This window comes from Nocardioides jejuensis, assembly GCF_004337475.1.
Lineage (GTDB): Bacteria > Actinomycetota > Actinomycetes > Propionibacteriales > Nocardioidaceae > Nocardioides > Nocardioides jejuensis.
Genome location: NZ_SJZJ01000004.1, coordinates 114,276 through 170,174 on the forward strand (window position 1 = coordinate 114,276; position 55,899 = coordinate 170,174).

General features: G+C 68.5%; 56 protein-coding genes and 1 riboswitch (2 of these 57 running past the window's edge). Of the genes, 33 read left to right on the plus strand and 23 right to left on the minus strand.

Going from position 1 to position 55,899, the window contains the following annotated elements; genetic code table 11:
* From EPD65_RS04070 to EPD65_RS04080, 3 genes are all read right to left on the minus strand, one after another.
* Nucleotides 1-633, minus strand: the beginning of a protein-coding gene (locus tag EPD65_RS04070) for a choice-of-anchor G family protein (RefSeq protein WP_131581886.1). It extends 942 nt beyond the left edge of the window; only the first 633 of its 1,575 coding nucleotides appear in the window; it begins with the start codon at nt 631-633; the stop codon falls past the left edge of the window.
* A gap of 189 nt (nt 634-822) precedes the next feature.
* Complete coding sequence (locus tag EPD65_RS04075) at nt 823-1,512, minus strand: hypothetical protein (RefSeq protein ID WP_131581887.1); 690 nt, start codon at nt 1,510-1,512, stop codon at nt 823-825.
* Between the two features lie 16 nt (nt 1,513-1,528).
* A complete protein-coding gene (locus tag EPD65_RS04080; RefSeq protein WP_131581888.1) occupies nt 1,529-3,175 on the minus strand; it encodes a dolichyl-phosphate-mannose--protein mannosyltransferase in 1,647 nt (548 codons plus the stop codon).
* 75 nt (nt 3,176-3,250) lie between these two features.
* On the opposite strand from EPD65_RS04080, the gene rsmI reads away from it, so the two are divergent.
* The 7 genes from rsmI to EPD65_RS04115 all read left to right on the plus strand — a co-directional run bounded on the left by rsmI (nt 3,251) and on the right by EPD65_RS04115 (nt 10,896).
* Nucleotides 3,251-4,087, plus strand: coding sequence for a 16S rRNA (cytidine(1402)-2'-O)-methyltransferase (gene rsmI, locus EPD65_RS04085; protein ID WP_131581889.1), 837 nt, complete (start codon nt 3,251-3,253; stop codon nt 4,085-4,087).
* A 24-nt stretch (nt 4,088-4,111) separates the two neighbouring features.
* Entirely contained in the window at nt 4,112-4,945 is an 834-nt protein-coding gene (locus tag EPD65_RS04090) for an alpha/beta fold hydrolase (RefSeq protein WP_131581890.1), read from the plus strand.
* Nucleotides 4,938-5,828 carry a TatD family hydrolase gene (locus tag EPD65_RS04095; protein ID WP_207891396.1) on the plus strand — a complete coding sequence of 297 codons (891 nt, stop codon included), beginning with the start codon at nt 4,938-4,940 and terminating at the stop codon, nt 5,826-5,828. The genes EPD65_RS04090 and EPD65_RS04095 overlap by 8 nt, the downstream gene beginning before the upstream one ends.
* Nucleotides 5,829-6,101: 273 nt before the next feature.
* Nucleotides 6,102-7,217, plus strand: coding sequence for a resuscitation-promoting factor (locus EPD65_RS16635; protein WP_131581892.1), 1,116 nt, complete (start codon nt 6,102-6,104; stop codon nt 7,215-7,217).
* 48 nt (nt 7,218-7,265) lie between these two features.
* Nucleotides 7,266-8,165, plus strand: coding sequence for a 16S rRNA (adenine(1518)-N(6)/adenine(1519)-N(6))-dimethyltransferase RsmA (gene rsmA / locus EPD65_RS04105; RefSeq protein ID WP_131581893.1), 900 nt, complete (start codon nt 7,266-7,268; stop codon nt 8,163-8,165).
* Nucleotides 8,158-9,072, plus strand: a complete 915-nt coding sequence (locus EPD65_RS04110; RefSeq protein WP_131581894.1) for a 4-(cytidine 5'-diphospho)-2-C-methyl-D-erythritol kinase — start codon at nt 8,158-8,160, stop codon at nt 9,070-9,072. The genes rsmA and EPD65_RS04110 overlap by 8 nt, the downstream gene beginning before the upstream one ends.
* Nucleotides 9,073-9,078: 6 nt before the next feature.
* On the plus strand, nt 9,079-10,896 hold the full coding sequence (locus EPD65_RS04115) for an ABC-F family ATP-binding cassette domain-containing protein (RefSeq protein ID WP_131581895.1): 1,818 nt from the start codon (nt 9,079-9,081) through the stop codon (nt 10,894-10,896).
* 64 nt (nt 10,897-10,960) lie between these two features.
* On the opposite strand, the gene EPD65_RS04120 is transcribed toward EPD65_RS04115, so the two are convergent.
* On the minus strand, nt 10,961-11,446 hold the full coding sequence (locus EPD65_RS04120) for a MarR family winged helix-turn-helix transcriptional regulator (protein ID WP_131581896.1): 486 nt from the start codon (nt 11,444-11,446) through the stop codon (nt 10,961-10,963).
* A gap of 128 nt (nt 11,447-11,574) precedes the next feature.
* On the minus strand, nt 11,575-12,534 hold the full coding sequence (locus tag EPD65_RS04125; RefSeq protein ID WP_131581897.1) for an acyl-CoA desaturase: 960 nt from the start codon (nt 12,532-12,534) through the stop codon (nt 11,575-11,577).
* Nucleotides 12,535-12,689: 155 nt separating this feature from the next.
* On the opposite strand from EPD65_RS04125, the gene EPD65_RS04130 reads away from it, so the two are divergent.
* Together EPD65_RS04130 and EPD65_RS04135 are read left to right on the plus strand one after the other, a co-directional pair.
* The gene (locus EPD65_RS04130) at nt 12,690-13,154 is read left to right on the plus strand and encodes a hotdog fold domain-containing protein (RefSeq protein ID WP_131581898.1); all 465 of its coding nucleotides are present in this window, start codon (nt 12,690-12,692) and stop codon (nt 13,152-13,154) included.
* 65 nt (nt 13,155-13,219) lie between these two features.
* Complete coding sequence (locus EPD65_RS04135) at nt 13,220-13,558, plus strand: hypothetical protein (protein ID WP_131581899.1); 339 nt, start codon at nt 13,220-13,222, stop codon at nt 13,556-13,558.
* A 76-nt stretch (nt 13,559-13,634) separates the two neighbouring features.
* Here EPD65_RS04135 and EPD65_RS04140 read toward each other — a convergent pair whose 3' ends face one another.
* From EPD65_RS04140 to EPD65_RS04155, 4 genes are all read right to left on the minus strand, one after another.
* Complete coding sequence (locus EPD65_RS04140) at nt 13,635-14,483, minus strand: amino acid ABC transporter permease (RefSeq protein ID WP_131581900.1); 849 nt, start codon at nt 14,481-14,483, stop codon at nt 13,635-13,637.
* Entirely contained in the window at nt 14,480-15,163 is a 684-nt protein-coding gene (locus EPD65_RS04145) for an amino acid ABC transporter permease (protein ID WP_243640438.1), read from the minus strand. Before EPD65_RS04145 ends, EPD65_RS04140 begins: the two co-directional genes overlap by 4 nt.
* Nucleotides 15,164-15,230: 67 nt before the next feature.
* Entirely contained in the window at nt 15,231-16,109 is an 879-nt protein-coding gene (locus EPD65_RS04150; RefSeq protein ID WP_207891397.1) for a glutamate ABC transporter substrate-binding protein, read from the minus strand.
* 22 nt (nt 16,110-16,131) lie between these two features.
* Nucleotides 16,132-16,908 (minus strand): amino acid ABC transporter ATP-binding protein, encoded by a 777-nt coding sequence (locus tag EPD65_RS04155; protein WP_131581901.1) that lies wholly within the window; start codon nt 16,906-16,908, stop codon nt 16,132-16,134.
* Between the two features lie 163 nt (nt 16,909-17,071).
* On the opposite strand from EPD65_RS04155, the gene miaB reads away from it, so the two are divergent.
* A complete protein-coding gene (gene miaB / locus EPD65_RS04160; RefSeq protein ID WP_131581902.1) occupies nt 17,072-18,592 on the plus strand; it encodes a tRNA (N6-isopentenyl adenosine(37)-C2)-methylthiotransferase MiaB in 1,521 nt (506 codons plus the stop codon).
* An 11-nt stretch (nt 18,593-18,603) separates the two neighbouring features.
* Here miaB and EPD65_RS04165 read toward each other — a convergent pair whose 3' ends face one another.
* The 3 genes from EPD65_RS04165 to EPD65_RS16160 form a co-directional block, all read right to left on the minus strand.
* Complete coding sequence (locus tag EPD65_RS04165; RefSeq protein WP_131581903.1) at nt 18,604-19,602, minus strand: hypothetical protein; 999 nt, start codon at nt 19,600-19,602, stop codon at nt 18,604-18,606.
* A gap of 154 nt (nt 19,603-19,756) precedes the next feature.
* A complete protein-coding gene (locus tag EPD65_RS16640; RefSeq protein WP_279387551.1) occupies nt 19,757-19,882 on the minus strand; it encodes a hypothetical protein in 126 nt (41 codons plus the stop codon).
* Nucleotides 19,883-19,940: 58 nt separating this feature from the next.
* Complete coding sequence (locus EPD65_RS16160; RefSeq protein ID WP_165872867.1) at nt 19,941-20,099, minus strand: hypothetical protein; 159 nt, start codon at nt 20,097-20,099, stop codon at nt 19,941-19,943.
* A 51-nt stretch (nt 20,100-20,150) separates the two neighbouring features.
* Between EPD65_RS16160 and EPD65_RS04170 the strand changes: the two genes are divergently transcribed.
* Nucleotides 20,151-20,822: a hypothetical protein gene (locus EPD65_RS04170; protein ID WP_131581904.1), complete on the plus strand. Its 672-nt coding sequence runs from the start codon at nt 20,151-20,153 to the stop codon at nt 20,820-20,822.
* On the opposite strand, the gene EPD65_RS04175 is transcribed toward EPD65_RS04170, so the two are convergent.
* The 3 genes from EPD65_RS04175 to EPD65_RS04185 all read right to left on the minus strand — a co-directional run bounded on the left by EPD65_RS04175 (nt 20,819) and on the right by EPD65_RS04185 (nt 22,104).
* Nucleotides 20,819-21,277: an NUDIX domain-containing protein gene (locus tag EPD65_RS04175; protein WP_131581905.1), complete on the minus strand. Its 459-nt coding sequence runs from the start codon at nt 21,275-21,277 to the stop codon at nt 20,819-20,821. The two genes, EPD65_RS04170 and EPD65_RS04175, sit on opposite strands and share 4 nt — an antisense overlap.
* Before the next feature lie 30 nt (nt 21,278-21,307).
* Nucleotides 21,308-21,637 (minus strand): hypothetical protein, encoded by a 330-nt coding sequence (locus EPD65_RS04180; protein ID WP_131581906.1) that lies wholly within the window; start codon nt 21,635-21,637, stop codon nt 21,308-21,310.
* Between the two features lie 275 nt (nt 21,638-21,912).
* A complete protein-coding gene (locus EPD65_RS04185) occupies nt 21,913-22,104 on the minus strand; it encodes an antitoxin (RefSeq protein ID WP_131581907.1) in 192 nt (63 codons plus the stop codon).
* Nucleotides 22,105-22,172: 68 nt separating this feature from the next.
* On the opposite strand from EPD65_RS04185, the gene miaA reads away from it, so the two are divergent.
* Nucleotides 22,173-23,081 carry a tRNA (adenosine(37)-N6)-dimethylallyltransferase MiaA gene (miaA, locus tag EPD65_RS04190; protein WP_131581908.1) on the plus strand — a complete coding sequence of 303 codons (909 nt, stop codon included), beginning with the start codon at nt 22,173-22,175 and terminating at the stop codon, nt 23,079-23,081.
* Between the two features lie 85 nt (nt 23,082-23,166).
* Here the strand turns inward: miaA and EPD65_RS04195 are convergent, their stop codons facing one another.
* Nucleotides 23,167-23,973 carry a LicD family protein gene (locus tag EPD65_RS04195; protein ID WP_207891398.1) on the minus strand — a complete coding sequence of 269 codons (807 nt, stop codon included), beginning with the start codon at nt 23,971-23,973 and terminating at the stop codon, nt 23,167-23,169.
* A 68-nt stretch (nt 23,974-24,041) separates the two neighbouring features.
* Between EPD65_RS04195 and EPD65_RS04200 the strand changes: the two genes are divergently transcribed.
* The 10 genes from EPD65_RS04200 (at nt 24,042) to EPD65_RS04245 (ending at nt 34,443) form a co-directional block, all read left to right on the plus strand.
* A complete protein-coding gene (locus EPD65_RS04200; RefSeq protein ID WP_131581909.1) occupies nt 24,042-24,584 on the plus strand; it encodes a dihydrofolate reductase family protein in 543 nt (180 codons plus the stop codon).
* Between the two features lie 33 nt (nt 24,585-24,617).
* Nucleotides 24,618-25,460, plus strand: a complete 843-nt coding sequence (gene dapF / locus EPD65_RS04205; protein ID WP_131581910.1) for a diaminopimelate epimerase — start codon at nt 24,618-24,620, stop codon at nt 25,458-25,460.
* Between the two features lie 107 nt (nt 25,461-25,567).
* Nucleotides 25,568-26,425 (plus strand): polyphosphate kinase 2, encoded by an 858-nt coding sequence (ppk2, locus tag EPD65_RS04210; RefSeq protein ID WP_131581911.1) that lies wholly within the window; start codon nt 25,568-25,570, stop codon nt 26,423-26,425.
* Nucleotides 26,426-26,553: 128 nt separating this feature from the next.
* A riboswitch (cyclic di-AMP (ydaO/yuaA leader) is annotated at nt 26,554-26,724 on the plus strand.
* A gap of 15 nt (nt 26,725-26,739) precedes the next feature.
* Nucleotides 26,740-27,084 carry a transglycosylase family protein gene (locus EPD65_RS04215; RefSeq protein WP_131581912.1) on the plus strand — a complete coding sequence of 115 codons (345 nt, stop codon included), beginning with the start codon at nt 26,740-26,742 and terminating at the stop codon, nt 27,082-27,084.
* 244 nt (nt 27,085-27,328) lie between these two features.
* Complete coding sequence (hflX, locus tag EPD65_RS04220) at nt 27,329-28,681, plus strand: GTPase HflX (protein ID WP_207891406.1); 1,353 nt, start codon at nt 27,329-27,331, stop codon at nt 28,679-28,681.
* 54 nt (nt 28,682-28,735) lie between these two features.
* Entirely contained in the window at nt 28,736-29,443 is a 708-nt protein-coding gene (locus EPD65_RS04225; protein ID WP_165872868.1) for an SGNH/GDSL hydrolase family protein, read from the plus strand.
* A 66-nt stretch (nt 29,444-29,509) separates the two neighbouring features.
* Nucleotides 29,510-31,303: a DUF2207 domain-containing protein gene (locus tag EPD65_RS04230; RefSeq protein WP_207891399.1), complete on the plus strand. Its 1,794-nt coding sequence runs from the start codon at nt 29,510-29,512 to the stop codon at nt 31,301-31,303.
* A 63-nt stretch (nt 31,304-31,366) separates the two neighbouring features.
* On the plus strand, nt 31,367-31,930 hold the full coding sequence (locus EPD65_RS04235) for a LemA family protein (protein ID WP_165872869.1): 564 nt from the start codon (nt 31,367-31,369) through the stop codon (nt 31,928-31,930).
* A 151-nt stretch (nt 31,931-32,081) separates the two neighbouring features.
* Nucleotides 32,082-32,405 carry a hypothetical protein gene (locus tag EPD65_RS04240; RefSeq protein ID WP_131581916.1) on the plus strand — a complete coding sequence of 108 codons (324 nt, stop codon included), beginning with the start codon at nt 32,082-32,084 and terminating at the stop codon, nt 32,403-32,405.
* Between the two features lie 49 nt (nt 32,406-32,454).
* Nucleotides 32,455-34,443: an ATP-dependent DNA helicase gene (locus EPD65_RS04245; RefSeq protein WP_424450300.1), complete on the plus strand. Its 1,989-nt coding sequence runs from the start codon at nt 32,455-32,457 to the stop codon at nt 34,441-34,443.
* A 98-nt stretch (nt 34,444-34,541) separates the two neighbouring features.
* Here EPD65_RS04245 and EPD65_RS04250 read toward each other — a convergent pair whose 3' ends face one another.
* The 5 genes from EPD65_RS04250 to EPD65_RS04270 form a co-directional block, all read right to left on the minus strand.
* A complete protein-coding gene (locus EPD65_RS04250; RefSeq protein ID WP_243640439.1) occupies nt 34,542-36,464 on the minus strand; it encodes an oxygenase MpaB family protein in 1,923 nt (640 codons plus the stop codon).
* 56 nt (nt 36,465-36,520) lie between these two features.
* Entirely contained in the window at nt 36,521-37,438 is a 918-nt protein-coding gene (locus EPD65_RS04255; protein WP_243640440.1) for a M15 family metallopeptidase, read from the minus strand.
* 13 nt (nt 37,439-37,451) lie between these two features.
* The gene (gene lexA / locus EPD65_RS04260) at nt 37,452-38,171 is read right to left on the minus strand and encodes a transcriptional repressor LexA (protein ID WP_207891401.1); all 720 of its coding nucleotides are present in this window, start codon (nt 38,169-38,171) and stop codon (nt 37,452-37,454) included.
* A 273-nt stretch (nt 38,172-38,444) separates the two neighbouring features.
* Entirely contained in the window at nt 38,445-38,804 is a 360-nt protein-coding gene (locus EPD65_RS04265) for a LysM peptidoglycan-binding domain-containing protein (RefSeq protein ID WP_131581919.1), read from the minus strand.
* Between the two features lie 190 nt (nt 38,805-38,994).
* Nucleotides 38,995-39,342, minus strand: coding sequence for a hypothetical protein (locus EPD65_RS04270; RefSeq protein ID WP_131581920.1), 348 nt, complete (start codon nt 39,340-39,342; stop codon nt 38,995-38,997).
* A 347-nt stretch (nt 39,343-39,689) separates the two neighbouring features.
* On the opposite strand from EPD65_RS04270, the gene nrdR reads away from it, so the two are divergent.
* From nrdR to EPD65_RS04325, 11 genes are all read left to right on the plus strand, one after another.
* Nucleotides 39,690-40,181: a transcriptional regulator NrdR gene (gene nrdR / locus EPD65_RS04275; protein ID WP_131581921.1), complete on the plus strand. Its 492-nt coding sequence runs from the start codon at nt 39,690-39,692 to the stop codon at nt 40,179-40,181.
* A gap of 130 nt (nt 40,182-40,311) precedes the next feature.
* Complete coding sequence (locus EPD65_RS04280) at nt 40,312-43,200, plus strand: vitamin B12-dependent ribonucleotide reductase (protein WP_131581922.1); 2,889 nt, start codon at nt 40,312-40,314, stop codon at nt 43,198-43,200.
* A 114-nt stretch (nt 43,201-43,314) separates the two neighbouring features.
* A complete protein-coding gene (dcm, locus tag EPD65_RS04285) occupies nt 43,315-44,409 on the plus strand; it encodes a DNA (cytosine-5-)-methyltransferase (protein ID WP_131581923.1) in 1,095 nt (364 codons plus the stop codon).
* Between the two features lie 10 nt (nt 44,410-44,419).
* Nucleotides 44,420-44,884: a very short patch repair endonuclease gene (locus EPD65_RS04290; RefSeq protein WP_131581924.1), complete on the plus strand. Its 465-nt coding sequence runs from the start codon at nt 44,420-44,422 to the stop codon at nt 44,882-44,884.
* Nucleotides 44,885-44,886: 2 nt separating this feature from the next.
* Nucleotides 44,887-46,209 carry a type II restriction endonuclease gene (locus tag EPD65_RS04295; protein WP_131581925.1) on the plus strand — a complete coding sequence of 441 codons (1,323 nt, stop codon included), beginning with the start codon at nt 44,887-44,889 and terminating at the stop codon, nt 46,207-46,209.
* A gap of 524 nt (nt 46,210-46,733) precedes the next feature.
* Complete coding sequence (locus tag EPD65_RS04300; RefSeq protein WP_131581926.1) at nt 46,734-49,376, plus strand: Z1 domain-containing protein; 2,643 nt, start codon at nt 46,734-46,736, stop codon at nt 49,374-49,376.
* Entirely contained in the window at nt 49,376-50,362 is a 987-nt protein-coding gene (locus EPD65_RS04305; RefSeq protein ID WP_131581927.1) for a PD-(D/E)XK motif protein, read from the plus strand. Before EPD65_RS04300 ends, EPD65_RS04305 begins: the two co-directional genes overlap by 1 nt.
* Entirely contained in the window at nt 50,359-52,521 is a 2,163-nt protein-coding gene (locus EPD65_RS04310; RefSeq protein WP_131581928.1) for a hypothetical protein, read from the plus strand. Before EPD65_RS04305 ends, EPD65_RS04310 begins: the two co-directional genes overlap by 4 nt.
* Nucleotides 52,521-53,384 carry a hypothetical protein gene (locus EPD65_RS04315; protein ID WP_131581929.1) on the plus strand — a complete coding sequence of 288 codons (864 nt, stop codon included), beginning with the start codon at nt 52,521-52,523 and terminating at the stop codon, nt 53,382-53,384. The genes EPD65_RS04310 and EPD65_RS04315 overlap by 1 nt, the downstream gene beginning before the upstream one ends.
* 29 nt (nt 53,385-53,413) lie before the next feature.
* Entirely contained in the window at nt 53,414-54,103 is a 690-nt protein-coding gene (locus tag EPD65_RS04320) for a DUF6339 family protein (protein WP_131581930.1), read from the plus strand.
* 177 nt (nt 54,104-54,280) lie between these two features.
* Nucleotides 54,281-54,685, plus strand: coding sequence for a hypothetical protein (locus EPD65_RS04325; RefSeq protein ID WP_131581931.1), 405 nt, complete (start codon nt 54,281-54,283; stop codon nt 54,683-54,685).
* Nucleotides 54,686-54,986: 301 nt separating this feature from the next.
* Here EPD65_RS04325 and EPD65_RS04330 read toward each other — a convergent pair whose 3' ends face one another.
* Both EPD65_RS04330 and EPD65_RS04335 read right to left on the minus strand, forming a co-directional pair.
* Nucleotides 54,987-55,808: a zinc metalloprotease gene (locus tag EPD65_RS04330; RefSeq protein ID WP_131581932.1), complete on the minus strand. Its 822-nt coding sequence runs from the start codon at nt 55,806-55,808 to the stop codon at nt 54,987-54,989.
* A gap of 12 nt (nt 55,809-55,820) precedes the next feature.
* Nucleotides 55,821-55,899, minus strand: the final stretch of a protein-coding gene (locus tag EPD65_RS04335; protein WP_131581933.1) for a hypothetical protein. Its footprint extends 233 nt past the window's final position; 79 of the gene's 312 nt are visible here — the last part of the coding sequence; its start codon lies off the right edge, out of view — the gene reads right to left on this strand; it ends in the stop codon at nt 55,821-55,823.

The window sequence follows — 55,899 nt, forward strand, 5'->3', positions numbered from 1 at the left end:
CGCGTCGTAGAGCTGCGCGGCGGCGTCGTCGATGGCCGGCGAGTGCAGGTCGAGGTCGGCCTGGCCCACCTTGTAGCGGCCAGGTCCGCCCACCCCGTCGGGATCGAGCATCCGGCCGCCACGGGCGGTGATCTCGGATCCGCCGACCCCGAGGCGGAGCTCGGCCTGGTCGACGAGGGCGCCGGTCAGGTCGGCACCGCTCTGGCGCATCGCGCCGAGGAGGTCGATCGTGATCGGCTGGACGCCGCCGTCCGGGCTGGTGAAGGTGATGGCGCCGGTGCTGCCCAGGACGCCCGAGATCGCGGATGCGTCCAGAGCGCTCGTGGTCGTGGAGCGCGATGCCAGCAGGTCGACGTCGCCGCGGACCAGGCCGGCGTACGGGAAAGCGGTGAACTGGCCGCTCTGGTTCGGACCCGGGTCGGTGCTCCAGGTCGCGGAGGAGCCGGCCACCGACTGGCCGCCACCGGCGAGGAAGCTCGCCGAGGCCTGTGCGGTGCTGCCCACCACCACGGTGTCGGCACCGGCCGGGATGGACTGTGCCACCAGCGTGAGGCCGGTGACGGCGCAGACCGCGAGTGCGCGCCGCGCAAGGTTGCTGCCCTGAGAACTGCCCCATTCAGCTCGACGGAACATCAGCTCTACCTTTCCTCGATTCACGGATGAGAAAAGGACGCATTCGGTCAGATTGGGTGACCCGAATTCCCCCACGTCCAGGGAAACTCAATCGACGGTCTGGACCGCATGTCAATGAAAAAGAAAAAGGACTTTTCTTTCCGGATTCGCGCCTCGCAGAAGGGATTCTTCTGCTATCCAAGGCCGTTTTCAGGCGTCGCTGGTGGGCGGGAATTCCCCGGTCAGCTCCGAGATCAGGTCGCTCTGCTGGATCTCCTGCTCGAGCGCGCCGCTCAGGTCGGCGGCGATGGTGCCGGGCTCGGCCGAGGGCTGCGGCGCGACGGAGGTCCACGCAGACTCGACGGCCTTGAGGACGTCGATCGTGCGCGCGCCGAGGACGGCCGGCTTGGAGAGCTCGCGCTTGACGTACTTCGCGACGAACCGCTGCAGCTCGGTGTCCACGCCGACGACCCGGTTGAGCAGCGTCGCCCGCAGACCCTCGGCCCGCAGCTTCACGCGGACCTGGTTCGGCAGCGGGGGAGCGACGTCGATGAAGATCTTGAGCTCCTCCATCGCCAGTGCGGTGAGGATCAGGGGGACCTCGAGCTCGGCATGGAAGCGGTGCCGGTCCAGCTGGAGGTGGACCTCGAAGGTGAGCTCCACGGGGAGCGTCACGCGGTAGGCGATCGCGTCTCCGGCGATCGGCCGCGCCGTGGCAGCACCGATGTGCCCCTTGGCGGTGACCTTGGCGAGCTTGCCGGGGCCGACTCCGAGCGGCCCGACGTCGATCGGCTGGCCCGCGAGGGTGTTCACACCGGCGAGGATCCGCTCCTCGGTGACGGCGAGCGCGAAGAAGCGCCGGCCGAACTCCTCGTAGGGAAACTGCTCTGCGTGCTCCATGGGCTGACCTTAGAGGTCAGATCCACCGGGTGAACCACATTCGCGCCTGCCACTCCCGGAGAGTGAGCAGATCGCCGGTCCAGATCGGCCAGAACCAGGCGAAGCCGGCGATCACCAGCACGAGGAACGTGCCGCCCACGATCGTCCCCGTCGTACGCCGCCGCGAGGGGCCGCGGTCGGGTCCGATCAGCTGCCCCAGCAGCAGCACGAGGGACAGGACGAGGAAGGGGGTGAACGCCGACGCGTAGAAGCTGAAGATGGGGCGCGCGTCGTTGAGCTGCCACGGCAGCCACGTCGAGGCGACACCGATCACGGCGATGCCGTGGCGCCAGTCGCGCCGCCCGATCCACAGCACGACCGAGGCGATCAGGGCGGCGGCTCCCGCCCACCACAGGAGCGGGTTGCCGAGGATCAGCACCTCGCGGATGCAGTGGCTGTCGGCCGCCGCGTCGCAGCCGTCAGTGCCGGGCTTGATGTCGTTGGTGACAGAGGCCGAGACCGGTCGGCTCAGCAGGATCCAGCCGCCGGGATCGGAGGCGTACGTGTGCGTGCTGCAGTTCAGGAACGTCGTGTGGAAGCGGTAGACGTCCTGGTGGTAGAGCCACAGGGAGTGCAGCGACTGGGTGACCTCTCCCAGGCCCGATGCGTCCTTCGCCTTCGCGGTCGACCACACGCGGCTGTCGTCGTACTTCACGTCCTTGAGCTCGGACTTGTCACCCTCGTCCGTGCAGGTGCCGTCCCAGCTCACGTAGCGGTGGTACTGCGTCGCGGAGAGGTTCTCCTCGTAGGTGTGCGCGTGCACGAGCCAGCCGGTCCAGCTGGCGACGTAGACGACCAGAGCGACACCGACGAGGTGCACGAAAGCGCCGATCCCGTCGAGGAACGCCGACTTCAGCAGGGCCATCCGTGTGCCCGTGGCGCGCCGTGCCCCGGCCGACCACACCCAGACCAGCAGGCCGAACGCCGCGAGCGGCCAGATCGCCGTCCACTTCGTGCCGCACGCCAGGCCGAAGCTGACGCCGGCGGCAAGCAGCCACGGGCGGAACAGCAGGCGCTTCTGCCCGTTCGTCATCAGCCGCGACCGCATCCACTGCCGGTCCGCGACGACGCAGTGCACCGCGAGCAGCAGGAAGAAGGCCAGGAAGATGTCGAGCAGGGCGAGCCGTGAGAGCACCAGCTGCATGCCGTCGAAGCAGAGCAGCAGGCCCGCGAGGAGGCCGAGCATCGTCGAGCCGGTCACCCTGCGCGCCAGCCGGACCATCACGAGCACCATCAGCGAGCCGATCACGGCCGATGCCACGCGCCAGCCGAACGGATCCATGCCGAATGCCTTCTCGCCCAGCGCGATCAGCCACTTGCCGACGTCCGGGTGCACCACCATCTCGGGACCGCTCGAGAACTGGTCCATCGTGTGGCCGGCGAGGATCTTCGCGTCCGCGCCGTCGGCGTAGTTGCGGGCGTAGCCGAAGTGGAGCATCGACCAGGCGTCCTTGGCGTAGTACGTCTCGTCGAAGGCGAACTCGCGGGGCGTGCCCAGGTGCCACAACCGCAGGAACAGGGCCAGCGCGAAGACGCCGAGGCTCGCTGCCCAGCCGGCCAGCCGCCCTTCGCTGTGCTGCGCATGGCGGCCGCGCTCGGCGGCGGAGGGGTACGGCGTGGGCACGCCGCAACCTTACGGACGAACGGTCACCTGGCGCGCGCCGAGCCGTGTGTCGCCCGCGGCTGGAATGATCGGCCCATGACTTCCGGCACCCTCGTCCTGGCCGCGACACCCATCGGCCGGGTGGAGGACGCACCGCCGCGCCTTGCGACCGAGCTGGCGGGCGCTGACGTGATCGCAGCCGAGGACACCCGGCGACTGCGCCGCCTGCTCACCGACCTTGGCGTCGAGACCAACGCGCGCGTCCTGTCGTACTTCGAGGGCAACGAGTCCGGCCGTACGCCGCAGCTGCTGGAGCTGCTCCTGGAGGGCAACCGGATCCTGCTCGTGACCGACGCCGGCATGCCGTCCGTCTCCGATCCCGGCTACCGGCTGGTGGCCGCGGCCGTCGAGCACGACGTGCACGTCACCGCGGTGCCCGGGCCGTCGGCCGTGCTGACCGCGCTCGCGGTCTCCGGCCTCCCGGTCGACCGGTTCTGCTTCGAGGGCTTCCTCCCGCGCAAGGCGGGCGAGCGGTCGCGCCGACTCGCCTCGCTCGCGGCCGAGGAGCGGACGATGGTCTTCTTCGAGGCGCCCCACCGGACCGGCGCCGTGCTCGCCGCGCTGGCCGAGGCCTTCGGGGGCGACCGGCCGGCGGCAGTCTGCCGGGAGCTGACCAAGACCTATGAAGAGGTGATCCGCGGCCCGCTCGCCGACCTGGTGACGTGGGCCGAGGGGGAGGTGCGCGGTGAGATCACCCTGGTCGTCCAGGGAGTCTCGGGTGGCGCGACCGTGGAGGCCGACCCGGCCGTCTGGCGGGCCCTGGTCGCCGAGATCGAGGCCGAGGGCGTGACCCGCAAGGACGCCATCCTCGAGGTCGCCCGCCGTGCCGGCGTACCCAAGCGTGAGGTGTACGACGCGGTCCACCGCGGTTGATCCGGGGCGGCTAGCGTGGGCTCCATGACCGAGCGGCTCACCCAGTTCACCAACGACGGCCTCACCTTCGACGTCATCGACTCCGGTCCGCTGGACGGCGAGCCGATCGTGCTGCTGCACGGCTTCCCCGAGCGCGGCAACTCCTGGAACGCCGTGGCCGCGATCCTCAACGACGCCGGCTACCGGACGTACGCGCCGGACCAGCGCGGCCTCTCGCGGGGCGCCCGGCCCACGAGCCGCCGCGCCTACACGATGCGGAAGGTGGCGGGTGATGCCCGCGCCCTGATCGACGCCGTCGGCGGATCGGCGCACCTCGTCGGCCACGACTGGGGCGCCGCGGCCGCGTGGGCGACGACGCAGTACCACCCGGAGGCCGTGCGCACGCTGACGGCGGTGTCGGTGCCGCACCTCGGCGCGATGACGAAGGCAATGCTGACGTCGCGCCAGGGCCTGAAGTCCTGGTACATGGGTGCCTTCCAGGCGCCGTGGCTGCCCGAGCGCCTGGTCAACACGGCGCCGTTCGTGAAGTGGATCCGTGCCGGTGGCATGAGCGACGAGCAGTACGCGCGCTTCCGCTCGGAGGTGGTCGAGGACGGCGCACTCCGGACCGCGCTCAACTGGTACCGCCAGCTGCCGTTCAACGACCCGCGCGACGCCTCGATCCCGGTCGCGACCCCGACGACGTTCGTCTGGTCCGACGCGGACCTGTACGTCGGCCGGTACGCCGCGGAGCTCTGCGAGCGCTACGTGACCGGCCCGTTCCACTTCGTCGAGCTGCCCGGCGTCTCGCACTGGATCCCGACGGAGGCTCCGGAGGCGCTGGCCGCCGCGATCCTGGAGCGTGTCCGCGGTGAGTGACCAGCCGCTCCGCACGCGCGCCGACACCGAGGAGAAGACCGGGCAGAAGCGCAACCGCGAGCGCCCGCCGGCTCCCGAGCCGCTGCCGCATGCGGTCGTCGACAACCACTGTCACCTCGACATCGCCGACGGTGATGCCTGGACGTCGCCCGCGGACGCGCTCGACGCCGCGGAGGCCGTCGGGGTGGGGCGCATCGTGCAGGTCGGTGTCGACCTCGCGGGCTCGACGTGGTCGGCGGAGCTCGCAGCCCGCCATGACCGCGTCCTCGCGGCGGTCGCTCTCCACCCCAACGAGGCGCCGCGGCTGGCCGCGGCCGGCACGCTCGAGGAGCACCTCGCCGGGATCGAGGCGCTCGCGGCCGACAACGAGCGGGTGCGCTGCGTCGGCGAGACCGGCCTGGACTTCTTCCGTACGTCGGAGGACGGCCTCGCTGCGCAGGAGGAGTCGTTCCGCCGGCACATCGACATCGCCAAGCGCCACGGCAAGGCGCTGATGATCCACGACCGTGAGGCGCACGACGCCGTCCTGCGGGTCCTCGACAGCGAGGGTGCGCCGGAGCGCTGGGTCATGCACTGCTTCTCGGGGGATGCGGACTTCGCCCGCGCGTGCCTCGATCGGGGTGCCCACCTCTCCTTCGCCGGCACCGTGACCTTCAAGAACGCCGAGGGCCTGCGCGATGCCCTCCGGGTCACTCCGCGTGATCGGATCCTGGTCGAGACAGACGCCCCGTTCCTGACCCCGACACCGTTCCGCGGCCGCCCCAACGCGTCGTACCTGATCCCGCTGACGATGCGGGTGATGGCCGAGGCGCGTGGCGACGACCTGGGCGAGCTGTGTGCCGCCGTCGACGCCAACACCGGGGTCGTCTACGGCTCCTGGTGAGCGTGTCGAGGGTGACCTGCGACAGGTTTTCTCGCGGCGCCGCGGGGCGGGTGTGACGTATGGGGCTCATGCCCCACTATGTCCGTGACCCCCGCCACAGTGCAGTGTGACGCTGCTTGCAAGAGTTAGCAATTGGCCTGTCGGGGCGGTTAGGGTTTTCCCAGATAGCCGGTATCGGGCCGGGCTCACAAGGCCCACCCAGCACTCCGCAGCTCTGAACTCGGGTCAGGCGGAGGGCTCCCGAGGACCGGACTCTTCTACGTCTGGAGACCTGTGCGACCCCTCGCGCTGATCAGCAACAGCAAGCACCTGCTCATCGCCCTCGTGGCTGCCGCCGTGGTCGCCATCGTCGGCACCACCGTCGGATACGCCTCCCTCTCGCGTCAGATGACCCTCTCCCTGGATGGTCAGACCGAGACGATCCACACGATGAGCGGCACCGTCGATGACGTGCTCGCTGGCGAGGGCATCAAGGTCGGTGAGCACGACATCGTCGCTCCCGGTCTCGACGAGCAGGTCGCCGACGGTGCGCGCATCACCGTCCGCTTCGGTCGTCCGCTCGAGCTCTCCGTCGACGGCAAGGCGCAGACCCACTGGGTCCACTCCACCAACGTCTCGGACGCGCTCGCGGAGATCGGTCACCGCTACCTGGGCGCCGACCTCTCGGCAAGCCGTGGTGCGGACATCCCGCGTACCGGCATGGAGCTCACCGTCGCGACCCCGAAGAAGTTCTCGGTGAAGGTCGGCGACGAGGAGCGCAAGGACTACGAGCTCGCCGGTGTCACCGTGGCCGACGTCCTCGACGAGCTCTCCGTCAAGGTCGACGACAACGACATCGTCAAGCCGAAGCTCGACCGTCAGCTCAAGGACGGCATGAAGATCTCCGTGACGAAGGTCCGCGTCGTCACCAAGAGCATCAAGGGCGAGGTCATGCCGTTCGGCACGGTCAAGCACGAGGACAGCTCGATGTTCGAGGGCGAGACCAAGGTGATCACCGCAGGTGCCAACGGCATGCGCAACGTGACCTACCGCCTCGAGTTCCACAACGGCGAGCTCTTCTCCAAGAAGGTCGTCACCCAGGACGTCCTCGACGCCCCGAAGGACCAGGTCGAGAAGGTCGGCACCAAGGCGGCTGCCGTGCCGTCGTACTCCGGTGGTCCGAACTGGGACGCCATCGCCCAGTGCGAGTCGGGCGGCAACTGGCACATCAACACCGGCAACGGCTACTACGGCGGCCTGCAGTTCTCGGCGAGCTCGTGGCTCGCCTGGGGCGGCGGCAAGTACGCCTCCCGCGCCGACCTCGCCACCCGCGAGGAGCAGATCGCGGTCGCGATGAACTACTACCACTCCGCCGGCCTCGCGCCGTGGGGCTGTGGCTACGCCGGCTGATCCCGGCGCCTGATCCCCGTGCCCCGCACGGGCACTAGGCTCTACCGCATGACTGACACCTCCGCTGGCCCGCGACTTCTCGGGCCGGCGGAGGTTCGTGCTTTGGCGGCCGAGCTCGACGTGCGGCCCACGAAGCAGAAGGGTCAGAACTTCGTCATCGACCCCAACACGGTGCGCCGCATCGTGCGCGAGTCGGGCGTCTCCGCTGCTGACGTCGTCGTCGAGATCGGCCCCGGCCTCGGCTCGCTGACACTGGCCCTGCTCGAGGTCGCCGGTCACGTCACCGCAATCGAGATCGACGAGCTGCTCGCCTCGCGGCTGGAGCGCACGATCACGGAGTACGCCCCGAACCAGGCTGCGAACTTCGGTCTCCTCGTCCAGGACGCCCTGCGTGTCCGCGAGGTGCCCGGTCCGGCGCCCACGGCCCTCGTGGCCAACCTGCCGTACAACGTCTCGGTGCCGGTGCTCCTGCACATGCTGCAGCTGCTGCCGTCGCTCGAGCGGGGGCTGGTGATGGTCCAGGCCGAGGTGGCCGACCGCCTGGCCGCCAAGCCGGGCTCCAAGACCTACGGCGTCCCCTCTGTCAAGGCAGCCTGGTACGCCGACGTACGCCGTGCGGGGTCGATCGGACGCAACGTCTTCTGGCCCGCGCCCAACGTCGATTCCGGGCTGGTGGCCTGGACCCGGCGAGAGCCGCCGGCGACGACGGCGACCCGTGAGCAGGTCTTCGCGGTCATCGACGCGGCGTTCGCCCAGCGACGCAAGGCCCTTCGCGGGGCCCTGCGCGGCGTGGTGGGCACGGCCGAGGAGATCGACGCTGCGCTCGCGTCCGCCGGCATCGACCCGCTCGCGCGCGGTGAGGCACTGGTGATCGGCGACTTCATCCGGATCGCTGAGGGGCTGCCGGGCATCGTCGCGACCCGCAACGAGGCGCGTGCCGATGACTGACCGGATCACGGTCCGGGCGCCCGCGAAGATCAACCTGCACCTCGGCGTCGGGGGCCCTCGCGAGGACGGCTTCCACCCGCTCGAGACCGTCTACACCTCGATCGGCCTGTACGACGACGTGGTCGCCCGCCGCTCCGACTCCTGGTCGCTGACCTTGGACGCGGCCAGTTACGTCGACGCGGTCGGCGTCCCGCTCGACGACTCCAACGTCGTGGCCGCCGCCGCCCGTGCACTTGCTGGCCTCCACGGTCATGAGGTCGTCGCGGCCGTCGAGATCGTCAAGGGCATCCCGGTCGCCGGCGGTCTCGCGGGTGGTTCGGCGGACGCTGCCGCTGCGCTGGTCGCGCTGGACCGGTTGCTCGACCTGCAGACCTCCGACGACGACCTGGTGCGGATCGCGGCCGACCTCGGCAGCGACGTCCCGTTCGCGCTCTACGGGGGCCATGCCCTCGGCACCGGTCGCGGCGAGGTCGTGACGCCCCTGCCGGTCAGCGACGGGTCGCTGTGGTGGGTCGTCGTCCCGTCGACCGCGGGCGGGCTGTCGACCCCGGCGGTCTACCGGCACTACGACCTGCTCGCCCCCGATGCCTCGCCCGTGCCGGCACCCGCGACGGCTGTGATCGAGGCCCTCGGCGCCGGCGATGTCGCCGCGCTGGCGACGGCGCTCCACAACGACCTGCAGTCACCCGCGATCGACCTGCGGCCCGATCTCGGTGAGCTGATCGCTCTCGGCGAGGCCAGCGGTGCACTCCGTGGTCTGGTCAGCGGCTCTGGCCCGACCGTCGTCTTCCTCTGCGCCGGTGCTGACGAGGCCCGCGCTCTTGCCGGCGTACTCCAGGAGGACGGGCGCACCGCGCTCGTCGCCAACGGGCCCGTCGCCGGCGCCCATCTCGTGAACGGACTCTGAGTACCCATGGCCAACCTGATCAGTCTCGAGAAGGTCTCGAAGTCCTACGGCATCCGTCCGCTGCTGACCGAGGTCTCCCTCGGCATCGGTGTGGGGGAGCGGGTCGGCATCGTCGGTCGCAACGGTGGCGGCAAGACCACGCTGCTCGAGGTGATGACCGGTCTCGAGGAGCCCGACGCCGGCCGTGTGTCGATGAACCGTGGCCTGCTCATCGGCTACCTGCACCAGGGCGATGCGCTGCACGACGACCACACGGTCCGCGAAGCGGTGCTGCGGGGCAAGGCCGACCACGAGTGGGCCGCCGAGACCTCGACCCGCGAGATCGTCGAGGTGCTGCTCGCCGGTCTCGACCTCGACCGGGTCGTCGACGGTCTCTCCGGTGGCGAGCGGCGCCGCTGCTCCCTGGCCGCGCTGCTGCTCGACGAGTGGGACCTGATCGTCCTCGACGAGCCGACCAACCACCTCGACGTCGAGGCGGTCGCCTGGCTGGCCCGCCACATGCGCACGCGCTCGTCCGCGCTGATCGTGGTCACCCACGACCGGTGGTTCCTCGACGAGGTCGTCGAGACCACGTGGGAGGTCCACGACGGTGAGGTGGATGCGTTCGAGGGCGGCTACGCGGCGTACGTCCTGGCGAAGGCCGAGCGGTCCCGTCAGGCCTCGGCCTCCGAGGCCCGTCGGCAGAACCTGATGAAGAAGGAGCTCGCCTGGCTGCGCCGTGGCGCCCCCGCCCGGACGTCGAAGCCGAAGTTCCGCATCGATGCCGCCAACCAGCTGATCGAGGACGTTCCGCCGCCGCGCGACCGCTTCGAGCTGCAGAAGTTTGCCACCCAGCGCCTCGGCAAGGACGTCATCGACATCGAGGACGTCGACCTGTCGCGCGGGGAGAAGAAGCTGCTCTCCCACGCCACGTGGCGCCTCGGCCCGGGTGATCGCGTCGGCATCGTCGGCGTCAACGGCGCCGGCAAGTCCTCGGTGCTCAAGCTGATGTCGGGCGAGCTCGCCCCGTCGGCTGGTCGGGTGAAGACGGGCAAGACCATCGCCCTGCGGCAGCTCGCGCAGTCGGCTCTCGACGACCTCGGTCCCGACGCCCGCGTGCTCGGCACCGTCGAGCGCGTCCGGCGGGTGACGAAGACGGCAGACGGGGAGATCTCGGCGACCTCGATGCTGGAGCGTTTCGGCTTCACCGGCGACCGGCTGACCGCCCGCGTGGCGGACCTCTCCGGTGGTGAACGCCGCCGCTTCGAGCTGCTGCGCGCCCTGCTCGACGAGCCCAACGTGCTTCTCCTCGACGAGCCCACCAACGACCTCGACATCGAGACGCTCAACGTCCTCGAGGACTTCCTCGACGGCTGGCCGGGCACGCTCGTCGTCGTCTCGCACGACCGGTACTTCCTCGAGCGGGTCACCGACACCGTCTGGGGCCTGATGGGCGACGGCCAGATCCGGCACCTGCCCCGCGGCGTCGACGAGTACCTCGAACGCCGGGCGGCCGGCGCCGGCGCGGCTCCCTATGCGGCGACGTCGGCGAGCAACACCTCCTCCGAGCGCGCCGGATCGGGCGCGGCTGCACCCGTGGCCGCGCAGGCCGCGAAGGCGAAGGCCGGCGGCGCCGAGGAGCGCGAGGCCCGCAAGGCGATCGCCCGCATCGAGCGCCAGCTGGTCAAGATCGACGCGCAGAAGGTCGACCTCGAGGCGCAGATGGCGGCCTCGGCCGAGGACTACGCGAAGCTCGGCGACCTCGCCGCGCAGCTCGGCGTACTGCAGGAGCAGGCCGGCGAGCTCGAGCTCGAGTGGCTCGAGGCCTCCGAGCTCCTCGACTGATCGCCGAGACCCGGGTTTTGGCGCGCCGAGACCCGGGTTTTGACGTGTCCAGACCCGGGTTTGGTCAGGCGAGGCGCTGCATCAGCGTGCGCAGGAGCGTCGCGAGCTGCTTGTGGTCCTTGGTCGGCAGGTCGGACAGCAGCTCCGCCTCGGCCTCCAGCAGTGCCTCGAAGGCGCCGTCGACGGCCGCGCGGCCTTCGGGGGTGAGCCGGACGAGGACGCCGCGCCGGTCGTTGGGGTCGGGAAGTCGCTCCACGAATCCCCGCGCGGCCAGGCGGTCGACGCGGTTGGTCATGGTGCCGCTGGTGACCAGCGTTTCCTTGATCAGCCGGCCGGGGGAGAGCTCGTAGTCGCCGCCGGCGCGCCGCAGCGCGGCCAGCACGTCGAACTCCCAGGTCTCGATCGCCTGGTCCGCGAACGCCGTCCGCCGGGCGAGGTCCAGCCGGCGGGCCAGTCGGCCGATCCGGCTGAACACCTCGACGGGGGTCAGGTCGAGATCGGCGCGCTCACGCCTCCACGCCTCGACCAGCTCGTCGACCTCGTCCCGCATGATCGGCATCCTGCCAGACGGCGGAGCCGATCGAGAATCTTGATGTCGAGAGAGTCGTCAAGACCCGGGTTTCGGCATGTAAAAACCCGGGTCTCGGCGCGCCAAAACCCGGGTTTCGGGGGAAGGGGTCAGGCGGCGACGGGCTGGTTCGCGACCAGCTTGGAGTCGATGCGCTCGCGCGAGGGCCAGCGGACGTCGCTGACCCAGCCGAGCTTCTGCAGCACCCAGATGGTGCGGGCCGAGGTGTCGAGCTGGCCGCGCAGGACGCCGTGACGGGCGCTGGTCGGGTCGGCGTGGTGCAGGTTGTGCCACGACTCACCGCCGGACGGGATCGCGAGCCACCAGATGTTGGCCGACTTGTCGCGGGAGACGAACGGCCGGTCGCCGACCGCGTGGCAGATCGAGTTGATCGCCCAGGTCATGTGGTGCAGCAGGGCGACGCGGACCAGCGTGCCCCAGAAGAACGCCGTCAGGGCGCCGGTCCACGACCAGGTGATGAGGCCGCCGAGCGCCGGCGGGATCGCCAGCGAGATGAGCGTGAAGACCCAGAAGTTGCGCGAGATCCAGACGATGTCGCGGTCCTTCATGAGGTCCGGGGCGTACTGCCGCTGCGGCGTCTGCTCGGAGTCGAAGAGCCAGCCGATGTGCGCCCACCAGAGGCCCTTCACGAGGCCGCCGAAGGACTCGCCGTACTTCCAGGGGGAGTGCGGGTCGCCGTCGCGGTCGGAGAACTTGTGGTGCTTGCGGTGGTCGGCGACCCAGCGCACGACCGGGCCCTCGACGGCCATCGAGCCGAGGACGGCCAGCGAGATCTTCACCGCGCGGTTGGGCTTGAACGACTTGTGCGTGAAGAGCCGGTGGTAGCCGACGGTGATGCCGTGCAGCGTCAGGAAGTACATCGGCAGCGCGATCGCGACGTCGAGCCAGGTCAGCCAGCCGTCGTGCAGGGCCACCGGCACGGCCGCGGCGATGGCGAGCAGCGGGATCGCGATGAAGAGCGTGAGGGCGATGCGCTCTGCCCATCCCTGGGTCTCGCCGCCGCGCGTGGCGCTGGCGGGCAGGTCGTCGATCTCGGTCGCGAGGGACACGGGGTCTCCAGGGTGTCTCGGTCGGGTACGCCGGGCGGCGTCTCGGCGGCTTCACGGTAACCCAGCGCCGGGTGCGCAGGACAGGTGGACAATGTGTCCGAGACAACCCTTCACAGGTGATGCAAATCGGGTTACTCGCGAGTAATAATCATGGCATGAGCGCACTCCTCACCCTCTGGAAGAAGACTTCGGGCCTGCCTGCCGGCAAGAAGATCTTCTCGACCATCTACTCGCAGAAGGCGCCGTACTTCGGCTCGATCCACGCCACGGTGACCGAGATGCGTCCGAACTACGCCGAGCTGCACCTGCCGAAGCGTCGTTCCGTGCAGAACCACATCGGCACCATCCACGCGATCGCGCTGTGCAACGGTGCCGAGATGGCGATGGGCGCCCTTGCCGAGGCGACCTGCCCGTCGGACAAGCGCTGGCTGCCGAAGAGCATGTCGATCGCGTACACCGCGAAGTCCGACGGTCCCTTCGTCACGGTCACGGCCGAGACCGACCCTGAGCAGTGGGAGAAGGACGGCGACCTCGACGTGCGGGTGAAGGCCGTCACCGAGGCCGGCGTGACCTGCTTCGAGGGCGTCATCAAGCTGTGGGTCAGCAGCAAGAAGAAGTAATCCGCTCGTAACGCGACACCGCTTCACTGGTCGCGTACCCCGTCACGGCTCCCCAGGAGGAACCCATGAGCGAGACCAACCAGAACGCCGCCGACAAGGCGCGTCAGCAGGCCGAGGAGGCGCTGGCCAAGGCCAAGGCGCAGGCCGACGCAGCGCTGGCCCAGGCCAAGTCGCAGGCGGACGCCGCCCTCGCCCAGGCGAAGGAGGCCGCCGAGGTCGCCAAGGCCAAGGCCGAGGAGGCCTACGGCAAGGCGAAGACCCAGGCCGAGGAGAACTTCGCCAAGGCGAAGTCCATCGCCGAGGACGCCACGGCCAAGGCGAAGGCGTTCGCCGAGGACGCGACCGCCCAGGCCAAGGGCGTCGCCGAGGGCCTGATCGAGAAGGTCAAGGGCCTCAAGCCCTGATCTCCTCCCGACGTACGGCGAGGGCCGGCTCCGCATCGCGGTGCCGGCCCTCGCTGCATTTCTGACGGTAGAGCGGTCAGACGGCGCTGCCGGTGTCGGCCGCGCCGACCATCGGCACGACGAGCTTCTTCTCGCCGACGTACTTCTTCTGGGCCCAGGTCGCGAGCCAGAGGAGCAGGAGGTTGACCGTCACGTAGAGGAAGGCGACGACGAGCACGGTCGGCACCTGGTTGTGCTGCTCGTTGTAGATCGCCTTGCCGACGTACATCAGGCCGGGGGCGAGCACGGCCGTGCCGAGGGCGGTGTCCTTCAGGGCGACGATGCACTGGGCGATGATCGCGGGGAACATGATCTTGACTGCCTGCGGGACGACCACGACGGACATCACCTGCGACTTGCGCATGCCGATCGCGTACGCCGCCTCCGACTGCCCCTTCGGCACCGCGTTGATGCCGGCGCGGAGCACCTCGGCGAGGACCGAGCCGTTGTAGAGGGTGAGGGCGAAGACCACGGCCAGGAAGCCGGAGCTGTCCTCGTTGATGCCCAGGCGGTACCAGATGAAGATCATCAGCAGCAGCACCGGCGTCGCGCGGAAGAACTCCACGACGGCCGCCGAGGGCCACCGGATCCAGCGATGCTCGGAGAGCTTGCCCAGGCCGAGCGCGGCACCCAGGATGACGGCGCCCGCGATCGCCAGCACCGCCATCTCGAGGGTCTTGAGGAGGCCGTCGACCAGCAGTGCCTGCACGTAGGAGGGCGTCACGAACGGTTCCCACTTCGCGTAGGCGAACTGGCCGTGGTCGTTGAGCCCCCTGGCGACCCAGGCGGCGCCGAGGAGCAGCAGGACGGCAGCCGCCACGGAGTAGAGGCGGTGGCGAGTGCGCGTGCGCGGCCCGGGGGAGTCGAAGAGGACGCTGGCGCTCATGCTGTCCTCCAGTGCTTCTCGAGGTGGTTGGCGAAGAAGGAGACGACGAAGACGATCACGATGTAGCCCGCGGCGAAGGTGAGGAAGATCGGCACACGCTCGGAGGCGTAGTTGTTGGTCATGATCCGCATCTGCGCGACGGCTTCACCGACGCCGAAGATGTAGGCGACCGAGGTGTTCTTGATCAGGGCAATCAGGACGCTGGCCAGCGGTGGCACGGAGGCACGGAACGCCTGCGGCAGGATCACCTGCGACATCGTGCCGCCGAAGGTGAGCCCGATCGCCCGCGCGGCCTCGGCCTGCCCGAGCGGCACCGAGTTGATGCCGGAGCGGAGCGCCTCGCAGACGAACGTCGAGGTGTAGAGGGTCAGCGCGACCACGGCGACGGCGAAGAACGAGGTGAAGTCGACGGTGCCGATGTGTATCTGTACCCAGCCGAAGCGGATGCCCAACATCGGTGCAGCGAACTGGAAGAGCGCGAAGACGACCACGAGAGGCGTGCTCCGCACGATCGTGACGTACCACCCGCCGGCGACGCGCAGGACGGCGACGGGCCCGACGCGGCAGGCCACCAGGATCGTGCCGAGCACGAGTGACAGCACGCCGGAGACCAGGAAGAGCATCAGCGTGTAGAAGAAGCTCTCCAGGTAGGCGTTGTGGCCGTTGGTCAGGAAGTCCACCGGTCACCTCCTCGCGTGGACGGGAGCCGGGCGGCCTGCTCGGCGAGCAGGCCGCCCGGTCTCGGGGTCAGGACTGGCAGGCGTCGAGCATCGGGGCGTCGGGCGTCTTCACACCCGAGGGGCCGAGGGTGTCCTCGAACGCCTTCGCCCACGTGCCGTCGTCGAACGCCTTCTTCAGCGAGTCGGTGATGAACGTGCACATCTCCGGGGCCTTCTTGCTGTAGCCGACGCCGATGCGCTCCTCCGAGAACGGGTCGCCCACGACCTTCAGCTGGCCTTCGTTCTGGGCAGCGAAGCCGGCGAGGATCGTGCCGTCGGTGGACATCGCCTCGACGGTGCCGTCGAGCACCTTCTGGACACACTCGGAGTAGCTCTCGAAGCCGACTCCCTTCGCGCCCTTCTCGTTGATCTTGTCGATCGAGGTCGAGCCGGTGACCGAGCAGACCTCCTTGCCCTTGAGGTCGGAGATGTCCTTCACGGTGCTGTCGGCCGGCACCAGGAGCTGCTGGCCGGTCACCATGTACGGCCCTGCCTGCCCGACGACCTTCCGTCGCTCCGGAGTGATCGAGTACGACGCGAGGACCAGGTCGACCTTGCCGGCCTCGAGGAACGGCTCGCGGTTGTCCGAGATCGTCTCGACCCACTTCACGTCCTTGCTGTCGATGCCGAGGTCGGCCGCCAGGATCTTGGCCACCTCGACGTCGAAACCGGCCGGCTCGTCGGCGGTGGCGCTCTTGAAGCCGAGGCCAGGCTGGTCGAACTTGACGCCGATGGTGACCTTGCCGGCCTTGCAGATCTCCGCGACGCGACCGGTGAAGTCGCCGCAGCTGACGTCCTTGCCCGCGAGGTCCTTGCCGGTGCCCCCGCCTCCGGCGTTGCCGCAGGCGGCCATGCTGAGCGCGAGGCCGCAGGCGGCCAGCACCGCCTTGGTCTTCATGAGGTGCATCTGCTTGTCCCTTCTCTGGTGGTCAGTGCTTGAGGATGTGTCCGAGGAAGTCGCGCGCACGCTCCGACTTCGCGTGGGTGAAGAACTCCTCGGGAGTGCCCTCCTCGACGATCTGCCCGTCGGCCATGAAGACGACCCGGTCGGCGGCGGTGCGGGCGAAGCCCATCTCGTGCGTCACCACGACCATCGTCATGCCCTGCTTGGCGAGGTCGACCATGACGTCGAGGACCTCCTTGATCATCTCCGGGTCGAGCGCGGAGGTCGGCTCGTCGAAGAGCATCACCTTCGGCTCCATCGCCAGGGCGCGGGCGATCGCGACGCGCTGCTGCTGGCCGCCGGAGAGCTGAGAGGGGTACTTCGGTGCGTGCTTGGCCAGTCCCACCCGGTCGAGCAGCTCGGTGGCGCGCTTCTCGGCGTCGGCCTTCGACGACTTGCGGACCTTGACCGGCCCGAGCATGACGTTCTCGAGGATCGTCTTGTGGGCGAAGAGGTTGAAGCTCTGGAAGACCATGCCGACCTCGGCGCGCAATCCGGCGAGCGCCTTGCCCTCCTGGGGAAGGGCCTGGCCGTCGAGCGTGATCGTGCCGCTCCCGATCGTCTCGAGGCGGTTGATCGTGCGGCACAGCGTGGACTTGCCCGAGCCCGAGGGCCCGATCACCACGACCACCTCGCCGCGCTTGATGCTGAGGTTGATGTCCTGGAGCACGTGCAGGTCGCCGTACCACTTCTCCACGTGGTCGAGGACGACCAGCGGCTCGCCCTGAGCGGCCGTCGGCGCCTGTGAGCTGATCGCGGTCATGTCTGGGAACCTAGCCTTCTGCAGGTGGTCCAGACCACAGGCGAGTCATGCTTTCCAGGGGACTGCTATCGAACTGTGACCTCCCGCGGCACGGCTCATGTGGCCTGCGTGCGCACCGTCGGATTCGGGGCGGTCCGTCGGCCCGCCGTACTCTTGTCCGGTTATGACTGAGCCCCTCCAGGTTGATGCTGCTTCCCCGCGCACGTACGAGGTCAAGACGTACGGCTGCCAGATGAACGTCCACGACTCCGAGCGCCTCGGCGGCCTGCTCATCGACGCTGGCTACGTGCCGGTGGCGGAGGGGGAGCAGGCGGATGTCGTCGTCTTCAACACCTGTGCGGTGCGGGAGAACGCCGACAACAAGCTCTACGGCAACCTCGGTCATCTGGCACCGGTCAAGGCCCAGCGGCCCGGCATGCAGATCGCCGTCGGCGGCTGCATGGCCCAGAAGGACCGCGACACCGTCGTGAAGAAGGCCCCGTGGGTCGACGTCGTCTTCGGCACCCACAACATCGGCTCGCTGCCGGCGCTGCTCGAGCGCGCGCGGGTCCAGGAAGAGGCGCAGGTCGAGATCCTCGAGTCGCTCGAGGTCTTCCCCTCCACCCTGCCGACCAAGCGCGACTCGGCGTACGCCGCCTGGGTCTCGATCTCGGTCGGGTGCAACAACACCTGCACGTTCTGCATCGTCCCGTCGCTGCGTGGCAAGGAGAAGGACCGCCGTCCTGGCGAGATCCTCGCGGAGATCGAGGCGCTCGTCGCCGAGGGCGTCTCCGAGGTCACCCTGCTCGGCCAGAACGTCAACGCGTACGGCGTCGAGTTCGGCGACCGCCAGGCCTTCTCCAAGCTGCTCCGTGCCTGCGGCGAGATCGAGGGCCTCGAGCGGGTGCGCTTCACCTCGCCCCACCCGGCCGAGTTCACCGACGACGTCATCGAGGCGATGGCCGAGACGCCGAACGTGATGCCCTCGCTCCACATGCCGCTGCAGTCGGGCTCCTCGCGTCTGCTCAAGGAGATGCGGCGGTCGTACCGCCAGCAGAAGTTCCTCGACATCATCGCCAAGGTGAAGGCCGCGATCCCGGACGCCGCGATCACGACCGACATCATCGTCGGCTTCCCGGGCGAGACCGAGGAGGACTTCCTCGAGACGCTTGCTGTGGTGGAGCAGTCCCGTTTCTCGGGTGCCTTCACCTTCCAGTACTCCAAGCGTCCCGGTACGCCGGCCGCCGACCTGCCGTCGGTCGACCCCGCGCTGATCGCCGACCGCTACCAGCGCCTGACCGCGCTGCAGACGCGGATCGGTCTCGAGGAGAACCAGGCCCAGGAGGGCCGCACCCTCGAGGTCATGGTCGCTGCGGGAGAGGGTCGTCGCGACGACTCGACCGGCCGCATGTCCGGCCGCGCTCCCGACAACCGCCTGGTGCACTTCAACGGTGTCGTGCCGTCGGCCCTCGACGACGGTCGCGGCGCCCTCCGGCCGGGTGACATGGTCACCGTGACCATCACGCGTGGCGCCCCGCACTACCTCGAAGCCGACGGCGACATCCTCGCGCTGCGTCGTACGAAGTCGGGCGACGCGTGGGACCGCCGCAACGGTGCCCCCGCTGAGGTCACTCCCGGGGTCGGCCTGGGCATGCCGTCGATCGGTGTGCCTGCGCCTCTGCCGCCCGTGACCGGCTGCAGCTGACGCCATCCCGATCAAGCGGTGGACTTCTGGTCACCAGGTGACGATTTTTCCACCGCTTCCGTCGGGCAGTCGGGACATGGCTGGACCTCGCCTCGCCAGCCCCGGCGCTGGAAGACGAGTGCGAGCTTGATTGCTGTCTGGCACGGGCGGACGCGCGCCTGCCCCCAGCCCAACCGCAGCGTGTCCAGGTCGGTGACGGCTGCATCGAGATCACGCTCGAAGTCGGCGTCGCGCTCCGATGTGGTGCTGTGTCCGATCCGGCCGTCGAGCTCGATGATGAGGTCGAACTCCTCGTGCTCGGCGTCGCGATAGACGACCCCGCTCGTTGCGTCGCGCACCTGCCGGCGGGCCGTCGGAAGACGATGGGCGCGTTCGACCCGGCGCAGGTATTCGACCTCGAGGACGGAGGTCGTGCCGGTGGCAGCGTCACTCAGCACTCCCAGGATCAGCTCGCGCGAACGCAGTCGGCGCCGCGCTCGAGCCTCCTGCAGGAGCCGTGCAGCCGTCGTCCGGCGTGAGCGGACGGCGTCGCTCAGGATGGCGATCGCCGCGAGCTCGCTCGATGCGTCCGCAGCCGCGTCGATCACGGCGTGCTCGATGCGGACGCGAGGCGGAGACAGATTGCCCTGCACGGTGGCGGCGAAGTGGACGCTGCGGTGGATCACCAGTCCAGGCTGGTCCTCGACCGTGCGGCGGTGGTCGATTGCGACGTGGATTGGACGATCGTCCGGCGCCACTCGTTTGCCCGGTCCGTCGGCGGCCCGGATGGCCGAGACGTTGGCGAGGGCCGCGGGGTGGGCGTAGAGGACGGCGGCCCACGCCCGCTGGCGCCAGGTCGGCGGACCGGTGTGATTGAGATAGATCCCGGGAAGGACTGTGACCCAGTCGCGTCGCCGCAGGCGTCGACGGATGGCTGCGTCGGACTCGCCGGGCACGTCCAGGACCTGTCGTCGCGCGATGACGCCGTCCTGCAGGTCGAGAAGGTCGGCGGTGGGAGAGAGCATCAACATGCTCCGACGGTGCACCCGGGCAGAGACATCTGCGAGCGCATGGGGGCACGCCTGTGGATGGAGCGTGCGTCGGGGTCTTCCGCCCCGAGAGACAAGCGGTGGACTTCTGGTCACCGGCTGACAATTTCTCCGCCGGCTGACCCGCGGTGTGCTGCTACTCGACGTCCATCATCGGAGCCAGGCCGGGGCCGTGTTCGGCCTGGACGGCCGGCTTCGACTCCTCGGCCATTTCCAGCTCCGTGTCGTGGTGCACGTCAGGCAGGTGATCGGTGGGGTGCATGAACGCCTCCTCTCCCGTCCAGTGTCGCGCAGCGACGGTGAGGTGACCACCCCGGCGTTCAGTCGCGGCGTCGGGCAGCGGTGAGGCGCTGATGCAGGCGGGCAGTGATCTGCTCGGCGGTGTAGGTGCCGCGCGGGCGGGGAGGGCGTGCGACCGCGTTGCCACCCTCGGCGATGCCGAAGACGCCGGCCAGGCCGATCCACTTCCACCACTTCACGTGCCCCACCCTAGGCGTCGGCCCGGGGCGATCGCACGGCAGACTGTGCCCATGCTGGAGATCCACGAGGCCGCCGAGACGGCGCGCACGGGTGATCTCTTCCTCTTCCGCGGTCGCACGTTCGCGGACCGGGCGATCCGCACCGTGTCCAATGCCCCGGTCAACCACGTCGGGGTCGCGATCGTCATCGACGACCTGCCGCCGCTGCTGCTCCATGCCGAGCGCAGTCGCAAGCAGCAGGATCTCTGGACCGGCGGCAACCACCGCGGCGTACAGCTCCACGACCTCGCAGGCGCGGTGACCCGGTGGCGGGACCACTACCGTCAGGAGGTCTGGCTCCGCCAGCTGCGCCCGGACGTGGGGACGGTCCAGGAGGACGCGGCGCTGAAGGCGGTCGAGCGGCTCGTCGGGGTGCCGTTCCCGTCGATGTTCCGGGCCGGTGCGCGCTGGTTCAAGGGTCGTGACGGCTATGCGCCCCGGCGTCATCGGGGTCGCCCGATCCGGCCGTCGGCGGCGTTCTGCTCCGAGATCGTGGCGATGGTCCTGCAGGACATGGAGATCCTCGAGACCGACCGCAAGGCGCACTGGTACGACCCCGGCACGTTCTGGTCGGGCGCCTACATGCCGGTGCGCAACGGCTGGTCCTTCGGCACCGAGGTGCTGGTCGGTCCGCCCCACCAGCGGGGCGTGACGATCCCGTCGGCCCGCGAGCGCTGGCGCTAGCCGGAGAAGCCGAACGTCAGGTACTTCTCGGAGGTGCCGAGGTGCGCGAGGGCGTGCGCCTCGTGCGGCACCATCGGTGAGGGCAGTGCGTCGAGCGGGAACCAGCCGATCTCCGCGCACTTCTCGGCCTCGACGATCGTCGGCTGGCCCTCCCACGAGCGCGCGCTGAAGAAGAAGTCGATGCGCTCGTCGATCGCCTCGCCGCTGGCCGTGCGCTGCATCGCGAACTCGAAGGAGAGCTCGACGCCGGTGATGGCGAGCTCCTCGACCGCTTCGCGCCGGGCCGCGTCGTACGCCGTCTCCCCGAGCTCGACGTGGCCCGCAGCCGCCGCTGCCCAGTGGCCGGCCATGTAGGGGACGTCGCCGCGCAGCTGCAGCAGCACTTCGGTGCCCGTGCCGCCCTCACGGAGGAGGTAGACGTAGGAGGCGGGCACGACCACGAATCGCTCGGTCATGCCCGCCACCTTAGGGGTGTCCCCGGTACGTCAGAACTGCTGGCTCTCCGCCTGCTGCGGAACCTCGCCCTGCTGCTCGCCGTACTGGCTCGCCTCAGCCTGCTCCTGGCCGAACTGACCCTGCTCGCTCGACTCCTGCTCGCCGTACGACGACTGCTCCGACGACTGCTCGCCGAACTGCGACTGCTCGCCGAAGCCGCCCTGCTCCGCGACCGGCTGCTCCGCCTGCTCCTGGCCGAACTGACCCTGCTCCGCGGCCTGCTGCTCGCCGTACTGCGACTGCTCGGAGGACTGCTCCGACGACTGCTCGCCGAAACCGCTCTGCTCCTGGCCGAACTCGTTGCTCTGGATGTCAGACATCGTTGAACCACTCCCGAGATGGAGGTCCGCGACCGGGTGGTCCCGGCCGTCCCTGCCATTCAAACAACTCGCCAACCCGGAAATGTCAACCACAGATCTCCAATTCCAGGGAGCGTTCAGACAGGGCGCGGGAAGAGCCGGACAAATGCCACGACGGCCCCGGACCGAGGTGGTCCGGGGCCGTCGTGAAGGCTGTTGAGATCAGGCCGGCAGCTTCGCTGCAGCCTTCAATCGCCTCGGCAGAGCCGAGCAAGCTCGGTCTGCGCTCGGCTCAATCAGGCCTGGTCGTTGATGCCGAGGGCGTCCTTCGCCTTGTCAGCGATCATGTCGCCCTTGTCGCCGAGCTTGCCGCCGGTCTTGTCGTCAACGAAGTCGACGACCTTGTCGATCGCGTCGCCGACCTGGTCACCGTGCTCGGAGAGAGCGTTCTCGGCCTGGCCCTTGATGTCATCGAGGTTGAAACCCATTGCTGCCGTCCTCAGGAACGTGGGTGCCGCCCGAATGCGACCCCCGTGGCGTTTGGAACACTAACCCCATGCTGGAAAGTGCAACACCCGTCATCGCGGTCGTCGGCCCGACCGCGGCGGGCAAGACGGCGCTCTCCCTCGACCTCGCCGAGCGGCTCGGCGGCGAGATCGTCAACACCGATGCGATGCAGGTCTACCGCGGCATGGACATCGGCACGGCCAAGCTCCCCGAGGCCGAACGCCGCGGCGTACCGCACCACCTCATCGACCTGATGGAGATCAGCGAGGTCGCGAGCGTGGCCGACTTCCAGCTGCTGGCACGGGCGGCGATCGCGGAGATCCAGGCGCGGGGCAAGGTGCCGATCCTCGTCGGCGGCTCCGCGCTCTACACGCGCGCGGTGCTCGACCGGTTCGAGTTCCCCGGCACGGATGCCGCTGTCCGCGCGCGGCTGGAGGCCGAGCTGGAGGCCGTCGGGTCCGGCGTACTGCACGAGCGGCTGGCGTCGCTCGATCCGGACGCCGCCGCCGGCATCCTGGCCAGCAACGGCCGCCGCATCGTCCGGGCGCTCGAGGTCGTCGAGCTGACGGGTCAGCCGTTCTCGGCCTCCCTCCCCGTCCTCGAGTATGCCGTCCCCGGCGCGCTCCAGGTCGGCGTCAGGATCGACCGCCCCACCCTCCACGCACGTATCGCGCTGCGCGTCGACCTGATGTGGGAGCAGGGACTCGTGGAGGAGGTGCGTGCGCTGATGGCAGACGGGCTGGCAACCACGCGCACCGCCAGTCGCGCGATCGGCTATCCGGAGACGATGGCGTTCATCGACGGGCGCCTGTCCGAGGCGGAGGCGAAGGAGCGGATCGTCATCGCGACGCGACGTTTCGCGCGCCGGCAGGACCAGTGGTTCCTCAAGGACCCGCGGGTGACCTGGCTGGACTGGGATGCGCCCGACCTCGCGGACCAGGCACTCCGGCGGCTGTAACGCGGTGCCCTCGTAGCGACCGCGGGGCTGCAACACCGCAGGCGCTACGAGGACACCGCGTTACAGCGGATCCGGCGCCGGGTCCTCAGCCTGAGGGCAGCCCGGCCTTCCAGCCCGCGAAGCGCTGGTGCGCCCGCGGCCAGTCGAAGGCGAAGAGCGGGTCGGGGGTCTCCCATGAGGGGCCGTAGTTGACCGCGAGCAGCGCTCCGGGATCGGCGGGAGCCGGCACGGTCACCCCACCCACCGCCAGGTGGGCGAGGGGGAGCAGCGCCGACCCGGGAGCCTCGCCGCGGCACCACGGCCAGACGTGCAGCCGGTCGTCGGCGGAGATCCACGCAGGGAACAGGTCGATCGTCGGTCCGTCGAGCTCGAACTCCGCGCCCCGCTCGTGCTCCTGCTTCCGCAGCAGGTCGGCGAGGTCGGCGCGCGCGGCCAGCCAGGCCTTGGCCGCGGTCGCGTCGTCAGAAGCATCCAGCAGAACCGCGATGTCGAGGTCGTCGTCGGTCGGCACGAAGCCGCCGTGGCGGACGATGCCGAGCAGCGTGCCTGAGGTGACGAACCACGTGAAGCCGCGGCGTTCGAGCTGCTCGCCCAGGGCCACGAGCCGCTGCCACTGGTCGACCTCGAGGTCGTCGAGGCGTGGGTTGTAGCCGTGGATCGTCACGGTCTCGCCGGCGAGCAGGGTGTCGACAGAGGCCTGCACCTCGGCGTAGGCCTCGGCAGCGAGCTCGCTGCGCAGGGTGCGGAGCTGCTCCAGCACCTCGCGCGGACGCTGGCGGTAGGCCACGTCGAGGAGCACGCGCTCGCGCAACCAGGTGGTGTCACGGTCGGCCAGCGGTACGGCCTCGAGGCGGGCGCGCTCGGCGTCGTACGCGCCCGGGACCGTCTGCATCCCGCAAGGATAGATGCCGGTACCACCTGTCGACCGGCGCTGTCGGTGGCCGGTGCGACGCTGGAGGCATGGCGACGATCTACTACACCGGCTCGAGCCTCGACGGCTTCCTGGCGACGCCCGACCACGACCTGTCGTGGCTGGTCACCCGCGACATCGACCCTGCGGGGCCGATGCACTACGAGGGGTTCGTGCAGGGAGTCGGGGCGTTGGTGATGGGTGCCTCGACCTATCAATGGCTGCTCGACCACCTGCCCGAGACGGGAGGGGAGTGGCCCTATCGGCAGCCGACGTGGGTGCTGACCCACCGTGACTTCCCGGCCCCGTCGGGCGCCGTGTGCTTCGCGCAGGGCTCCGTCGTCGAGGTCCACCGCGCCGCCCGGGAGGCCGCCGGCGGGCAGCACGTCTGGGTGGTCGGTGGCGGCGATCTGGCCGGGCAGTTCGCCGACGCCGGCCTGCTCGACGAGATCTGGGTGCAGTTCGCACCGGTCGCGCTCGGCGAGGGCCATCCGCTGCTGCCGCGGCGGACCGAGCTCGAGCTCCTCGAGGTGGCGCGCAACCGTGACTTCGTCTGTGCGCGGTACGCCGTGGCCACCGGCGGCGGTGGGTGAAATCTGCTGGTGCCACCGTGGGAGCATGGTCGGGTGAGCGGCTACCGGTTCCTCAAGGGTCATGGCACGGAAAACGACTTCGTCCTGCTGCCCGATCACGACGGCTCGATCCACGGTGCGCTGGCACCTGAGCGGGTCGCCGCGCTGTGCGACCGCCGCGCCGGGCTCGGCGCCGACGGTGTCGTCCGGGTGATCCGCACGGCAGCGCTCGCGGCGTACGAGCCGACCGTTGCGGAGCAGGACGCCGAGTGGTTCATGGACTACCGCAACGGCGATGGCTCGGTCGCGGAGATGTGCGGCAACGCCACCCGCGTCTACGCCAAGCACCTCCTCGACGAGGGGCTCGTTCCCGCGGACCAGCCGGTCCGGATCGCGACCCGCGCCGGCGTCAAGACGGTCACGCGCGACGGCGGCACGTTCACGACCGACATGGGTGTGCCGGTCCTCGGGCCGAGCTCGACGGTGACCATCGGCCACCAGGGTTGGCCGGCCACGAACGTCGACATGGGCAACCCGCACGCGGTCGCTTTCCTCGACGACCTCGCCGACGCCGGCCGCCTGCTCGAGGAGCCCGGCTACGACCATGAGGTCTACCCGCACGGCGTCAACATCGAGTTCGTGGTCCGGGTCGCCGAGCGCCACGTGGCGATGCGCGTCCACGAGCGCGGTGCGGGGGAGACCCGGTCCTGCGGGACGGGCGCCTGCGCTGTGCTGGTCGCCACCGCGATCGCTGACGACGCGCGTCCCGGCGGCGCGGCAGTCACCTACCGCGTCGACGTACCGGGGGGAGAGCTGACGCTCACCTGGACGCCGGACGACCACGTCCTGCTCGCGGGGCCGGCCGCGATCGTCGGCGAGGGCACGACCTCGCTCTGACCGCGTCAGCGAGCCCTATTGGAATGTGACCCTTGCCACATTCGTCCGGATTGGCGACCATCGCTGCGTGGAGTGCATGGGGTGCTCCCGGCTGAGCGGAGCCCGCGATGAGCACGATCCTCCTTCCCGACGGCGCCAACGACACCGGCTTCGTGGCCCACCGGGGCGATCCGGACGACTACACGAAGAGCGGCAAGCTCCGCAAGGACGTCTACGAGCGGGAGATCGAGCACCTGCAGCAGCAGCTGGTGCAGCTGCAGTACTGGATCCAGAAGCAGGGACTGAAGGTCCTCGTGATCTTCGAGGGCCGTGGATCCGCAGGCAAGGGCGGTGTCATCAAGACCATCTCCGAGCGGACCAGCCCGCGCACGGTGCGCACCGTCGCCCTCCCGAAGCCCACGGAGCGCGAGCGCACGCAGTGGTACTACCAGCGCTACATCGCGCACCTGCCGGCCGCCGGCGAGATGTGTCTCTTCGACCGGAGCTGGTACAACCGCTCGAACGTTGAGTGGGTGATGGACTTCTGCAGCCCCGAGGAGCACCAGGAGTTCCTGAGGGCGACGCCCGAGTTCGAGCGGATGCTCGTGCGCAGCGGGATCATCGTCATCAAGTACTGGTTCTCGGTCTCCTACGAGGAGCAGCGCAAGCGGTTCGAGGCCCGCAACGCCGAGCCGCTCAAGCGCTGGAAGCTCTCGGACATGGACCTCGCCGAGCACGAGCTCTACGTCCGCTACTCGATGGCCAAGGACACCACTTTCCAGTACACCGACACCAAGCAGGCGCCCTGGTACGTCGTTCCGTCCGACGACAAGAAGACGGCCCGGCTCAACTGCATCAGCCACCTGCTCTCGCAGTTCGACTACGAGGATGCTGCGCCCGACGAGGTGGTGCTCCCGACGATGCGCGAGGAGACCTACATCCGACCGCCGATGCACGAGCAGACCTTCGTTCCGCAGCTCTTCTGACGCGTCCGGAGGGAACGCCGGGCGTGAGCGCGCCCACGTCGTTCGTGTGAGCGCGGTCGCAGACCCGGGGTGCTTGCTCTAGTTAGCGTTGTACCTGCCCCGGACAACCGGGGTGGCTCACCGTGACACGCCTAGTCCTGTCCGCGCGGTGAGGACAACCAGATTGCGGGCAGGAGCGGAGGACCCAGGTTCTCCGGAGCAGCCAGCACCATCGGCTGCTCCTCGGGGCGAAGCCGGCACCAGCGATGGAGCCGGCCGGACACCTTCAAGTCCGAGCCCGACAGCTAACTTCGCAGGCGCGTGGAGGAACTCCTATGCGTATGCGCATGCTCGTTGCCGCCCTTGTCATCACCGCCGCTCCCGTCGCCGCGGGTGTCGCCACCGCCGCTCCGTCGGACGCCGCGACCCTCTCCCAGTGGGACCGCCTCGCTCAGTGCGAGTCCGGCCAGCGCTGGCACATCAACACCGGCAACGGCTACTACGGCGGCCTCCAGATCTCGCGCTCGACGTGGAAGGCGTACGGCGGTCCGCGCCTCACCGGCAACTACTGGCCCAACAAGGCGACCCGCCTCGAGCAGGTCAAGGTCGCCGAGCGGATCAAGAACGGTCAGGGCTGGGGCGCCTGGGGCGCCTGCTCCTACCGCGCCGGCCTGCGCTGACCCTGCGCTGATTCAAACTCGTTCGCCGTTGAAGGCGTCTGCGACCTACGCTTGAGGGCGTATGAGTAACGCAGACGCCTTTGACGCTCCCGAGCAGGTCGACCTGAGCGACGCCCTCCTGGCCACCGAAGGCTGGGGTGACGACTACGAGTCCGGCTACGCGGACGACGACGAGCCGGCGTACGACCCGGCCGCCGACGCCTCCCTGCGCGGGGCCGACCCGGAGGAGCTCTCCACCGGTGACATGGACCTCGCCGCGCGCCACCAGTTGCGGCGTGTGGCGGGTCTGCGCACCGAGCTCGAGGACATCACCGAGGTCGAGTACCGCCAGCTCCGGCTCGAGCGGGTCGTCCTTGTCGGCGTCTGGACCGAGGGCACCGAGCAGGACGCCGAGAACGCCATGGCCGAGCTCGCGCTGCTCGCCGAGACGGCCGGTGCCGAGGTGCTCGACAACGTCTTCCAGCGGCGGCAGAAGCCCGACCCGGCGACGTACATCGGCCGCGGCAAGGTCGACGCGGTCCGGGAGATCGTCGACTTCAGCGGCGCCGACACCGTCGTGATGGACGGCGAGCTCGCGCCGTCTCAGCTCAGGAACCTCGAGGACAAGCTCAAGGTCAAGGTCGTCGACCGCACCGCGCTCATCCTCGACATCTTCGCCCAGCACGCGAAGTCGAAGGAGGGCCAGGCGCAGGTCGAGCTGGCCCAGCTGCAGTACATGAAGCAGCGCCTGCGTGGTTGGGGTGGCAACCTCTCCCGCCAGGCCGGTGGTCGCGTCGCCGGCGGTGCCGGTATCGGTGGCCGTGGCCCCGGTGAGACCAAGATCGAGTCCGACCGCCGCCGGATCAACGACAAGATCGCCAAGCTCCGTCGCGAGCTCAAGGAGATGACCGGCACCCGGTCGACCAAGCGACTCAGCCGCCACCGCAACCAGATCCCCAGCGTCGTCATCGCGGGCTACACGAACGCCGGCAAGTCGTCGCTGCTCAACAAGCTCACCGACGCCGGTGTGCTCGTCGAGAACGCGCTCTTCGCCACCCTCGACCCGACCACCCGGCGTACGACGACGGCCGACGGCCGCGAGTACACGATGTCCGACACCGTCGGCTTCGTCCGGCACCTGCCGCACCAGCTCGTCGAGGCGTTCCGCTCCACGCTCGAGGAGGTCGGCGAGGCCGATCTGATCCTCCACGTCGTCGACGGCTCGCACCCCGACCCGGAGCTGCAGATCGCCTCGGTGCGCGAGGTGTTCGCGGACATCGAGGGGGCGAGCGCGATCCCCGAGCTGATCGTCATCAACAAGGCCGACGCGGCCGACCCGCTGGTCCTCGACCGGCTGCAGCGCCGCGAGCCGCACAGTGTCGTGGTCTCGGCGAAGACGGGGCAGGGCATCGCCGCGGCGCTCGCGCAGGTCGAGTCCGAGCTGCCGCGCCCGGGCGTGGAGTTCTCCGTGCTCCTGCCGTACTCGCGTGGCGACCTCGTCGACCGGATCCACCGGGCCGGCGAGATCGCGACCCTCGAGCACACGGCCGACGGCACCCGGGTCACCGGGCGCGCCAACGAGGACCTCGCCGGCGAGCTGTCGACCTACGCCGTCTGAGTCTTTCGCCCATTCGCCTGCGGGGGAGGGCTGCGCGGCCGCACGATTGTCCGCGTGACCGCACTCGGGCCACGTGTGGGCAGCTTCGGGCCACGGCAGCGGATCGCGGTCGTGGTCCTGGTGCTGTCCGGGCTGCTGGTCGTCGCGGGCGCGGGGTGGTCCCACGGCCACAAGAGCTTCTGCCAGCGGGCAGCTGAAGCGCGCTCGGAGCGGGCCGCGATCGTGACCGGCCACGGTCGGCGCGTGCTCGTGATCGGCGACTCGTGGTCCGCCGGCCGAGGCCTTTACCACGTCGGGCGGTCCTGGCCGCGGTACCTGCCGGGGCGCGTCCACGTCGACGGCTTCTCGGGCTCGGGCTTCTCGCGCGGCGCCTCGCAGTGCCGCGACCGTTCGTACGCCGACCGGGTCGACCAGGCGCTGCTGCGCACCGGAGCCCAGCCTGACCTCGTCATCCTCCAGGGCGGGTTGAACGAGTACGACCGCCCCTCGCAGGCCGTCCGCGACGGTGTACGACGGGTGCTGGCGCACCTCGCCGACCGCGGGATCCCGATGCGGGACGTGGTGATCGTGGGTCCGGTGGCGGCGCCTGCGCGCGCTGCCGAGATGCCGCGGGTCGACGGCGTCCTCGCGGACGAGGCTGCGCGCGAGCACGTCCGCTACCTGTCGGTGACCGGCCTGGAGCTGCCGTACCTCCACGACCGCCTGCACCTGACCGAGGCGGGGCACGAGGAGTTCGGCCGGGCGGTCGCGGCGCTGCTCTGACGGCGTTCTCCAGGGGTTCGTCCGAGGCGCCCCCGGCCGTCGGTGTGCGTGGTTATGCTCGCCGGCATGCGGGGGAAGAACATCGCGGGCCTCTCGGTCGGCCTGCTCACGGTGATCGCGTCGCTGCTCGCGGTGGCGGCGATCGTGGTCTGGCCGCTCTTCGCTTCGGCGTCCGGCGACAGCGCCTCGGCGTACGACCCGGCGACGATCAGCGACTACAAGGTCGACCTGACCGTCGACAAGGCCGGCACGCTCGAGGCGGTCGAGACGCTGCAGGTCGCGATGCCCGAAGGGCGCCATGGCATCTTCCGGTTCTGGGACCTCGCCGACGGAGCCGATCCGCACCGGCGCAACGTGCCGCGCGACATCTCCGTGACGCAGGACGGCGCCCCGGCGACCGTCGCGATGTCGTGGGAGCAGGGGCGGCGCTTCCGCGTCGCGAAGATCGGTGACGCTGGCGCAATCCTGACCCCCGGCGTCCACACCTACGTCATCCGGTACGCCGTGGACGGGGTGCTGCGCAGCCCCGGCAGCGGAGTCGGTCCGGGTAGCTGGGCGGGCGAAGACACGGGGTCGGAGTTCGTCTGGGACGTCGTGCCGGGTGGTTGGCGGATGCCGATCACGAAGGCCGCGGTTGCGGTCCACCTGCCTGCTGCTGCCGGAGACGCTCGCTGCAACGTCCTCCAGTCGACCTGTGACGTCAGTGTCGACGGCAGCACGGTGCAGCTGGCCGTCGGCGGTCTCGATCCGGACACCCCGGTCACCCTCAGCACTCGCCTCGACACGAAGCCGTCGTCGGCCACCACCGTTCCGTGGAGCGCGCCGTGGGACGCCATCCTCGGCCGCAATGTCTGGGTCGCCGCCTTCCTCGGGCTGCTCGGAGTGGGGGCACTCGTGATCGGCAGGCTGATCGAACGATCGACGCGTGAATCGGCTCCCGGATTCCCCGTGCTCTTCGAGCCGCCGGCCGGCCTCGGCCCGATCCAGACGGCGTACGTCGCCAACGAGCGGGTGCCGAAGGCTGCCCTCTCCGCGACGCTGCTCCACCTGGGCGAGCGCGGTCTCGTCACGCTGGAGCACCACGAGGACAACTCGTGGACCGTGGTGGGCGTCGGCACGCCGGAGCAGTGGGCCGAGGTCGACGAGGTCTCTCGGCACGTCGGTTCCTCGCTGGGCGTGACTGCCCAGGGCGGCACGTTCCACGTCGACCGTCACAAGGGCGCGGGCTCCGAGCTCGCCACGTTGGTGTCGTCGCTGCCCGGGCGGGCCCGACGCTGGGGAATCGCGTCGGGCAACCTGTCGCTGTCGGCCAACGTGCCGTGGCTGCGGGTGATCTTCGGCCTGACGGTGCTGATCACGGGCCTTGCAGCCTTCCTCGGCGCCGGTCTCTTCGGCCTGATCGCCTGGCCGTCGGCCGCATTCGTCATCGGTGCGGTCGGGCTCATCCGCGCCGAGACCACGACGTACCGGACCAAGGTCGGTCGTGACCTCTGGTCACGCGCCGGCGGATTCCGACGGATGCTGTCGACCGACAGCGCCGAGTCGCGCTTCGACTTCTCCGCGCGCAAGGACCTCTACACGGCGTTCGTCCCGTTCGCGGTCGCGTTCGGCTGCGCCGAGGCCTGGGCCCGCAAGTACGAAGCGGCCACGGGCACTGCTGCTCCGGTCCCGCTCTGGTACGGCGGGGGCTACATCGGGGGAGGCGGTGGCGGCTTCGGGACCGGCGGATTCGACAGCTTCGACAGCGCCGTCAGCTCCTCGATCAGCGCCTACCAGTCCAGCCAGTCGAGCTCCGGTGGAGGTGGCGGCTTCAGCGGCGGTGGCTTCGGTGGTGGAGGCGGTGGCGGCGGCTCCTGGTGAGCCCGGCTGCGCTCGTACGGCACTGGTAGAACTTCAGATACATCGATCCCAAGGGGAACCCTCATGATCATCGGCATCATCATCGCGGTCGTCGTCGTGCTGGCGCTGCTGGCCTTCTTCGTCACCGGCTTCAACAAGCTCCGCTCGCAGAACGTCTCCGTCGACGAGGCGCTCGGCGGCATCGACGTCCAGCTCACCCGACGCGCCGACCTGATCCCCAACCTGGTCAACACCGTCAAGGGGTACGCCGCGCACGAGGCCGGCGTGCTCGAGGCGGTCACGGCGGCGCGTGCCGGCGTACAGAAGGCGGCGCAGGGCAGCTCGGTCGCGGACAAGGCGGCCGCGGAGGGTGTCCTCAACCAGGCGCTCGGTCGGCTGATCGCGGTCGCGGAGTCCTACCCCGACCTCAAGGCCTCGGCGAACTTCCAGCAGCTGCAGGCCGAGCTCTCCGACACCGAGAACAAGCTCTCCTTCGCGCGGCAGTACTACAACGACGCCGCCGCCTCGCTGAACACCTCGATCGCGACGCTCCCGTGGGCCTTCTTCGCCGGCGTCACGGGTGTCTCGAAGCGCGACTTCTACCAGGCCCCGGCGGGCCAGGACGCGCCGCCGACCGTCCAGTTCTGACAGCGGATCAGGGGACGGCCCCAGCGGGGCGATCCTGATTCCACCAGCGCCCGGAACCCATGACCCCAGTCGTGAGTCCGGGCGCTGGCGCGTCGTACGGCAGGAGGACGAGCGTGGTCGGGTCACGTCCCTACCTGCAGAGGAGTTCCCCATGTTCCTGATCCGTTGCGCCGGGCTGGCGACAGGCGCCGTCGCGGCTCTCGCGCTCGCGGCCGGTCCGGCTGCGGCGCACGACTGCATCCAGACCCAGAAGGACCCGAGCGGCGGCGGTGTCGCCGGGACGTACTACATCGCCACCGACACGTTCGTACCGAACGGCCAGGCACACGGCGGATTCATCGCCGTCGTCTTCCCCGACGGCACCACCATCGTGTCGTTCAACCACCCGCCGGCCATGAACGACTACGTCGTTCCCGGGGCGAAGGGCTGCGACGGCAAGGGCCTCGACAGCGGGGAGGCCTGCTTCGGCGAGTGACACCTGTTGACGGGCGCGCGGGAACGTCGGTGGGCCCGTCTAGTCTTCTCTGGTGTCTGAAGCCGCCGCCCCGTCCCGCGTGCGCGAGGTCCTCGCCGAGGCGGTGACCGCGCTCGGCGGTGTCGAGCGCGCAGGGCAGGTCGCGATGGCCGAGGCCGTCTCGGACGCACTCGAGTCGGAGACCCACCTCCTGGTCCAGGCCGGCACCGGCACCGGCAAGTCGCTCGGCTACCTCGTGCCGTCGTTGCTCCACCGCGACCGGGTCGTCATCGCGACCGCGACGCTCGCGCTGCAGCACCAGCTCGTCGAGCGCGACATCCCGCGGTTGATGGACGCGATCGGTCATCACCGCGACATCGACACCTCGTACGCGGTGCTCAAGGGGCGCTCCAACTACGCCTGCCTGCACCGGATCCGCGAAGGCGTTCCTGATGATCAGGGCGTGCTCGTGGAGGCGCCGGTCGGCTCGCTGGGGGAGCAGGTCATCGAGTTGCGCGAGTGGGCAGAGGACGAAGCGAAGCGTGGCCTGTCCGGCGAGCGTGACAACGCCCCGCGCCACACCGAGCGGGTCTGGCGACAGGTCAGCGTCAGCGCGCGCGAGTGCCTCGGCAAGGCCAAGTGCGCCTTCGGCGAGGAGTGCTTCGCCGAGCAGGCCAAGGAGAAGGCTGCCTCGTCGCAGCTTGTCGTCACCAACCACAGCCTCCTCGCGATCGACGCGATCGAGGGCATCCCGATGATCCCGGAGTACGACGCGGTGGTCATCGACGAGGCGCATGAGCTCGTGGCGCGCGTGACGCAGGCAGCGTCCTCCGAGCTGGCTCCCGGAGACGTCGAGCGGGCCGGTCGCCGGGCCGCTCGCCAGGTCGACGGCCGCGAGGCGGACGAGCTCCTGGACGCTGCCGACGTGCTCACCGACGCACTCGCGGAGCTCTCGCCGGGCCGGATCGAGCGGATGACGGTCGAGCTGGCCGATGCACTGGCGTTGGTGCGCGACGCGGCGCGCGCGTGCTTCTCGGCGTTCCCGAAGGAGAAGTCGGGCGACGAGGCCGACGCGGCGAAGACGCAGGCCAAGGCGATGGTCGGCGACGTCCTCGCGGTGGCCGAGCGGATGGCGGCCGACCTCGAGTCGGACGTGCTGTGGCGCAACGACCGGCTCCCGCAGCACGGCGGCCCCCAGCTCTGCCTGGCGCCGCTGCAGGTCTGGGGCCAGATCCGCGACAAGCTGCTCGCCGACAAGACGGTGGTCTTCACCTCCGCGACGCTGATGCTGGGCGGCGACTTCGGTGCTGTCGCGTCTTCGCTCGGTCTCAAGCCGACCGAGCGCGTGCCCGACGGCGCGGAGCCCCCGCCCCGCGGCGAGGGCGTCCAGCCGTGGCGTGGCTTCGACGTCGGCTCGCCGTTCGACTACGGCAAGCAGGGCATCCTGTACGTCGCGAAGCACCTCCCGCCCCCGGGGCGCGACGGCCTGGTCAAGGCGCAGCTCGATGAGATCGTCGACCTGATCGACGCGGCGGACGGGCGCACGCTCGGACTGTTCTCCTCCCGGCGTGCAGCCGAGGCGGCGGCCGAGGAGGTCCGGGCGCGGCTGCCGCACCTGACGACGCTGGCACAGGGGGACGCGCAGCTCCCGGAGCTGGCCAAGCAGTTCGTCGAGGACCCCCACACCGTGCTGTTCGGCACGCTGTCGCTGTGGCAGGGCCTCGACGTTCCCGGCGACACCTGCACGCTCGTGCTCATCGACCGGATCCCGTTCCCGCGGCCCGACGACCCACTGATGTCGGCCCGCCAGAAGGCTGCCGACAAGGCCGGGGCCAACGGCTTCATGTCCGTCGCTGCGACGCATGCGGCGCTGCTGATGGCTCAGGGTGCCGGTCGTCTGATCCGTACGTCGTCGGACCGCGGCGTGGTGGCCGTGCTCGACCCGCGTCTGGCGACCGCCCGCTACGGAGGCTTCCTCCGCGCGTCGCTGCCGCCGATGTGGCCGACCGTCGACCCGCAGATGGTCCGCGCCGCCCTGAAGCGGCTCGCCGGCAACTGACCGGGCCGCTTGCGGACATGTGGCGCGGGCCGACGCACGTCTGAGCGCGCCGGCGCCGACCCGCGCCGGTCCCTCCCTGCTGAGCTTCCCGGGCTCAGTCAGTCGATGTTGCCGAGGATCGGCTGCGACTCCAGGATGCCGTCCTCCTGCGGGGCAGTGCCCTCGCTGAACACCCGGCGTACCTGGGTGGCGCGGAAGTCGGCGTGCGCGACGGAAGGAGCCTCGAATCCGTACTCCGCCTGCGCCTGGCGCGGGGTCAGCGTCCGCTGGTTCTGCGCGGGGAGCCCCTGCAGGACCGGCCCGGCGAGGGGCAGGGTCATCGGGGAGATGATTCGCAGCAGCATCAGCTGGACGGCGGTGTTGAGACTGACCGCCCAGAAGGCGGCGCGGAGCACCGGCCGAACGGCGGCGTCGAGGAGCGGGTTGACCGGAAGGCCGGACATCTCGCGCATCCACGGAGGCATCGTGGCGAGGGTGCCGCGGCGCAGGATCCGCGTGGTCACCACCGTCGCCGGACGGAGCAGGGGCGACATCGGCGGCAGCATGACCTCGGCCTGGAGCAGGTGGTGCATCGCGGCGCGTGCTGACTCGGAGCCGATCAGCTGGGGGCGCATCTCCTCGAAGTAGGCGCGGACACCCTCGCGGCTGCGCGGCACCTGGTCGGGGTCACAGGTCTGCAGCTCGGCGGCGCGAGCGCACTCGGCCCAGTACTGCGCGTCCTCCTCCGCTGAGAGCTGTCCCGGACCGTAGCGCTCGTACGCCATCAGGATGGAGTGCCAGCCGGTGAGCAGGATCCACAGCTGCGAGTCGGGGTCGTTGGCGTCGTAGCGGGTGCCGGTCTCAGGGTCGAGGCCGATGCCCTTCGCGTGGATCCGGACCAGGACGTCGGCTGCCTTGGCCGTCGACCGGCTGTCGCCGAACGCGACCATGGCGAAGTAGCGCAGCGTCCGGTCGTAGCGGGTCCGCGGGCGGTCGTAGATGCCGTGCGTCTTCGTCACCGCGGCGACCAGGTGGGGGTCGAGCTCCTCGATCACGACGGCGCGCTGGAAGCCGATGGTGAGACTCGTCGGATAGCTCCATACCTTCCACGTCACGCTGCCCGGACCGTAGAAGCCGAAGTCCTCGGCAGGCTCGAACGTCGGGGCGGCGAAGACCTCGGGGAAGTCGCGGTCCACGTGGTGCAGGAGTACGCCGGCGGCCGCGACGCCGGCGAGCAGCGCGAGCCAGATCCCGACCGCGAGCGTGCTGTGCAGGTCGGCGTGGACGTCGCTGCGGAGCACCACAAGGGCGCCGATGACGAGGATGGTGTAGGTGATCAGCCCGGCGAGCCCGGCCGCGAGGTCGCGCGGCGCGGCCCGTCGTACGCCGTGGAGGATGCCGACGCCGATCGCGAGCTGGATCGAGGCCATCGCGCGAAGATCGAGGGCACTGGCCTCGAACGGGATCCAGCGGGCGGCCCGCGCGGGATCGATGAAGACACCGAGGGCGACGACCAGCAGGGGCGCCGCCGCAAGGAAACCACCGAGCCGCAGCAGCCCGGACGGAGCCCGCTCCGGGAGCCCGGCGGCGCGGAGCGTCCGGATGCAGTGCAGGAGCACGAGCGGCAGGATCACCATCGTGGGGATCCAGACGATCGCGACGATCCGGCTGAGCGTGAGCGGACCGAGCGGGTCCATCTTCCCGAGCTCGCGAAGGTGCAGCCCGGTCGCGATCGCGAGTGCGAGTGACCCGGCGAGGAGCGCGACCGAGGCCAGGTCCAGGGCCTGGCGATCGGCGTTGCGCGAGCGGACCACCAGCACGACCGCCGCGATGAACCCCGTCGCCGTCATGGCCGCCGCGAGCGGGGACGCGGGCGCCCACGCGAACACCGTGCTCGACCACGCGCCGAACATCAGCAGCGCCGCGGTCGGAGCCATCAGCAGGCCCAGTCCGTCGTGCACCCCGTGGGTGAACGCTGCGGGGTCAGCCTCCGGCTCCGTCCAGGGAGTCGGGGTGCCGGGGGAGAGGTGCGAATCGGCCATGGAGCCGACCATACGCGCGCCCGCGGCGCATTACTACCCTTAGGTAGTAAGTGGTTTCAGCGGTTGTTGAGGCTGAAGTGATGCCGGTCCTTGAGCGAGTGCCAGTCGCCGCCCCACTCCCACCCGATCCGGGCGAACGCCGCGATGGCGGCGGGCGTCAGCATGCCTGGGCGGATGCGGTCGCGATCGAGGTAGGAGCTGGCGAGCTCGGGCAGCACGAGGTCGCCCTTGGTGTACGGGTTCTGGAACGGGTTCACGTCCACGGCGAGGCCGTAGGCGTGCTCGCTGAAGTGGGTCGAACCGACCGCGGGCCGGCAGACGAAGGCACTGGTGTCGTTGCCGTCGCCGTACGGCGGGGCGTCGAGCTCGGCGCGCGTGGTCACCCGCATCTCCTCCAGTGGGAACTCCTGCCGCCACAGGTCATGGAACGCCGAGACGACGTCCGCCGCTACCGAGCGGTTGAGCAACAGCTCGCCGGTGTGGCGCTGCCCGTCGAAGCCGCGGAAGGTCAGGCGGATCCAGGAGAGGTCGTCCTTCCCGACGGGGCAGCCGGGCTGCCAGGTCGAGCGAGCGATGACGTCGGTCGGCGCCGGGGTGACGATTCGCGACGCGAAGCCCGCGCCGGGCAGCTCGGCCACCGTGTCAGGCAGGGTGAACCGGCGCTGACGCAGCTCCTTCGGCGTCGATCGGATCTCGCCGTAGCCATCGGCGCGCAGGGGGAGTGCGCGGGTGCCGAGCCAGGTCGGCGGCACCGTGCCGGGCACGGGCACGCTCATCGACTTCACGGCCGCCGCGGCGGACGACGCGAGTGCGTCGAGGCTTGCCGTGCCGGCGTCGCCGCCCGGGCTGGGGACGCTGGCGGACGAGCTCGCCGTGCCGGGCGGAGTCGCGGTCTGGGCGCTCGGCGTACATGCCGCTGCCCCCGCCAGGACCGAGGTCGCGGCGAGGGCAGTGAGGAAGCGTCGGGGCGTCACGACGCCCAGCGTGTCAGACGCGGCGCAGGACCGCGGTGACGATGCCGAGGATCGAGGCGTGCGTGCCGTCGATCGGGTCGTAGGCATCGTTGTGCGGCATCAGCCAGACCTGGCCGTCCTTCTTCTTGAAGGTCTTGACCGTGGCCTCGCCGTCGAGCAGCGCGGCGACCATGTCGCCGTTGTTGGCGGTCGGCTGCTGGCGGATCACGACGTAGTCACCGGAGCAGATCGCGGCATCGATCATCGAGTCGCCGGAGACCTCGAGCAGGAAGAGCGTGCCGTCGCCGACCAGGCTCTTGGGCAGCGGGAACACGTCCTCCACGCGCTCCTCGGCGAGGATCGGGCCACCGGCGGCGATGCGGCCCACGACCGGCACGTACGTCGCTGCGGGGACAGAGTCGCCGATGCCGGTCTCGTCGTACGTCGACTCGTCGGCCGCGCCGATCGAGCGGCGGGCGGCGAGCACCTCGGGCAGGAAGACCTCGATCGCGCGGGGGCGGTTGGGGTCGCGCTTGATGAACCCCTTCTGCTCCAGGACCTTGAGCTGGTGCGACACCGAGCTCGAGGACGTCAGGCCGACGGCGTCGCCGATCTCGCGCATCGACGGCGGGTAGCCGCGGTCCTCGAGGGCGTCGCGGATGACGTTGAGGATGCGCTGCTGGCGCGGCGTCAGGCCGGTCGCGTCAGCAGGGCCGTCGGGGAGCTCGGAGACCTTGCGAGGAGGAGTCGCCATCGTCTGCGCCTTACGTCGTGGAGGGCTGGTCGGTGTGGTTCCAACGTAGCCGCGATCGCGCACGGCTTCAAACATGTGTTCGAACGGCGTGTCGGCCGTCCGAGGTCGGGTGACGCGAGGAACGAGCGGTGTATCGAGACCCGAAATGTGAGGCAGGGCGGGGCTGCCTTCCCTTGCAGCACCCGCCCTGCGTCTTCCCCATCCCGCGCGCCGGGGTCGAAGCGACGCGCGGGAATCTGGGCGGCCACCCACCAGTAGTGGCCGCAGTCTGTGTCAGTCGACCGGGATGAAGAGCTCCTGGCCGGCGTGGAGCATCACGCTGTCGAGGGCGTTGAGCTTTTCGATCGCGTCGATCGTCGTGCGGACGTCGCCCTCGCTGTGGGCGGCGGCGATGTCCCAGAGGGTCTGGCCGGGCGCCACGACGATGCGCTCCGTGGCGGTCGGCGTGCCGCCGGCCTCGGTCGAGGCGCTGGAGCCGCCCATGATCACGATGGCAAGCGCGAACGCGACGAGCACGGCGCCCAGGAAGACGACCAGGCGCCCACGGCGGGTCAGCCGGAGCTGGCCTGCGGGAGCCTGGGCCGTGCGGGCGGGGCGGATCTCGAACGTGGGGGCGAAGCTGATCGTGCTCATCGGGACCTCCGGGGAAGAGTCGGTCGGGGTGACGAGCGAATGTCTAATCAGGGCCCCCGACACAACCGCGGTGCGGCTCCGGTCGGGAGATCGATCAGACGTTCGATCGAACACGTGATCGAAGTTAGATCATGTGTTCGAACGATGCAAGACCTTGTTCGAAAAAAGTTTCGAGGCCTGCGTCACGCGGTCAGCGTGCGGCGCGACGCCCGCCGGAGGGGCGAGCCGGCGCCTCGGCCGAGCCGGCCGGGGGAGTCATGATGCCGAGGACGGTCATCAGGCGTACGCCGAGCATGAGGCCGGCGAAGAGGCAGGAGGCGGCGCCGATGCAGGCGAGCAGCAGGAAGAACCATGCCGCACTGTTGCCGCCGCGCGCGGTTGCGCCGAAGTCGATCGCGGCCCAGACGAGGTAGCCCCAGGCGACGACACAGAGGGTGACGCCGACGGCGTACTTCGCGACGCGCGCGTCAAGTGAGCGGCGGGGTCGGGCGCCACGCGGAGCTTTGCGGCTGCCTGCGTGCTTCGGCCCGTTCGTCACCCGGGGATTCTGTCACGGCAAAGCCCTCCGCATGACCAACAATCGACGACACGCCCGACACGCCGACCCGCGATTTCCTCATCGGAAATCGGCTCTTCCGTGCTGACCTGCGCTTTTGCGACCTGGGCCACATTCGACACGCCGATCCTCCCGGCATTGCCGAAGGGGTGGGTTGCGGCTCTGGTGGTCGCGACGTACGGTTACCACTACATCTAGTAGTTACACCGTTGTGGTTTTCCACATGTAGTTCACAGGTGTGATGGGCGTCATCAACACTTCGGGCGCACTTTTCCACAGCAATCCACAGGCGTTCAGGCGCAGATCGACGTACGAGAGGGGTCGCGGCCATGCACTGTCCACACTGCCGCAACACCGACACCCGCGTGCTCGACTCCCGTGTCGCCGACGACGGAGCAGCGATCCGGCGCCGCCGGGCCTGCCCCGCCTGTGACCGCCGCTTCTCGACGGTCGAGCAGATGCAGCTCATGGTCAGCAAGCGCTCCGGCGCGACCGAGCCGTTCAACCGCGACAAGGCGATCAGCGGTGTGCGCAAGGCCTGCAAGGGTCGTCCCGTCACCGAGGACCAGCTCGCTCGCCTCGGGCACGACGTCGAGGACGCGCTGCGCTGCAGCGGCCAGGCGGAGCTCCCGGCCAACGAGGTCGGTCTCGCGATCCTCGGCCCGCTCCGGGCCCTCGACGAGGTCGCCTACCTCCGTTTCGCGAGCGTCTACCGCGCCTTCGAGTCCGCCGAGGACTTCGCCAAGGAGATCGACGCGCTCCGCCTGGAGAGGGCGGCCGCCGATCCGGCGTACGAGAAGGACCTCACCCCTACCGGGTGACACAGACCGGCCCGGCATCGAGTGGGGAAGCTTGTTGTCGGGCCTCCAAACAACGCAGCACCAGCAGTACGCAGCACCAGCAGCAGCCAGACAAGCATCACGCCGGCAGATCATGGGAAATGGAGAGACGATGACCGAGACGGTTTCCGCCGCACAGCAGGCAACCAGCGAGGCGGGGAAGGGACTGAAGATGGAGCGCGTCTTCAGCACGGAGGGTGTGCACCCCTACGACGCCATCACCTGGGAGCGTCGCGACGTCGTCCAGACCAACTGGAAGACCGGCGAGACCGTCTTCGAGCAGCGTGGCGTCGAGTTCCCGGACTTCTGGTCCGTCAACGCCTCGACGATCGTCACCACGAAGTACTTCCGTGGTGCCGTCGGTGCTGACAACCGCGAGCAGAGCCTCAAGCAGCTCATCGACCGCGTCGTCGGCAAGTACGTCGCGGCCGGCCGCGACTTCAACTACTTCGCCACCGAGGCCGACGTCGCGGTCTTCGAGCAGGAGCTGACCTGGCTGCTGGTCAACCAGTACTTCTCCTTCAACTCCCCGGTCTGGTTCAACGTCGGTACGACGGCCCCGCAGCAGGTCTCCGCCTGCTTCATCCTCTCGGTTGACGACTCGATGGACTCGATCCTCAACTGGTACAAGGAGGAGGGCTTCATCTTCAAGGGCGGCTCCGGCGCCGGCCTCAACCTCTCCCGCATCCGTTCCTCCAAGGAGCTGCTGAAGTCCGGCGGCACCGCCTCGGGCCCGGTCTCCTTCATGCGTGGCGCTGACGCGTCCGCCGGCACCATCAAGTCGGGCGGCGCCACGCGTCGTGCGGCCAAGATGGTCGTCCTCGACGTCGACCACCCGGACATCGAGGAGTTCGTCGAGACGAAGTGGCGCGAGGAGGACAAGATCCGCGCCCTCCGTGACGCCGGCTTCGACATGGACCTCGGTGGCAAGGACATCACCTCGGTCCAGTACCAGAACGCCAACAACTCGGTCCGCGTCTCCGACGAGTTCATGCGCGCTGTCGAGGAGGGCAAGGAGTTCGGTCTCCGCTCGCGCTCCACCGGTGAGGTCATCGAGACCGTCGACGCCCGCTCGCTGTGGCGCAAGATCGCCGAGGCCGCGTGGGCCTGTGCCGACCCGGGCATTCAGTACGACGGCACCATCAACGACTGGCACACCAACCCCGAGACCGGTCGCATCACCGCGTCCAACCCGTGCTCGGAGTACATGTCGCTCGACAACTCCTCGTGCAACCTGGCGTCGCTCAACCTGCTGAAGTTCCTCAAGGACGACGACACCTTCGACGCCACCCGCTTCGCGCAGGCCGTCGAGGTCATCATCACCGCGATGGACATCTCCATCTGCTTCGCCGACTTCCCGACCGAGCCGATCGGCAAGACCACGGTCGACTACCGCCAGCTCGGCATCGGCTACGCCAACCTCGGCGCGCTGCTCATGGCGATGGGTCTCGGTTACGACTCCGAGGGCGGTCGCGCCATGGCGGCGACAATCACGTCGCTCATGACCGGCACGTCGTACCGTCGTTCGGCCGAGCTCGCCGCGATCGTCGGCCCGTACAACGGCTACGCCCGCAACGCCGAGGCGCACCAGCGCGTCATGCGCAAGCACCAGGCGGCCGACGACCAGATCCGCACGCTCTCCTCGATCGACGGCGACATCCACAAGCTGGCCTCCGCCGAGTGGGCCAAGGTCGTCGAGCTGGGCAAGGTCAACGGCTTCCGCAACGCGCAGGCCTCCGTCCTCGCGCCGACCGGCACCATCGGCTTCATGATGGACTGCGACACCACCGGCATCGAGCCGGACTTCTCGCTGGTCAAGTTCAAGAAGCTCGTCGGCGGCGGCTCGATGCAGATCGTCAACCAGACGATCCCGCGGGCCCTGGTCAAGCTCGGCTACAACGCCGAGACCGTCGAGGCGATCGTCGAGTTCATCTCCGAGCACGGCCACGTCATCGACGCCCCCGGCCTCAAGCTCGAGCACTACGAGGTGTTTGACACCGCGATGGGTGCCCGCGCCCTCAAGCCCATGGGCCACGTCCGGATGATGGCTGCCTGCCAGCCGTTCCTCTCCGGCGCGATCTCGAAGACGGTCAACCTGCCGGAGACGGCGACCGTCGAGGAGATCATGGACGTCTACATGGAGTCCTGGAAGCTCGGGCTCAAGGCGACCGCCGTCTACCGCGACAACTGCAAGGTGGGCCAGCCGCTCGCCGACGGTGGTGGCAAGGCCAAGAAGGACGCCGCCGACAAGGCTGCTGCCTCCGAGGCTGAGGTCGTCGAGAAGATCGTCGAGAAGGTCGTCTACGCGCCGACCCGCAAGCGCCTCCCGAAGTCCCGCGTCTCGCGCACCACGTCGTTCACCGTTGGTGGCGCCGAGGGCTACATGACCTCCGGTGCGCACGAGGACGGCTCGCTCGGCGAGGTCTTCCTCAAGCTCGGCAAGCAGGGCTCGACCCTCGCCGGTGTCATGGACGCCTTCTCGATCGCCACCTCGATCGGCCTGCAGTACGGCGTCCCGCTCGAGACGTACGTCGCGAAGTTCACCAACCTGCGCTTCGAGCCGGCCGGTCTGACCGACGACGCCGACGTCCGCATGGCGCAGTCGATCATGGACTACATCTTCCGCCGCCTGGCCCTGGACTACCTCGACTTCGACGCCCGCTCCGCCCTGGGCATCTACTCGGCTGAGGAGCGCCAGCGCCACCTGGAGACCGGTTCGTACGAGCCGCTCGAGCTCTCCGAGGCCGACTCGCTGAAGACCGTCGAGCCGGTCCGCAAGGACCTGCCCGAGGTCGTCGAGACGTCGAACGTCGTGGACGCCGAGGTCGTCTCGGAGGCTCCCGCGCCGGAGCGTGCCGCCAAGACCTCCGCCGAGCTGCTCGAGATCATCACCGGCACCGCCGTTGACAGCCCGCTCTGCTTCACGTGTGGCACGAAGATGCGCCCCGCCGGCTCGTGCTACGTGTGCGAGGGCTGCGGCAGCACCTCCGGCTGCAGCTGACGTACAACGAGGCGCGCGGTGCTCCTTCCACAGGAGCGCCGCGCGCCTCCGCGCATTGTCAGTGGGATCCGCTAGCCTGGATCCAATGTTCGATCAGGTGTTCGAAGGAGTGTCATGGGTGACGCGGTCAAGCTGAAGACGGGGGAGCCGTACTTCCGGTTCATTGACCTGTTTGCAGGCATCGGTGGCTGCCGCATGGCGTTCGAACGCGCCGGCGGTGAGTGCGTCTTCACCTCCGAGTGGGACGATTACGCACGGAAGACCTACGAGACGAACTTCCCGTCCGATGAGGGCAGTGATCACGTCTTCCGCGGTGACATCACGACCGTTCACGTCGACGAGATCCCGGAGCATGATGTGCTCGTCGGCGGCTTCCCGTGCCAGCCCTTCAGCATCGCCGGCGTTTCAAAGAAGAACGCGCTCGGGAGGCCGCACGGTTTCGCCGACCCGACGCAAGGGACGCTCTTCTTCGACGTCGCGCGGATCATCGAGCACAAGCGCCCCAAGGCCTTCCTCCTGGAAAACGTGCGCAACCTTGTCTCGCACGACAAGGGCAACACCTTCCGCATCATCAAGGACAAGCTTGAGAGCCTTGACTACTCCTTCGACGCCCGCGTCGTCGACGCATCGGTGGTCGTTCCTCAGGGCCGAAGGCGGATCTTCATGGTCGGCTTCGACAAGCGGGTCTACGGCGACGATGTCTCCTTCGACTTTGACGAGGTCAAGTTCGAGGCTCCGGTGATGCCGAACCCCAGGATGGAGACGGTTCTCTATCGAGAGGATGGCACCGAGCAGGTCGAGCTGCCCTACACCGATGAGCATGGACGGGTCGCCGAGAAGTACACCCTGACTCCGCGTCTGTGGGAGTACCTGCAGAACTACAAGAAGAAGCACAACGCGGCGGGCAACGGCTTCGGCTTCGGCCTCGTGACGCGTGACGATGTCGCCCGAACCTTGTCTGCTCGGTACTACAAGGACGGCTCCGAGATCCTCGTCGATCAGGGCGACGGCAAGCGCCCGCGCCGCCTCACCCCACGGGAGTGCGCCCGCCTGATGGGGTTCCCGAACAACTTCGTGATCCCCGTTAGCGACACCCGTGCCTACAAGCAGTTCGGCAACAGCGTCGTCGTGCCTGTAGTCGAGGGCATTGCGAAGGAGATCGCCGCGGATCTCGTCGCTCTCGAGGCCGGGATTCAGCAGGCCGGCTAACCTCGACACCATGCCGGATGTGGTCTCGCCTGAGGTCCGCAGCCGGATGATGTCCGGCATCCGTGGAAAGAACACGAAGCCTGAGCTCCTGCTTCGACGCGAGCTTCATCGGCGGGGTCTCCGCTTTCGCCTGCACGACAAGCGGCTGCCGGGATCGCCCGACCTTGTGTTCCCGAAGTTCAAGGCTGTGGTCTTCGTCAACGGCTGTTTCTGGCACGGGCACGTGGGTTGTCGCTACTTCAAGATCCCCCAGACCCGGCGCGACTTCTGGCTTGCCAAGATCACCCGGAATCAAAAGCGAGACGTGGAAGTGCGGGCGGCCCTGTCGGAACTCGGTTGGCGTGTCGCAACTGTGTGGGAGTGTGCAACTCGGAAGGACGCGTTCAGCTGCGTCGCCGCGGTTGAATCCTGGTTGGCAGACGGGGGTGCGGAAGGCGCGTTCGAAGCCCAGGGCCCGGGAACTTCGGGGAGGTAGTCATGGATGCGCGGCTGGCGGCTCGCTTTGCGGGCGTGATTGGCAAGCGGCTCTCGAGCGTCGAGTGCTATGGGGAGGGCACCTCGAACCAAGGTGAGATCGGCGTTGGGGCCCAAGCGCCTAGCCTCTTTGGAACGCCATCGCAGATTGAGCGGTACGGGTGCGACTACCTGTATCTCTCGGACACGCAGCAGATTGAAGAACGTGACCTCTGGATCACCTATCAGGATTCCCGGCGCAATGATCCGACGCGAGGGCCCGAATGGCGGATGACGTACCCACGGGCAAGCGTGGTGATGAGGGAAGCCCGTTCCGGAGACTTGATCTGGGTAGCGCGCGACGCCAGGGATCGCGGTCAGGTCCTTGTAGTGGTCGCCGAGGCCGGCAGCGAGTTCGCTGGTCGATTGGACCGCATTCTTGGCCTCGAGATGCGATTGGATGCAACGGTTGTTGGCCGCAAGAGGCAGCGCTTTGCAGACGTCGACCTTCGCAGCACGGGCGCCGCAAGCTTGGATGCTGATGACGCTGACCTTATGGCCATTCTCGGTGTCGAGGTAAGGACACCCAATGAATCCAAGCTCGACCTCCTGCTCAGCGAACTCGCAGGCGTCCCGCTGGCAGGGGGGTGGCCGAGTACGCGCGACTTCTCGGCTGCATGTCGCCGCGTTGCTGCACTGGAGGATCCGCTTTCTGATGTCGACCAGACGATGGCTGTTTGGTTCGCGCTAACTAACGAGCTCTTCTTTCTCTACGAGAAGTACAAGATTCAGCCGGAACTTGATGCCGCGTTCGCGAATCGATCCACTATTGATGTGGATGCGTTCTTCCGAGTCGCGAACAGTCTTCGTGGGCGCCGGAGTTCTCGTGCCGGTAACACCTTCGAGTGGCATCTCGCAGACTTGGTCTCGAGGCTCGGCATACGGGGCCACATGAAGCGCACGTTGCCCGACGGAACCGCGCCTGACTTCATCTTTCCAAGCGCCGACCTGTACCTCGACCCGACGTTCCAAGCTGAGCTCCTCACGGTACTTGCTGCCAAGACGACGTTGAAGGAGCGGTGGCAGCAGGTCGTGAACGAGGGCAAGCGACACGCGATCACCTACTTGGCGACGATGGACCGCGGGCTTAATGCGAGCACCCTCGCGACCATGAGGTTAAGTGGCGTCATTCCAGTCACTGCTAAGGCGTTTATTGAGTCGGATTACTCAGCGATGTCGAATCAGTTCATGACATTCGCAGACTTCTTCGAAGGCGTTCAGGGGCGCCAACTTGGAGCGGTCGACTGGGGAATTTCGCTTAATGACCTTCCGCTACTTTGTCCGTAGGCCCAAAACGAATCTTTATGGGTGCGGACACCCGAAAATGCGTCTCCGACGAGCGCGGCTCTAGTGCGGGTTCGACGTGGGCTGCACGACCGCCGGCCGCCGGGCTCGCTCGGTCTGCTCCGCGAGCGGGTTCATCGTGGTGTTCGTCAATTGGTGTTCCGGCACGGAGATGCGGGCTGCCACCACTTAGTGCTGCCCGAGACCCGACGCGCGACTTCTGGGGTGCGAAAATTGCGCGCAACCTGGTGCGTGACGTCGAGAATCGCAACTCTCTGCTCGCGCCGGGTTGGCGGGTCGCGACCATCTGGGAGTGCGCGATTTGGCAAAACCACGCGTCACTAGCCGACTCGGTCGCAGGTGGACTACAGAGTCGCCCTTCAGTTCCCGCCCGGGTGTGGCGACGACGTCAGCACGCGCCCTCGTCGATAAGGCCCGAACGATAGCCCGACGTACTGACGTTCCCCGGACAACCATCGGTCGTCGTCAGTAGGTTCTGATCGTTGCAGGGCGAAAGGGGCGACTGGATGAAAACGCTGCTCAGGCAGTCGGTAATGGATCGCATCGTGCGTCACCGTGAGTCGCCGGAGGTTGCTGCCGCGGCGATGCGAGCAATTGGGGCTTCGCCCAGTCTTGTCGATGAGGTTCTTGCTGACATCCAGGCTGACATCGCCGAGAACGACCTCCTTGACTCACCGACGGGTGTCGTCGACCGCGAGCTTGAGAGGGCTGCGAAGGCGGGGCCTTGGTACACCGGGCCTGAGGACGGAGACAAGCACTGGCCGAAGCTCCGGGCACGGCTCATGGCAGGCAAGATGGCGGATGTCGTTCCCGAAATTGATCGCGCATCGAGCAAGGTTGTCGCGCAACTCGCCAACCCGAACATTCACGGACTGTCAAAGAAGGGTCTCGTGCTTGGCTACGTTCAGTCGGGCAAGACTGCGAATTTCACGGCTGTCATGGCGAAGGCCGCTGACCGTGGGGCCGGGCTCTTCATCGTGCTGTCGGGCATCCACAACAATCTGCGCGAGCAGACTCAGGTCCGGGTTGCCCAGGACCTTTCCTTCAAGGACGGCGACTGGGTCTCGCTCACCACCGCCGATGCCGACTTCGTGAACGACGAGCGCCACAGCGGTGCCTCGCAGCTTCGCAGGGATCGCCCGGTCGTCATCGTCGTCAAGAAGAATGTGTCGCGGCTGAGCAATCTCCGCGACTGGCTCGCCGATACCCCCGATGAGGTCCTGCGCAGAACCCCGGTGCTGCTGCTCGATGACGAGGCTGATCAGGCCACGCCGAACAGCGCCACCGGTCGTCAGGAGCGGACCGCGATCAATGCCCTCATCCGTGAGATCTGGCAGAAGGTTCCCACTGGCACCTACGTCGGCTACACGGCGACTCCATTCGCGAACATCTTCATGAATCCGTCGGATGATGAAGACCTGTATCCCTCTAACTTCATCATCGACCTTCCTCGTCCGGCCAACTACTTCGGATCCGAGCGGCTCTTCGGGCGCGAAGCGCTGTCTGAGGACGAGGAAGCTGACCCGGGACTCGCGATCATCCGGGAGATCTCGGAGGACGATGCAGCCTTGCTCCGCCCGCCGTCGGCACGTGAGGACCGGGTGCTGTGGGAGGCATCCCTGCCGGAGTCGCTGAAGCGAGCGGTGGAGTGGTTCATTGTTGCCACGGCCGTTCGCAAGGCCCGCGGCCAGAGCGACCACAGTTCCATGCTTGTTCATACGACTCACTACGCGGACCCGCATTTCGCGGTACAGCACTGTCTTCAGACGTATGTGAAGGAAATCGCGGACGAGTGGCGTGCGGGCAAGCGCACCGCGCTTCGGGCGTCCTACGACGCCGAGATCGGCATGGCGGCGGAGGAAGCGACGCGCCCGACGCCTGATTGGCCCGCGACGGAGGCGGAGATTGGCTTTGTCCTGCGCAACCTTCGCGTGATTGTCGACAACGGTTCGTCCGCGGACCGGCTGGACTACTCGCGAGTCGATGCGGACGGTATGCCGCTGCAGGAGATCGTCATCGCGGTCGGCGGCGGCACGCTCTCCCGTGGCTTGACCCTCGAGGGCCTGGTCGTCTCGTACTTCACGCGCACGTCGAGCACCTACGACACCCTGCTACAGATGGGGCGCTGGTTCGGCTACCGGCCCGGCTACGAGGATCTTCCGCGACTGTGGATCCAGCCCACCCTTGCGGACGAGTATCGATTCCTTGCGCTGGTTGAAGCCGAGATGCGCCAGGACATCGAGGACATGGAGAAGCAGCAGATCACTCCCAGCGAGCTCGGTGTGCGAGTTCGCGCGCACCCGGGCCGACTGTCGATCGTGGCGCGTAACAAGATGGGAGTCGCCGACAAGGTTGACGTGTCGTTCTCCGAGGAGCGGGTCCAGACCATCCTGTTCGACCGCGATGCGGCTGTCGCACGTCGCAACATCCAAGCTGCACAGGACTTCCTTGCGCGGTGCCGCTCGTTGAGCGCGGTCGACCATGAAGCGTTGCCTCCGCGCTGGCGTCTTCGCGGCATTCCGGCTGCGGACGTGGTCACGTTCCTGAACGCGTTCAGTATCCACCCCGACCAGGCGGGTATGCGCGCCGACTACATGACCGGCTGGATCGACAACGCTGTGCCGGACAGCCTCTGGAACGTCACGGTGATCGGGTCGAGCCGCGGCGAGTCCCTTGGCAGTCTCGACCTCGGCCTTGGAAACCCGGTGCCGGCGATCAACCGTGCTCCGCTGCTGGGTTCGCCCGCCGGCATCGCGAATATCAAAGCCTTGCTTAATCACGCTGACTGGTTTGCTGACTTCGAGCCTGACGTACTGGCTTCCCTGTCAGAGAGCGATCGCCGCAGCCCCCGCGCCATGCGTCGCCTGCATGCAAAGGGCCGCGGGCAGATTCTGCTGTACGTCGTAAGCAAGGACTCGGTTCCGATGGGAAAGGGGTCCACCCGCGTTCGTGGAGAGATGAAGGCTGACGAGCACTTTGTCGGCCTCGGCGTGATCTTCCCGGAGGCAAGGGCGGCGAGTGGCAAGGGCACCTATTTCGCCGTCAAGCCGGACTGGCAGCCCGAACTGGATCCGAATGACGATGAGGTCCCGCCTGATACGGAGGGCGACGCCGTTCCGGCGGAGATCGCTGCAGGAGGGAGTAATTGATGTCCAGCGTTGCCGAACACTTCGCGATGCTGCGGCTTGCGGGTCTGCCGAGCGGTGAATCGACGCTGAGGACCCGGACCTTGCCGATCAGCGTCGCGGCAGGCCCGATCCTGCTGGGCATGGACGGACTCGGGCAGCGGCATCTCCTGGTGCCCGTCGGAGATGCCGAAGTCGTCCCGGACCGCGCGAGTCGCGGTGTCGTGACGGCGGAGCGCGGGCTGGTGCTTGGGGACGCCGAGCATCGCTTCCTGGACTTGTCCTGCCTCTCGTCCCGGCTCGACCGGCCGTTCGAGCAGCTCGCGGAGGATGTCCTGCGACGCATCACCGAGTCGTCGGACGACCCGCGATCCACCGTCTCCCGAACGCTCGAGGACTGGCGCGAAATGCTCCGCGCTGCGCAAAAGGGCATGTCCCGCGAGTCGATTGTGGGCTTGACCGCGGAGCTCGAGTTGCTCGCATCGTTGGCTGCCGTTGATCCGCTCGCGGCGATCGACGCCTGGGTTGGGCCCGACAACGCGGTCCACGACTTCAAGCGCGGTTCGCGCAGTATCGAGGTCAAGGCGACCAGCGCGGTCGATCCGAGCTTCGTGCACATCTCGAACGTCGATCAGCTCGATCCGGCGCCTGTCGCCGAGCTGCTTCTCGCGGTTTTCCACCTGCGCGAGTCGCCGTCGGCGCCGAACCTCGAAGAGCGCGTGGAGGCGCTCCACGGCCTGGGAGTTCCCGAGTCTCTGTTGGCCGACCGTCTACGCGCGGTGGGCTACACGCCGCGCATGGAGCTGGCCTTCCCCGATCGGCTCGAAGTGCGTTCTTTCACGGTCTTCGCGGTCGGGCACTCGTTCCCGTCGGTTCGCTCCACAGACATTCGTCCTGACGCCCGACTTTCGGTCCGTGGACTCGAATACGACTTGGTGCTGGCGGGTCTACCGGACGAGATCCCGGAGGCTGAGGTCGCGGCCGCCCTTGCAGATTGGATGACCGCGTGAACGGTGAAGATCTGGCCGTTGCCGCCAGTTCCGTGCGCAAGTACCTTCGAACGAGGGACCTTTCTCTCAACACTGTGCTGGCCGCGCACATGCGGTCCCAAGGCATCCCGCCCAACGGCGTTCGGTGGGAACTTGCGAAGGCTGCGATGCGGGCTGGCAAGTCTTTCGAGGACGCGGCGCGGCTTGCGGCGGAATTCGCAGGAGAGGATGCGGATGCGCCTCGTGTGGCCTCACCGCGATCGATAAGCCGGGGGGTGGCGCGATCGGCTCCTCGTGTCGACATCGCCCAGCCGCAGCTGACCGTTGCCACCGAGCTGACTCCCGCGCGGCGCTCCCAGGAACCGATGGACTGGTATCCGCAGCGCTTCGAGCCCGGCGCGATCCAAGGTGATGGCGCCAAGAAGCTTCTTGGCTCTCCGAAAGTCTCGCTCGAGGACATGCTGGTGCGTGAAACTGCACAGAACAGCTGGGATGCGCGAGCTGGTGATCGCCCCGTCGCGTTCACCATGAACCTGCGTCAGCTCGACGCGGCCAGCGTCCGCGACCTTCGCGAAAACGTATTCACGGGCGAGGGCCCCGGAACCCATATCCACGAGGCTCTGGCGGACGAAAGCCTCTGGATCATCGAAATTTCCGATCGCGGAACGATCGGGCTGGGTGGACCGGTGCGCAACGACCTGACGCCGCCCCCGGGCGCAGTTACGCACTTCATCAACCTGGTCTTCAACATCGGTGCGACGAAGTCGGACAAGAGCTCGGGCGGCACCTATGGCTTTGGCAAGTCGATCGCCTACATGGTGAGCGAGGTTGGCGCCGTTGTTATCTGGTCACGCTGCAACACGGACAGCGGTCCCGAGGACCGACTGATTGCGTCGGCCATTGGCGACGTCTTTGATCGCGAGGGCTTCCGCTACACCGGTCGGCACTGGTGGGGGCGGACGGTTGAGGGTAGGCCAGAGCCGCTCGTCGGTCAGGCGGCGGCAACGCTCGGAAACCGTCTCTTTTCCAAGGGCTTCGACGGAGACGAACTTGGGACTAGTTTACTGATCCTTGCCCCGCTACTCGGTGAACCGGGGCCGGACGACGACGCCGAGGTCCTCGCTCAGTCCGTGCTCTGGAACCTGTGGCCGAAGCTGATCCCGGGTGCTGACGGCGAACGGGCCATGGATATTCGTGTTCAGGTCAACGGGGTCGACCACTCCATTCCTGATCCGGCGACGCATCCTGCGCTTTCGGGCCACGTTGCTTGCCTCCGTGCAGTCCGCGCCGCCCAAGCTGGCAGCGAGCCGCCCGCTTCGCTCTTCAGGACGGAGGTCATCGAACTCAGTCGGTACAACGCTCCGATTGGCCATCTCGCGCTGACGAAGTATCCGGTTCCGCGCACACCCGTCCGGATCGACGAAACTCGCTTTCCGAGCCACTCGGTGACGCTCATGCGCAGCAGCGCGGAACTGGTGGTCCGCGAGCTTGACCGTCCGGCGCTGGCTGACCCGGGGTTCCAGTGGGCCGGCGTATTCAAGCCACTTGCCGACCACGATTCGATCTTTGCGGAGTCCGAGCCTCCGGCGCACGACGACTGGGCTCCAGAGTCGCTGACGAACAAGATCCACAAGAGCATCGTCAAGGTCGCGCTCGACAAGATCCGCCAGGAAGCTGATCACTTCTTGGCGCCTTCTGCCCAAGCGCGGGTCGCATCGGGAAACAGTTCGACCGCAGCCGTCGGGGACATGCTGGCCGGATTCCTGGGTGGAATCGCGGGGTCCGCGCCGTCGCCCAAGGCGAAGGCAGGCGGAGCTGGCGGCGCCCGCAGTGCAAAGGCGGCGATCGCCGTCCGGCGCGCAGAGGGAGGGCCTGCCGATCGGGCGGGATGGACTCGCACGGTTCTCGAGGTCTCTGTCCGCGGCGGCTTGCCGTCGGGAACCCCCGTCGCGGTCCGCGTCAGGGTTGCGACTGACGGCGGTACTGAGCGATCCGAGCAGCCGGACTATGTGAGGGAGATCGGCTGGGTTGGTGCCGAGGAAGGCGCCGAGGCAGCGATCATCAAGCCCGAGACTCCGCGGCTCTACGTGTTCGAGTCCCGCGACGACATCGCGGTCGACGTCAATTCCGGCATCGCTGCTGAGGATGCCGACATCGAGCGTTCCGGAGGTACTTCCTGATGCCGGCCGCACGTTTCATGCCGTATGAGACCCCAGACGCCGAGTCGGTGCAGTGGGACGCCTGGTGGTTCGTGCGCGGGGGAGTCCGCGAGGCACTTCCGCAGCAGCTCCCGGGATGGGACTACTCCTCGGTCGAGACGATCGGGGTAACGGTGCACCTCGATACCGAAGCGATCAAGTCGGCTACCGGAATGCAGTCGGCGCGTGACCTTGAACTCGTGCTGATTGCCGACTGCGCGCCCCTCGGGCGCAGGTTTGTGGGGGCAGCGTCGATTGATGAGGAGGCCGAGGAAACGGTCGACCTTTCGGTGGAGATTCCGGCTGGCGAAGCGGCGCTGCAGCTCGAGGTTTCTGCTCACCTCGTTCTTGCCTCGCCGGGCGAGCCCGGATCTGGACGACCGCATCTAGCGGGTTCCCGCCTGCTCTCCAGTCAGCGACGGACCGTGCAGCTTGAGGGCGAAGCAAGCCGCTTCCCGTCGGAGGCAGTGCCCTTCAGCGCGATTGGCCTCGAGCCGGCGCCCTGGACCATCTCGGCGTCGTTCGCGGACCTCAACGATTCGTTCATGGGAAGCATCCGGCTCCTGATGAACGAGGAGCATCCCCTGGCGCGTGCTGCGCTCGACCCTGTTGCCAATCCAGAGGCGGCCGAACGTCTCAAGATTGATGTATTCCGGATGCTCGTCGCCGTTGTCGCCCCCGACATTCCGGAATGTGCGGAGCAGTACGAAGAGGCTTCGGTCGGCGAGGTTGTCACAAACATGGCGGACCTCTACCTGCGGCAGACCTTGGTCGAGGCTGCGTCGATGTACCGGGAGAACCCTTTGCGATTCGAGCGTCTGTGCTATTCGGCGGTGAACGAGTGATCTACTCGTATCCCCGACTGCCTCGGTCCGTGTCCGAGGCCCGGCTGGGTGAGATTGCTGCGGCGCATCAGGGTGGCGGGCTGGTCGCTGTCAGCAAGCATGCGGCCTTTGAACACGAGCGCAGCGTGCCGGTGGCGACAGGACGTGTCGCAACCGTCCAGGAAATTCGCGCGCTCCGCACTGCCGTGTGTTCTGCGATGTCCCACTGGATCGAGCGCGGAACGCTTGGCGCGGATGCAGCGCGCTTCGACAGCGAGCTCGGCGTCGTGCTGCACCACGAGCTCCAGATCGTTCCCAGCGACGCGGCTCACGAGGACACCTGGAGCTTCCTCACCCTCATGGTCTTCCCGGACCTCGCGACACTGCGTTTCCCGGGGCTTCACAAGGACCGGATGGTTGGTACGCCGCGAAATGCCCTTCGACGCGTGTGGCAGCGCCAGGAAGTTCTCGGCGACTGGCTCCAGACCGCCGACGCCCCGCTTGGTGAAGACGAGCTTGTTGGACTCTTCGAGCGCTCCGCGATGGTGCGTAACCGGCGGCTGGCGCGGATCACTGCCGGCATCGTCGCGGCACACGACGGTGCGAACCGCTCGGCCTGGGCTCGCAACTTCTACAAGGCGGTCACGTTCCAAACCGGCATGCGGATGCTCGACGTGCTCGACGACGCGGCGCTGACCGATCTGCTGACCCAGACGGCGGCACAGGTGACCGTCGACTGAGCCCGTGGTCTCGAGGCGAGAGGGCCTGAGGCCTGGTCCATGGTCCCTTGGGCCATCTCCGCCTGTTCGTCCGCATCTGTCGGGCGTCGCAACCTCAGGAACACCTGCGAGATCCACGCCGCGTTCGACCCGCTGGCCCCTTCTCGGATGGAGCCGCGCGGTGGCCACGGGCCGGTTGTGGATCTCATGCCGACGCCGACGCAGGACCCGGTCGAGGTGGCCGACCAGGTCGTCGACATCCTGCTCGACGAAGGCTGGGAGCCCGGTTCGGTCGCGGCGATCACGACCGGCCACCGGCACCCGGTGCAGGAGGAGCTGACCTCACTCCACGGCCAAGAGGGCTACTTGGAGCGCTTCTGGGCCGGCGACGAGGTCTTCTACGGCCACGTCCTCGGCTGCAAGGGACTTGAGCGCAAGGCCGTCGTGCGGTGTGTGAATGAGAGCATCGTCAAGGACCGCGCCCGCGAGCGGATATACGTCGGGATGTCCCGGGCGACCGACCGGCTGATCGTCGTGGGCGATCCCGCGATCATCCGCGAGATTGGTGGACCCGAGGTGGCGAAGCGCATCGGCATCCAGTGATTTGTGTCGGGGGTTGGCCGTACGCTCCGCCGCACGAACTCGCGATCTGTCACCTTGCTCGGTGCCGTGGCTGTCTGTTTGTCGGTGTCATTGGGCATTCCCCACGGGCCGATCCGGGCATTGCTGTCGACGGCTGCGTTCCTTCTTGCTGTCGCTTGCGGTCCTCGCCGACCGCGAGCGTGGGTAAGTGCTGGTCTGAAGGCGCACACGGCATGCAGGCCGGGTTCGTGGGGACCATGCGCACGATCCGTCGGCATGGGAGCCGGTCAGAGGACCGTGGAACGCGGATGAGTGATCGCGCTCAACGGCAGCGGATGTTGCCGAGCCGCTCCAGGCCCTCTCGGTCACCCGGTCCCCACGTGGTCAGGCCGGTGCTCGACTTGTACATCAGTTCCGCACGCGACTTCACGTGTCCCAGGCCGACGACGTGGCCGAACTCGTGGTCGACGATCGCCTGGGCGATGTCCTCCTGGCCGGCGGCGATCGCCTCCCGGAACGCATCGATGTCGAGGGTCACCGCGCCGGTGACGTACTGCTTGTGACTGTTGAAGATGAGCATCGAACTGCCGCCGACCCCGGCGACGTCCCCCTTGAGCTCGGGGTCTTCGTCGGCGGTGCTCCAGCCGACGATGACAGGTTCGCGGCCTGCTGACGGTTCGCGGGTGAGGAAGCGTTTCGAGGACGTCGTACCGACGATCGTGAAGTTCAGGCCCGACGCTTCGTGGATGTGGTCGGTCGCCGTCCGGACGAGGGCTTCGGTGTCGATCGGTTCGCCGTCCGGGTTGATCTCGACGCGGATCGGCGTGCACGGGTCGTAGCCGACCGGCTGCCCGTTGAGCTGCTTCTCCTCGAACGCATAGCTGCCGCCGCCGGCGCTGATCGGGGGAGCGGAGTCGTTGTGCGGTGCGCGCACCCCGGCGGTGATCAGGATGCCGGCGAAGACGGCGATGCACGCCAGGAGGACGACTCCGGATCGCCAGTCACGGCGCCGCTTGGAACGTCGCTCCGTCGGCATGGCGCCGAGGCCGTACGCCGCGTCCAGGCGATCGAGCTGTTCGAGGCGTCGCATCATCTGCCGCGCGCGTCGGCGGCGGGCGAACGAGGCACCGAACGGCAGGGGCATTGTTCGAGTGTTTCACCCGCGTGAGGAGGCGAAGCGCCGCGCCCCGTCGTACGAGGTGTAGAATTGCGTGCCGTCGGGCCGGGTGCAGAGC

Coding starts and splice junctions, on each gene's coding strand:
- nrdR (WP_131581921.1), top strand. CDS start 39,690: ATGCACTGTCCACACTGCCGCAACACCGACACCCGCGTGCTCGACTCC.
- EPD65_RS04140 (WP_131581900.1), bottom strand. CDS start 14,483: ATGAGCGCCAGCGTCCTCTTCGACTCCCCCGGGCCGCGCACGCGCACT.
- EPD65_RS04305 (WP_131581927.1), top strand. CDS start 49,376: ATGTCCAGCGTTGCCGAACACTTCGCGATGCTGCGGCTTGCGGGTCTG.
- miaB (WP_131581902.1), top strand. CDS start 17,072: ATGACTGAGCCCCTCCAGGTTGATGCTGCTTCCCCGCGCACGTACGAG.
- lexA (WP_207891401.1), bottom strand. CDS start 38,171: ATGGCGACTCCTCCTCGCAAGGTCTCCGAGCTCCCCGACGGCCCTGCT.
- EPD65_RS04300 (WP_131581926.1), top strand. CDS start 46,734: ATGAAAACGCTGCTCAGGCAGTCGGTAATGGATCGCATCGTGCGTCAC.
- EPD65_RS04315 (WP_131581929.1), top strand. CDS start 52,521: ATGCCGGCCGCACGTTTCATGCCGTATGAGACCCCAGACGCCGAGTCG.
- EPD65_RS04110 (WP_131581894.1), top strand. CDS start 8,158: ATGACTGACCGGATCACGGTCCGGGCGCCCGCGAAGATCAACCTGCAC.
- EPD65_RS04290 (WP_131581924.1), top strand. CDS start 44,420: ATGCCGGATGTGGTCTCGCCTGAGGTCCGCAGCCGGATGATGTCCGGC.
- EPD65_RS04295 (WP_131581925.1), top strand. CDS start 44,887: ATGGATGCGCGGCTGGCGGCTCGCTTTGCGGGCGTGATTGGCAAGCGG.
- EPD65_RS04230 (WP_207891399.1), top strand. CDS start 29,510: ATGCGGGGGAAGAACATCGCGGGCCTCTCGGTCGGCCTGCTCACGGTG.
- EPD65_RS04090 (WP_131581890.1), top strand. CDS start 4,112: ATGACCGAGCGGCTCACCCAGTTCACCAACGACGGCCTCACCTTCGAC.
- rsmI (WP_131581889.1), top strand. CDS start 3,251: ATGACTTCCGGCACCCTCGTCCTGGCCGCGACACCCATCGGCCGGGTG.
- EPD65_RS04180 (WP_131581906.1), bottom strand. CDS start 21,637: ATGTCTGACATCCAGAGCAACGAGTTCGGCCAGGAGCAGAGCGGTTTC.
- hflX (WP_207891406.1), top strand. CDS start 27,329: ATGGACCTCGCCGCGCGCCACCAGTTGCGGCGTGTGGCGGGTCTGCGC.
- EPD65_RS04165 (WP_131581903.1), bottom strand. CDS start 19,602: ATGTTGATGCTCTCTCCCACCGCCGACCTTCTCGACCTGCAGGACGGC.
- EPD65_RS04240 (WP_131581916.1), top strand. CDS start 32,082: ATGTTCCTGATCCGTTGCGCCGGGCTGGCGACAGGCGCCGTCGCGGCT.
- EPD65_RS04150 (WP_207891397.1), bottom strand. CDS start 16,109: ATGCACCTCATGAAGACCAAGGCGGTGCTGGCCGCCTGCGGCCTCGCG.
- EPD65_RS04330 (WP_131581932.1), bottom strand. CDS start 55,808: ATGCCCCTGCCGTTCGGTGCCTCGTTCGCCCGCCGCCGACGCGCGCGG.
- rsmA (WP_131581893.1), top strand. CDS start 7,266: ATGACTGACACCTCCGCTGGCCCGCGACTTCTCGGGCCGGCGGAGGTT.
- EPD65_RS04265 (WP_131581919.1), bottom strand. CDS start 38,804: ATGAGCACGATCAGCTTCGCCCCCACGTTCGAGATCCGCCCCGCCCGC.
- EPD65_RS04200 (WP_131581909.1), top strand. CDS start 24,042: ATGGCGACGATCTACTACACCGGCTCGAGCCTCGACGGCTTCCTGGCG.
- EPD65_RS04120 (WP_131581896.1), bottom strand. CDS start 11,446: ATGCGGGACGAGGTCGACGAGCTGGTCGAGGCGTGGAGGCGTGAGCGC.
- EPD65_RS04215 (WP_131581912.1), top strand. CDS start 26,740: ATGCGTATGCGCATGCTCGTTGCCGCCCTTGTCATCACCGCCGCTCCC.
- EPD65_RS04185 (WP_131581907.1), bottom strand. CDS start 22,104: ATGGGTTTCAACCTCGATGACATCAAGGGCCAGGCCGAGAACGCTCTC.
- EPD65_RS04115 (WP_131581895.1), top strand. CDS start 9,079: ATGGCCAACCTGATCAGTCTCGAGAAGGTCTCGAAGTCCTACGGCATC.
- dcm (WP_131581923.1), top strand. CDS start 43,315: ATGGGTGACGCGGTCAAGCTGAAGACGGGGGAGCCGTACTTCCGGTTC.
- EPD65_RS04250 (WP_243640439.1), bottom strand. CDS start 36,464: ATGGCCGATTCGCACCTCTCCCCCGGCACCCCGACTCCCTGGACGGAG.
- EPD65_RS04155 (WP_131581901.1), bottom strand. CDS start 16,908: ATGACCGCGATCAGCTCACAGGCGCCGACGGCCGCTCAGGGCGAGCCG.
- EPD65_RS04130 (WP_131581898.1), top strand. CDS start 12,690: ATGAGCGCACTCCTCACCCTCTGGAAGAAGACTTCGGGCCTGCCTGCC.
- EPD65_RS04280 (WP_131581922.1), top strand. CDS start 40,312: ATGACCGAGACGGTTTCCGCCGCACAGCAGGCAACCAGCGAGGCGGGG.
- ppk2 (WP_131581911.1), top strand. CDS start 25,568: ATGAGCACGATCCTCCTTCCCGACGGCGCCAACGACACCGGCTTCGTG.
- EPD65_RS04195 (WP_207891398.1), bottom strand. CDS start 23,973: ATGCAGACGGTCCCGGGCGCGTACGACGCCGAGCGCGCCCGCCTCGAG.
- EPD65_RS04170 (WP_131581904.1), top strand. CDS start 20,151: ATGCTGGAGATCCACGAGGCCGCCGAGACGGCGCGCACGGGTGATCTC.
- EPD65_RS16640 (WP_279387551.1), bottom strand. CDS start 19,882: ATGCACCCCACCGATCACCTGCCTGACGTGCACCACGACACGGAGCTG.
- miaA (WP_131581908.1), top strand. CDS start 22,173: ATGCTGGAAAGTGCAACACCCGTCATCGCGGTCGTCGGCCCGACCGCG.
- EPD65_RS04175 (WP_131581905.1), bottom strand. CDS start 21,277: ATGACCGAGCGATTCGTGGTCGTGCCCGCCTCCTACGTCTACCTCCTC.
- EPD65_RS04135 (WP_131581899.1), top strand. CDS start 13,220: ATGAGCGAGACCAACCAGAACGCCGCCGACAAGGCGCGTCAGCAGGCC.
- EPD65_RS04075 (WP_131581887.1), bottom strand. CDS start 1,512: ATGGAGCACGCAGAGCAGTTTCCCTACGAGGAGTTCGGCCGGCGCTTC.
- EPD65_RS04235 (WP_165872869.1), top strand. CDS start 31,367: ATGATCATCGGCATCATCATCGCGGTCGTCGTCGTGCTGGCGCTGCTG.